The organism is Planctobacterium marinum (genome assembly GCF_020687805.1).
GTDB classification, from domain to species: Bacteria; Pseudomonadota; Gammaproteobacteria; order Enterobacterales; family Alteromonadaceae; genus Planctobacterium; species Planctobacterium marinum.
Window position 1 is genome coordinate 403014 of the sequence record NZ_JAJEWQ010000004.1, and the last position, 57671, is coordinate 460684.

Annotated in this window: 50 protein-coding genes and 1 riboswitch (1 of these 51 only partly in view); of the genes, 16 read left to right on the plus strand and 34 right to left on the minus strand. The window is 47.7% G+C overall.

The window, feature by feature from the left end:
* Positions 1 to 17: 17 nt before the first annotated feature.
* From LJ740_RS15280 to LJ740_RS15295, 4 genes are all read right to left on the minus strand, one after another.
* Positions 18 to 182: a hypothetical protein gene (locus tag LJ740_RS15280; protein WP_229529976.1), complete on the minus strand. Its 165-nt coding sequence runs from the start codon at positions 180 to 182 to the stop codon at positions 18 to 20.
* 159 nt (positions 183 to 341) lie between these two features.
* Positions 342 to 1517, minus strand: a complete 1176-nt coding sequence (gene hmpA, locus LJ740_RS15285; protein WP_229529977.1) for an NO-inducible flavohemoprotein — start codon at positions 1515 to 1517, stop codon at positions 342 to 344.
* Positions 1518 to 1527: 10 nt separating this feature from the next.
* Positions 1528 to 2739: an NnrS family protein gene (locus tag LJ740_RS15290; protein ID WP_229529978.1), complete on the minus strand. Its 1212-nt coding sequence runs from the start codon at positions 2737 to 2739 to the stop codon at positions 1528 to 1530.
* A gap of 4 nt (positions 2740 to 2743) precedes the next feature.
* Positions 2744 to 3031 (minus strand): hypothetical protein, encoded by a 288-nt coding sequence (locus tag LJ740_RS15295; protein WP_229529979.1) that lies wholly within the window; start codon positions 3029 to 3031, stop codon positions 2744 to 2746.
* Positions 3032 to 3215: 184 nt separating this feature from the next.
* Here LJ740_RS15295 and norR point away from each other — a divergent pair, with 184 nt between their 5' ends.
* From norR to LJ740_RS15315, 4 genes are all read left to right on the plus strand, one after another.
* On the plus strand, positions 3216 to 4796 hold the full coding sequence (gene norR, locus LJ740_RS15300; RefSeq protein ID WP_229529980.1) for a nitric oxide reductase transcriptional regulator NorR: 1581 nt from the start codon (positions 3216 to 3218) through the stop codon (positions 4794 to 4796).
* A 379-nt stretch (positions 4797 to 5175) separates the two neighbouring features.
* The gene (gene trpS / locus LJ740_RS15305; protein ID WP_229529981.1) at positions 5176 to 6198 is read left to right on the plus strand and encodes a tryptophan--tRNA ligase; all 1023 of its coding nucleotides are present in this window, start codon (positions 5176 to 5178) and stop codon (positions 6196 to 6198) included.
* 270 nt (positions 6199 to 6468) lie between these two features.
* Positions 6469 to 7245: a PRC-barrel domain containing protein gene (locus tag LJ740_RS15310; protein ID WP_229529982.1), complete on the plus strand. Its 777-nt coding sequence runs from the start codon at positions 6469 to 6471 to the stop codon at positions 7243 to 7245.
* 212 nt (positions 7246 to 7457) lie between these two features.
* A complete protein-coding gene (locus LJ740_RS15315; RefSeq protein ID WP_229529983.1) occupies positions 7458 to 7850 on the plus strand; it encodes a VOC family protein in 393 nt (130 codons plus the stop codon).
* A gap of 122 nt (positions 7851 to 7972) precedes the next feature.
* On the opposite strand, the gene LJ740_RS15320 is transcribed toward LJ740_RS15315, so the two are convergent.
* Positions 7973 to 9388 carry a diguanylate cyclase gene (locus tag LJ740_RS15320; protein WP_229529984.1) on the minus strand — a complete coding sequence of 472 codons (1416 nt, stop codon included), beginning with the start codon at positions 9386 to 9388 and terminating at the stop codon, positions 7973 to 7975.
* 197 nt (positions 9389 to 9585) lie between these two features.
* Between LJ740_RS15320 and LJ740_RS15325 the strand changes: the two genes are divergently transcribed.
* From LJ740_RS15325 to LJ740_RS15340, 4 genes are all read left to right on the plus strand, one after another.
* Positions 9586 to 10968: a sensor domain-containing diguanylate cyclase gene (locus LJ740_RS15325; protein ID WP_229529985.1), complete on the plus strand. Its 1383-nt coding sequence runs from the start codon at positions 9586 to 9588 to the stop codon at positions 10966 to 10968.
* A 643-nt stretch (positions 10969 to 11611) separates the two neighbouring features.
* Positions 11612 to 12664 carry a helix-turn-helix domain-containing protein gene (locus LJ740_RS15330; protein ID WP_229529986.1) on the plus strand — a complete coding sequence of 351 codons (1053 nt, stop codon included), beginning with the start codon at positions 11612 to 11614 and terminating at the stop codon, positions 12662 to 12664.
* Positions 12665 to 12776: 112 nt separating this feature from the next.
* Complete coding sequence (locus LJ740_RS15335; RefSeq protein ID WP_229529987.1) at positions 12777 to 14750, plus strand: hypothetical protein; 1974 nt, start codon at positions 12777 to 12779, stop codon at positions 14748 to 14750.
* 128 nt (positions 14751 to 14878) lie between these two features.
* On the plus strand, positions 14879 to 16498 hold the full coding sequence (locus LJ740_RS15340) for a HEAT repeat domain-containing protein (protein WP_229529988.1): 1620 nt from the start codon (positions 14879 to 14881) through the stop codon (positions 16496 to 16498).
* A gap of 82 nt (positions 16499 to 16580) precedes the next feature.
* On the opposite strand, the gene LJ740_RS15345 is transcribed toward LJ740_RS15340, so the two are convergent.
* The 3 genes from LJ740_RS15345 to LJ740_RS15355 are packed head-to-tail and all read right to left on the minus strand — an operon-like array spanning position 16581 to position 22283.
* The gene (locus LJ740_RS15345) at positions 16581 to 17573 is read right to left on the minus strand and encodes a sterol desaturase family protein (RefSeq protein ID WP_229529989.1); all 993 of its coding nucleotides are present in this window, start codon (positions 17571 to 17573) and stop codon (positions 16581 to 16583) included.
* A gap of 9 nt (positions 17574 to 17582) precedes the next feature.
* Positions 17583 to 19808, minus strand: a complete 2226-nt coding sequence (locus LJ740_RS15350) for a TonB-dependent receptor family protein (RefSeq protein WP_229529990.1) — start codon at positions 19806 to 19808, stop codon at positions 17583 to 17585.
* Positions 19809 to 19811: 3 nt separating this feature from the next.
* On the minus strand, positions 19812 to 22283 hold the full coding sequence (locus tag LJ740_RS15355) for an imelysin family protein (protein ID WP_229529991.1): 2472 nt from the start codon (positions 22281 to 22283) through the stop codon (positions 19812 to 19814).
* 639 nt (positions 22284 to 22922) lie between these two features.
* On the opposite strand from LJ740_RS15355, the gene LJ740_RS15360 reads away from it, so the two are divergent.
* Positions 22923 to 24455 (plus strand): hypothetical protein, encoded by a 1533-nt coding sequence (locus LJ740_RS15360; RefSeq protein WP_229529992.1) that lies wholly within the window; start codon positions 22923 to 22925, stop codon positions 24453 to 24455.
* A 132-nt stretch (positions 24456 to 24587) separates the two neighbouring features.
* Here LJ740_RS15360 and LJ740_RS15365 read toward each other — a convergent pair whose 3' ends face one another.
* The 12 genes from LJ740_RS15365 to LJ740_RS15420 all read right to left on the minus strand — a co-directional run bounded on the left by LJ740_RS15365 (position 24588) and on the right by LJ740_RS15420 (position 35963).
* Complete coding sequence (locus LJ740_RS15365) at positions 24588 to 25463, minus strand: hypothetical protein (RefSeq protein ID WP_229529993.1); 876 nt, start codon at positions 25461 to 25463, stop codon at positions 24588 to 24590.
* Positions 25450 to 26253 (minus strand): hypothetical protein, encoded by an 804-nt coding sequence (locus LJ740_RS15370; protein WP_229529994.1) that lies wholly within the window; start codon positions 26251 to 26253, stop codon positions 25450 to 25452. The genes LJ740_RS15365 and LJ740_RS15370 overlap by 14 nt, the downstream gene beginning before the upstream one ends.
* Entirely contained in the window at positions 26250 to 27419 is a 1170-nt protein-coding gene (locus LJ740_RS15375) for a hypothetical protein (protein ID WP_229529995.1), read from the minus strand. Before LJ740_RS15375 ends, LJ740_RS15370 begins: the two co-directional genes overlap by 4 nt.
* A gap of 196 nt (positions 27420 to 27615) precedes the next feature.
* Positions 27616 to 28476, minus strand: a complete 861-nt coding sequence (locus tag LJ740_RS15380; protein ID WP_324255620.1) for a cobalamin-binding protein — start codon at positions 28474 to 28476, stop codon at positions 27616 to 27618.
* A 3-nt stretch (positions 28477 to 28479) separates the two neighbouring features.
* A complete protein-coding gene (locus LJ740_RS15385; RefSeq protein ID WP_229529996.1) occupies positions 28480 to 29973 on the minus strand; it encodes a cobyric acid synthase in 1494 nt (497 codons plus the stop codon).
* A 6-nt stretch (positions 29974 to 29979) separates the two neighbouring features.
* Positions 29980 to 30618, minus strand: coding sequence for a histidine phosphatase family protein (locus LJ740_RS15390; protein WP_229529997.1), 639 nt, complete (start codon positions 30616 to 30618; stop codon positions 29980 to 29982).
* Between the two features lie 4 nt (positions 30619 to 30622).
* Positions 30623 to 31138, minus strand: a complete 516-nt coding sequence (gene cobU / locus LJ740_RS15395) for a bifunctional adenosylcobinamide kinase/adenosylcobinamide-phosphate guanylyltransferase (RefSeq protein WP_229529998.1) — start codon at positions 31136 to 31138, stop codon at positions 30623 to 30625.
* On the minus strand, positions 31135 to 31941 hold the full coding sequence (locus tag LJ740_RS15400; RefSeq protein ID WP_229529999.1) for an adenosylcobinamide-GDP ribazoletransferase: 807 nt from the start codon (positions 31939 to 31941) through the stop codon (positions 31135 to 31137). Before LJ740_RS15400 ends, cobU begins: the two co-directional genes overlap by 4 nt.
* Positions 31934 to 33004: a nicotinate-nucleotide--dimethylbenzimidazole phosphoribosyltransferase gene (gene cobT, locus LJ740_RS15405; protein WP_229530000.1), complete on the minus strand. Its 1071-nt coding sequence runs from the start codon at positions 33002 to 33004 to the stop codon at positions 31934 to 31936. The genes LJ740_RS15400 and cobT overlap by 8 nt, the downstream gene beginning before the upstream one ends.
* A 4-nt stretch (positions 33005 to 33008) precedes the next feature.
* The gene (locus tag LJ740_RS15410; RefSeq protein WP_229530001.1) at positions 33009 to 34031 is read right to left on the minus strand and encodes a FecCD family ABC transporter permease; all 1023 of its coding nucleotides are present in this window, start codon (positions 34029 to 34031) and stop codon (positions 33009 to 33011) included.
* A 2-nt stretch (positions 34032 to 34033) separates the two neighbouring features.
* The gene (locus LJ740_RS15415; RefSeq protein ID WP_229530002.1) at positions 34034 to 34849 is read right to left on the minus strand and encodes an ABC transporter ATP-binding protein; all 816 of its coding nucleotides are present in this window, start codon (positions 34847 to 34849) and stop codon (positions 34034 to 34036) included.
* A gap of 103 nt (positions 34850 to 34952) precedes the next feature.
* Positions 34953 to 35099, minus strand: a riboswitch (cobalamin riboswitch).
* A 99-nt stretch (positions 35100 to 35198) separates the two neighbouring features.
* Positions 35199 to 35963 carry a LamG domain-containing protein gene (locus tag LJ740_RS15420; RefSeq protein WP_229530003.1) on the minus strand — a complete coding sequence of 255 codons (765 nt, stop codon included), beginning with the start codon at positions 35961 to 35963 and terminating at the stop codon, positions 35199 to 35201.
* 226 nt (positions 35964 to 36189) lie between these two features.
* On the opposite strand from LJ740_RS15420, the gene LJ740_RS15425 reads away from it, so the two are divergent.
* Both LJ740_RS15425 and LJ740_RS15430 read left to right on the plus strand, forming a co-directional pair.
* Complete coding sequence (locus LJ740_RS15425; RefSeq protein ID WP_229530004.1) at positions 36190 to 37569, plus strand: winged helix-turn-helix domain-containing protein; 1380 nt, start codon at positions 36190 to 36192, stop codon at positions 37567 to 37569.
* The gene (locus LJ740_RS15430) at positions 37551 to 38294 is read left to right on the plus strand and encodes a hypothetical protein (protein WP_229530005.1); all 744 of its coding nucleotides are present in this window, start codon (positions 37551 to 37553) and stop codon (positions 38292 to 38294) included. The genes LJ740_RS15425 and LJ740_RS15430 overlap by 19 nt, the downstream gene beginning before the upstream one ends.
* Positions 38295 to 38402: 108 nt before the next feature.
* On the opposite strand, the gene LJ740_RS15435 is transcribed toward LJ740_RS15430, so the two are convergent.
* Positions 38403 to 40106, minus strand: coding sequence for a protein adenylyltransferase SelO (locus tag LJ740_RS15435; RefSeq protein WP_229530006.1), 1704 nt, complete (start codon positions 40104 to 40106; stop codon positions 38403 to 38405).
* Between the two features lie 147 nt (positions 40107 to 40253).
* Between LJ740_RS15435 and LJ740_RS15440 the strand changes: the two genes are divergently transcribed.
* Complete coding sequence (locus tag LJ740_RS15440; RefSeq protein WP_229530007.1) at positions 40254 to 41738, plus strand: hypothetical protein; 1485 nt, start codon at positions 40254 to 40256, stop codon at positions 41736 to 41738.
* A gap of 56 nt (positions 41739 to 41794) precedes the next feature.
* On the opposite strand, the gene LJ740_RS15445 is transcribed toward LJ740_RS15440, so the two are convergent.
* Positions 41795 to 42583 carry a peptidylprolyl isomerase gene (locus tag LJ740_RS15445; RefSeq protein WP_229530008.1) on the minus strand — a complete coding sequence of 263 codons (789 nt, stop codon included), beginning with the start codon at positions 42581 to 42583 and terminating at the stop codon, positions 41795 to 41797.
* Between the two features lie 574 nt (positions 42584 to 43157).
* Here LJ740_RS15445 and LJ740_RS15450 point away from each other — a divergent pair.
* Positions 43158 to 44750 carry an ABC-F family ATPase gene (locus tag LJ740_RS15450; RefSeq protein WP_229530009.1) on the plus strand — a complete coding sequence of 531 codons (1593 nt, stop codon included), beginning with the start codon at positions 43158 to 43160 and terminating at the stop codon, positions 44748 to 44750.
* A 141-nt stretch (positions 44751 to 44891) separates the two neighbouring features.
* Positions 44892 to 45629, plus strand: a complete 738-nt coding sequence (gene rluF, locus LJ740_RS15455) for a 23S rRNA pseudouridine(2604) synthase RluF (protein ID WP_229530010.1) — start codon at positions 44892 to 44894, stop codon at positions 45627 to 45629.
* Between the two features lie 55 nt (positions 45630 to 45684).
* Here the strand turns inward: rluF and LJ740_RS15460 are convergent, their stop codons facing one another.
* Entirely contained in the window at positions 45685 to 46428 is a 744-nt protein-coding gene (locus LJ740_RS15460) for a TrmH family RNA methyltransferase (protein WP_229530011.1), read from the minus strand.
* A gap of 95 nt (positions 46429 to 46523) precedes the next feature.
* Here LJ740_RS15460 and rlmE point away from each other — a divergent pair, with 95 nt between their 5' ends.
* A complete protein-coding gene (rlmE, locus tag LJ740_RS15465; RefSeq protein ID WP_229530012.1) occupies positions 46524 to 47144 on the plus strand; it encodes a 23S rRNA (uridine(2552)-2'-O)-methyltransferase RlmE in 621 nt (206 codons plus the stop codon).
* A gap of 29 nt (positions 47145 to 47173) precedes the next feature.
* Here the strand turns inward: rlmE and ylqF are convergent, their stop codons facing one another.
* Entirely contained in the window at positions 47174 to 48178 is a 1005-nt protein-coding gene (gene ylqF / locus LJ740_RS15470; protein WP_229530013.1) for a ribosome biogenesis GTPase YlqF, read from the minus strand.
* A 212-nt stretch (positions 48179 to 48390) separates the two neighbouring features.
* On the opposite strand from ylqF, the gene LJ740_RS15475 reads away from it, so the two are divergent.
* The gene (locus LJ740_RS15475) at positions 48391 to 49503 is read left to right on the plus strand and encodes a Kelch repeat-containing protein (RefSeq protein ID WP_229530014.1); all 1113 of its coding nucleotides are present in this window, start codon (positions 48391 to 48393) and stop codon (positions 49501 to 49503) included.
* On the opposite strand, the gene LJ740_RS15480 is transcribed toward LJ740_RS15475, so the two are convergent.
* From LJ740_RS15480 to LJ740_RS15525, 10 genes are all read right to left on the minus strand, one after another.
* On the minus strand, positions 49500 to 50963 hold the full coding sequence (locus tag LJ740_RS15480; RefSeq protein WP_229530015.1) for a potassium/proton antiporter: 1464 nt from the start codon (positions 50961 to 50963) through the stop codon (positions 49500 to 49502). The genes LJ740_RS15475 and LJ740_RS15480 overlap by 4 nt on opposite strands.
* A gap of 19 nt (positions 50964 to 50982) precedes the next feature.
* Positions 50983 to 53526, minus strand: a complete 2544-nt coding sequence (gene secD / locus LJ740_RS15485; protein WP_229530016.1) for a protein translocase subunit SecD — start codon at positions 53524 to 53526, stop codon at positions 50983 to 50985.
* Positions 53527 to 53599: 73 nt separating this feature from the next.
* Positions 53600 to 53965 (minus strand): hypothetical protein, encoded by a 366-nt coding sequence (locus tag LJ740_RS15490; protein ID WP_229530017.1) that lies wholly within the window; start codon positions 53963 to 53965, stop codon positions 53600 to 53602.
* Positions 53966 to 54050: 85 nt separating this feature from the next.
* Positions 54051 to 54614, minus strand: a complete 564-nt coding sequence (locus tag LJ740_RS15495; protein WP_229530018.1) for a GNAT family N-acetyltransferase — start codon at positions 54612 to 54614, stop codon at positions 54051 to 54053.
* 12 nt (positions 54615 to 54626) lie between these two features.
* Complete coding sequence (locus tag LJ740_RS15500; protein WP_229530019.1) at positions 54627 to 54821, minus strand: hypothetical protein; 195 nt, start codon at positions 54819 to 54821, stop codon at positions 54627 to 54629.
* Between the two features lie 116 nt (positions 54822 to 54937).
* Entirely contained in the window at positions 54938 to 55315 is a 378-nt protein-coding gene (locus tag LJ740_RS15505; RefSeq protein WP_229530020.1) for a nuclear transport factor 2 family protein, read from the minus strand.
* An 18-nt stretch (positions 55316 to 55333) separates the two neighbouring features.
* Positions 55334 to 55813: a VOC family protein gene (locus tag LJ740_RS15510; RefSeq protein WP_229530021.1), complete on the minus strand. Its 480-nt coding sequence runs from the start codon at positions 55811 to 55813 to the stop codon at positions 55334 to 55336.
* A 48-nt stretch (positions 55814 to 55861) separates the two neighbouring features.
* Positions 55862 to 56218: a YciI family protein gene (locus LJ740_RS15515; RefSeq protein WP_229530022.1), complete on the minus strand. Its 357-nt coding sequence runs from the start codon at positions 56216 to 56218 to the stop codon at positions 55862 to 55864.
* A 10-nt stretch (positions 56219 to 56228) separates the two neighbouring features.
* A complete protein-coding gene (locus LJ740_RS15520; protein WP_229530023.1) occupies positions 56229 to 57101 on the minus strand; it encodes a YciI family protein in 873 nt (290 codons plus the stop codon).
* Positions 57102 to 57209: 108 nt separating this feature from the next.
* Positions 57210 to 57671 carry the 3' end of an RNA polymerase sigma factor gene (locus LJ740_RS15525; RefSeq protein ID WP_229530024.1) on the minus strand. It continues 786 nt past the right edge of the window, so the window shows 462 of its 1248 coding nt (coding positions 787-1248); its start codon lies beyond the right edge, outside the window; it ends in the stop codon at positions 57210 to 57212.

Here is a 57671-nt window from a genome sequence, read left to right on the forward strand (position 1 = left end):
TTTTGGAAACAAGCGAATCAGTGCGGTTTCATCTTCTGCCGAATGTCATCCGGAATATCCAGGTGCATTAAAAATAATCCATCCACCTCTGAGTTACCTGGTGAAACCGGGTCGCTCTCCAGTGTGTCGACAATGGCCTGTTCTTCGCGATTCTCATTGGAATCATTTTGTATATTACCCATGACTGCCTCCCACAATACGACTAAAAAACCATCATGTGATATCTATTTATCGCCTGGTTCGGAAAATTCTGCAGTTATACTTTGGCATAATATGAGTGCTTACCCCACGCTCAGGAGGCTCTGTCAGTGACAAAGCCACCAAAGGTGGAGGGGGTTAATTTAGAGATCCTGATGGGGACCAAAGACTTCATAGTGAATACGGTTGCTGGCGACTCCCTGATTTAGCAACTGTTTTTTGACAAACCCCATAAAACCCACAGGCCCACACAGGTAAAAGTGGGCCTGGCCGTAGGGAAGCCTGACCTGTTCAAAATTCATCATGCCATAAAACGCTTTAGCCGATGCTTCCTTTGCGTACCAGGTATACGCCTGCCAATCATGCTGCTGTGCAATTTGTTCAGTGCGATCTGAAAAACTGTGTTGATGCTGGTTTTCACACGCGTGTAAGTAATAGACTTCTTGCGCATAATTGTCGGCCGACAATTGTTCCAAAATAGCCTGCATGGGAGTGACACCAACCCCTGCAGATATCAGCACTACCGGCGTCTTTCGATCTTCAAAAAAGAAGTCTCCGGCAGGGGCATGGAGCTCAATGGTGTCACCGACCTGGACTTCGTCATGCAGATAATTTGAAACGACCCCTGGTACGCCGTTGCATTCTCTTTTTACCGAAATGCGGTAACTGCGACCATTGGGCTTATCGGACAAGGAATACTGCCTGATTTCTGTATAGGGATGGGCGGGTGGTTGCGCTTTAATGCCCAAATATTGGCCTACTTTGTAATCAATTACTGGTCCAGTATCTTGCGGAACAAACGTAAAGCTTTTCACCAGTTCAGATTCCTGCTGAATTGCTTTTACAACAAATCGGCGGGCGTCCTGCCAGCCGCCGATCTGGCCGCCTTTGTCAGCGTATAAATGACGCTCGCGGTTGATAAAGGATTCTGACAGAAACAAATAGGCTTCACGCCAGGCTTCCTCAACCTCGGCAGTAAACAATTCGCCGGTGAGTTCTCTGAGAGTTTCAGTCAGGTGGTGGCCTACAATCTGGTACATTTCAGGCTTTATGTTAAAGCTGGTGTGTTTATGGGCGATTCGTTCAACGTCTCTTTGCAGTACCTGCGGCGTTTCTATATTCCTGGCGTAGGCGGCCAGGATGTTAAACAGGGCCAGTTTTTGAGTCCCGGAGACCTGGTGGCTCATATTAAAAATATTTTTTAGATCCGGGTGTTCAAGAAACATCCGATTATAAAAATGGTCGGTTAATGCCGCTCCGGTTTCATCCAGTAATGGAGCCAGACTTTTTACGATATCAATGTGCTTTTGCGTGAGCATGATTTACCTCTTAATTGGATTGTTTTGGCGAAAATAAAATGGGTGAATAGAACCTTAAAAACAGGCACATACTCGATACCCACAACGCAATGCTTAGTTGCCAGGCTAACAGCGGATAGCCCAGTGCAGGCAAGGCGCTGCGGATCACTGCTGCTGTCGCTAACAGAATGAAAGCGACACTTATCCAGGGCGTGGGAGTTAACGGTCTGCCGGTATGACCCAGTGAAACCCGACTCATCATGGCAAGTATCATTAAACCAATGGCACCGACCGTGATCAGGTGTAATGCGGCGCTGAGTGAAAGTTGGATTATGAGAAAACTTAGACCCGTTGCAATAAGACCAACCGCTAAAAACAGGTAGGAAAGATGCAATGACCACAGTAACGGACGTGATAAAATGCCCCGCCTGAACCAGAAGGCTAATCGAACCAGGTGCAAGGTGCCGGCAGCAATCAATAGTGGTGCCGGTGAAATTGGCAGCGGGTAAAAATACCCGGATGTAAAAACCACAATCCCGGCGCACGACACGCTCATCAGGAAGCGATCCAGGGTTTGGGTTTTAGTGATTTTGATTAAACCAATGCCGCGTTCGGTAAAAAACGGAATTACGCGACCGGCAATAATGGCGATGAGTAAGGTAAACATCAGCACCATAGTTCGGCCCAGATGCAAGGCCATCCCGGTAAATCCGTTAAAGTCCGCCAGAATAACAATCAGATTAACGAGAGCCATCGCGCAGAAAATTGGGATCAGCAAGTAGTTGCGTCGGTTGCCTGACAAAAATAACAACCTGGTAAAGGCGTAGATAGAACAGTACCACCATAGGCATTGAGCGATAGTGGCCATCAGCAAGCTGTCGGGGTTATTAAGCCAAAAACCAATTCTGGCCAACAGCCAAAGACCGGCTAACAGCATTACCGATCTGCCCTGCAAACTGGGTAATCCGGTCCAGGTCTGTACAGCTGTGAGTGAGAAGCCAATGGCTACTGTCGCCGCGAAACCAAAAATCATTTCGTGTAAATGCCAGACAATAGCTGACATACCATTGCCGGGCAGACTCCACCAACCGCTTAGCATGCCCAGCCAGTAGATTAACGACAGGGATGAAGCCACTGTGGCCAACAAAAAACAGGAGCGAAAGGCCAGTTGCCACACAGGCCAATGGGTAATGTGATTTTGGATACCCGGAATGTGCATCAAAAGTTTAGCCAGGGAGGTCATAAAGCTACACCACCTTGCCGAGATGCTTGCGTCCGATACAGCGCAATACATACCCTATTTTAAATAACCCGGGTAAGATCATAGAGGCTATATGAGCCGCAATTTCAACTTGCATTGGTATCAGGTGGTTAAACTGATATCCGAGTAATATCGCCGCAATAAATGCCACCAGAGAAGCGATCATGAGTCCATTACCGATACGCAAACAAAGCCTGAAGTTTTTCAATGGGTCTTGTTGCTCAGTTGTGGCAATGGGCACAGTGGTAATCGGGTTTGCGAGTGAGGTTGCCATAGGTGTAAATCCTCTTGTATGCAGTAATAACTGGTTTTGCTATACCAATTCTTGTGCCACATTTAAAAGGGTATAAAAAACAAATAGATAGCGTGTCAGGCTGTTTTCAATTTGCTTAAAAAAGGTCATTTAGACCTGAGTATGAATAGGTTATAATGACCTGAAAGGGTCAAATGGATTCAGTATGGAACTTACTTCAGAAACGCTGTTAGACTTTGCTACAGCACAGGTCGCCGGATTAACCAATCACGATCGTTTTGAGCAATTATTGGACACTCTGGCGGGATTAATTGTTTGTGACGCCATTGTGCTACTGGCAATACAAGGTGAAACCCTAAAACCTCTGGCGCAGAAAGGGCTAACTCATGACACGCTGGGGCGGCGCTTTAGTATTGCAGCTCACCCCAGGTTCACCGCGATTGTGGAGTCTCAATGTCCGGTTCGCTTTGCAGCTGATAGTCCGTTGCCTGATCCCTATGATGGCTTGTTAACCGGCCACAAAGGCAATTTGCCTATCCATGCCTGTATGGGTATCCCGCTGTTTTTTGCCAAATCTCTGATTGGGGTGCTCACCTTTGATAGTTTAACGCCATCGGCTTTTGATGATTTGCCCGAAAACAAGCTACAAATCATCTCAGCGATTGCCGCTTCAACCTTAAAAATCGCCCTGATGCTGGATGAACTGGAATTCAGAAATGCTCGCTCTCATTTGCTGGTGGCTGAACTCAATCATGAGAGCCTGGCCCGCGAAGGGCATGAAATAATCGGTGAAAGTCCGGTTATGAAAAAGCTGAAAAAAGAAATCAGTCTGGTGGCTGCTTCACCCTTTAGTGTTCTTATCCTCGGCGAAACCGGGGTGGGTAAAGAGTTGATCGCTAAGCATCTGCACCTGCAATCCTCCCGGGCGAACGAACCATTGGTGTATGTCAATTGCGCGGCGCTACCTGAGAACCTGATTGAAAGTGAACTGTTTGGCCATGTGAAAGGGGCATTTACCGGTGCGGACAAAGACAGAGCCGGTAAATTTCTGTTGGCTGATGGCGGAACCCTGTTTCTGGATGAAATTGGAGAGATGCCGCTAAGCGCACAAAGCAAACTATTGAGAGCATTGCAATCTAATGAGATTCAACCCGTGGGACAGGATACTATTCAGCATGTGAATGTGCGGGTACTGGCGGCCACCAACCGGGATTTAGCCTCAGAGGTGGGTGAGGGGCGCTTTCGTGCTGATTTGTACCATCGTCTTAGTGTTTACCCTATTCAGGTGCCGCCGCTCAGACAGCGCATCGATGATATTGCGCTGCTCGCCGGGTTTTTTGTGGAACAGTCTCGTCGTAAATTGGGTCTGAAGCAGCTAAATTTGGGCAGCCGTTGTATCGCCTATCTCAATCAGTATCAATGGCCGGGTAATGTCAGGGAACTGGAACATGTTATCTCGCGGGCCGCTTTAAAGGCCGCTTATGATCAGCACAATCTGCCGTTTGTGACCATCAACCCCGAACATTGTGGCGATTTAAGCAGTCATAAAATAGCTGATGCCCCCGAAGTTGCCTCTTCATCAGAAACAACACCGGACGCTGCGCAGCTGCCAATGGACATTAAGGTGCAAACCGACCTGTTTCAACGCAATCTTATCAGGCAAACCTTGTTGCAATGCGACGGGAACTGGGCGGCCACTGCCAGACAGCTAAACACGGATCGTTCAAATCTGGTGCGTATGGCAAAACGACTGGGCATTGAGGTACAGAAGCAAATTGTGAGTTGAGCGACACCGGACATCATCGCGGGGGCAGGCCAGCAATAACGTGAAAATCTGAAACGGTTGTGTGTTACCCGGAATTGCCAATCCTGAAACGAAAATTGCCTGGATAAATTAGTGCCCTGACTACTTCCTGTAAGCCTTGTTCTGTTTCGCATTTAAAATGTAACTGCTATAAATTAACCCCGAGTCGATTGAATTTCGAAATAATTCTGGCAATATTGGTTAAATGAAATACATTTTAATGCCTTTATCATTATTTTCCTGGTGGCGCTCTAATTAGAGCGGCGCTGAATTTTTACATTCTTAAGCTGCTGGAAGGTAGCTGAGACTGTAATTTCTTTTGTATCTCCAGTAGTGATCTGTTCTAACCTGGAGATCCCCCATGAACACAAAGCAAGCTACTGCAAAATCAGAAATTATTTTAACTGGCGACAGAGCCACCGGGCCATTGCATTTAGGCCATTATGTCGGTTCTTTAAAACAGCGTGTTGCATTGCAGGCTATTCATGAGCAAACGATTCTTGTGGCCGATATGCAAGGCCTTACTGATAATGCCCACAATCCGAAAAAAGTATCATCTAATATTCTCAATGTGGTGGCTGACTATCTGGCTGTTGGTATAAATCCCTCTGAAACAACGATTTGTCTTCAATCACAACTCCCCGCGCTGGCTGAGTTGACTATGTATTACAGCAATCTTGTCACAATCAGTCGATTGGAGCGAAATCCAACGGTCAAAAGTGAGATACACAACAAAGGATTTGAACGCTCCATTCCGGCGGGCTTTTTAACCTATCCAGTATCTCAGGCGGCCGATATTACTGGCTTCAACGCCACATTGGTTCCTGTCGGGGATGACCAATTGCCAATGCTCGAACAGTCAAATGAAATAGTGAGAAAAATTAACGCGCTCGCCGGGCGCACTGTACTTAATGAATGTGCCCCTTTGTTAAGTAACGCCCCACGTTTGCCTGGTACGGATGGGAAAAATAAAATGTCGAAGTCGATGGGCAACGCCATTAATCTCGGGGCTACCGAAAAAGAAATCTCGGCAGCGGTAAAATCCATGTATACCGATCCTAATCACCTGCGAGTCGAAGATCCCGGCAAAATAGAAGGAAATGTCGTGTTTACCTATCTCGATGCTTTTCACCCAGATGAAGGTTATATCAGCCAACTAAAAGCACACTATCAGCGTGGAGGTCTGGGCGATGGTACCACGAAGAAAATACTGGAAGCCTGTTTGCAGGACATCCTTCGACCCATAAGAGCGAGAAGAGCGGAGTTTTTAAATGATAAGGCTCAACTGATTGACATTTTAGTGAAAGGTAGCCAGCGCTCCAGAGATAAAACCGAAAAAATCCTGTTTGATGTCAAAGACATCTTTGGCTTAAATATTTTCTGATTGGCGTGCTTTTTAGCCATCAGTTTAGGGAAGGCATCGCTGACTTTCCCTAGGCTGTTTTCTTTTCTTACAGGGGGCAACCTGACGACGCTGAAAACGGCTCAGGATTTGAGTTTTCACGTCTGTTGGCTATTATAATTTTAAGAAGCAACCAGTTGTACACAGGGCCTGGTGAGCTTTACTGCATGAACAGGCAACCCAGGTCAACCGGTCCCGGATACACCTCTTCGGGAGCATGTAGAAACGACCAATCGGGTCAGGAGGCAGGTTATGCTACTCAGTGTTAATTCGTTACGCCACTATGCTATTCAGGCTTCTGATGGTGCCATTGGCGAGTGCCATGATTTATTATTTGACGACAGGTTTTGGACCTGCCGCTTCTTAACCGTGGATACGCATCCCTGGTTGCCACTGAGTCACAAGGTACTGATCAGCCCCGTTTCGATAAACAATGTTGTTCAGGATGATGAAAAAATCCATGTGGATCTGACTAAAGAGCAGGTTAAATCTGCGCCCTCAACAGATACCAATGAGCCGGTATCCCGAGAATTCGAGCGAGAATATTTTAATTATTTTGGATTTGGTCATTACTGGGTAGGGCCGGGAGCCTGGGGAGAATATGCCTACCCCACTGATCTTGTCAAACCCCCATCAGCCAATGCCAGAAAGGCAGAACAGAAGCGGGCGAAATATGACAATGCCAATCATCTGCGTTCGGTCAAAGAGATACAGCATTACCTCATTTGTGGTACTGATGATGCCGAATGCCATGTGCATGACTTTGTTCTGAACACTGACAATTGGTCGATTGCCTATTTAGTGTTGGATACCCGGGATTGGTTTCCCGGCGGGCGCAAGGTCTTCATGCTACCTGAACAAATAGAAGAAATCAGTTGGGCGGACCAGGCACTCAAAACCAGTCTCAGTGACGGCAATATTAAAAACTTGCCCGAATACCATGGCGACTCTCTCAATGATACTGACTACCTTCAGGAAGTCGCCAACACTTTGAAATCTGTGCGGTCAGAGAAGTCAGAACGGCTTTAAAGGGGACACTCTGTCAGCCAGAAAAACAGCGGCGCTTTGCAGATTAGCTAGGGCAACTCAGCGTCGACAATATAGTGTCGGCTATACCGCGGCGGCAATGTTGTGAGGGGCCGATTGCTCGAGCTGCAAATTCAAATGACTACTGACACTTTCTGTCACAGCACCAGGAGTATGATGAACCCGAATTCATCATCATCTGAAAGGAGAAATTTATGATTGGTTATGTGACATTAGGTACAGCGGATCTACAGAAATCTGGCGCATATTACGATGCATTGCTGGCAACCATCGGTGCTGCGCGTTTTATGGAGGAAGACAACTATTTTATTGCCTGGTCAAAGGGCGAAAATGAACCGGCAATATCAGTAACACTGCCGTTTAACAAAGAAGCGGCAACTGCAGGCAATGGCACTATGGTGGCGGTGGTACTTGAGTCGCCGGAACAGGTCGATGCGTTTTATCACAAGGCATTAGAACTGGGAGGCAGTTGTGAAGGCAAACCTGGTTTCAGACCAGAAGATGCCAGCGCGGGCTTTTACGCCGGGTACTTTCGGGATCTGGATGGCAACAAACTCAACGCGTTTTGCATGGTGCCGGCGGCGTAACCGCGCTGTTTGAGCGTTAAAGGCGGAAGTGCTTGTGGCCGTATTGCAACGCACTTCCTGGTTTCCCCGTTACAGAACTGATCCGAAATAAGCTGTAAGCACGGCTTAATGCTGAAAACCCCTCAAACGGCCTTAATGCAGCATTTACCGGAAGATTTAGCCTGATACATGGCGTTGTCTGCCCTTTCTAACCAGTTGTCAATGGTATCGCTTTTCAACACTTCGCTTAAGCCGATACTACAACTCACGCTGACTCCCTGGCTAAAAATGGTGTCTTCCAGCTCCTTTTGTAATCGCTGAGCAAAATTCTCTGCTTCAGTTTTTAGTGCACCTGGACATAGTACAACGAATTCGTCGCCACCCCAGCGGCCAATGATGTCAGTTTCCCGGGCACACTTTTTCAATATATTGGCAAATTGTTCCAATACGGCATCGCCAATGTTATGCCCATAATGGTCATTCAGATGTTTAAAGTCATCAATATCAATAAATACCAAAGCACAATCGTTGATACCGCGTTTTTTGCGCTTGATATGCTCTTCGGCTTCAATGGTAATTTGTACCCGATTGAACAGATCGGTGAGCGGGTCATGAGTGGATAAATAGTGTAGTTTGTCGTTCTTTTTTTTCAGTGCCGATTGCAGGCTTTCCAGGGCGTTATTTTTTTGCTGAATTCTGTCCCGGTAGCGCACCACAATCGAATGACGTATCCCTAAAATAATCAGCAGCACAACAATGGGCAGAATGATTTTTGCCATCAACCAAAAGTCGACTTCGCGAATAATTTTAACATTGTTCCAGCGACGATAGATTTCATTGTGTTGCTGGGCAGTGATCTGCTTTATCGCGGCGTTGATGGCCGGTAAATGGACGGATTTACTTTTGCTGAGTCCCAGCCGTAATTCGTCGTCCAGGCCCATCCAGCCTGTGATCCTCAAATCGTGTAAACCATTGGTTTGAATGTGCTCCAAAATGGTGTGCATCGAGCCCACCATGACGTCAATATCCCCAGCGGCTAACAGTCTGATCCCGGCGAGTTCACTGGGGACTTCATAGATAGGCACATCGGGAAAGCGGGTGGTGATGTATTCATGCTGTCGATAGCCTTTAACAACACCAACTTTTTCGTTTTCTATCATGGCCAGGTTAGGGATGGGCGTGCCCTCGCTATGGGTAATGATGACGTTAGGCGCTTTGAATATGATGTCGCTGAAAGTCAGAAATTCCGAGCGATTGGGGGTAACGTTTAAAAACGGAGTCGCGTCGCATCGACCACTTTTGAGCAGTTGCAATGAGTCTAGCCAGGATGCGGTTTTAAGCAGTGAGAAGTTTATCCCTGAGTGTGCCGAAATCAGGTCCAGATAGTTTCTGGACATGCCTGTGTGGCGACCATCCCGCAAGCCTTCATAGGGTAACCAATCGGTATCGACACAATAAGTTAGATTGATGATGGGTTGCCTGGCATAACTGTTTACACTACCGGTAACCAGCGCTGTGAGTAATGATAAATAAATTATCTGAATGATTAATCTAACCAATGGCCATCCTGCCCAAATCTCCAATAATAGCGTTAGTATAGTACAAATAATGAACATTTAGACAAGTGGAATTCGATAAATAATCTAAAAAACAAGCACTTCGGTAAAAACACTAACCCAAACCCGGATAATACGCGTTTTCCCCTCTTGCTGATGCTGGTCTACACTGTATTAAGAATTGCTAAACATATTTACTGATGTCTGATATCGATGCCTTAAACTTAAAGAAGTTGTTAGAACATGCCCATATCGGCGTGGTCATTCATCGCTGGGATACGTCGATTGTATATGCGAATCCCACTGCGTTGCGATTGATGCGATTGAGCTATGAGCAGATGATAGGTATAGATGCTTATGACCCACAATGGAGCTTTTTGGACGAAGGCGGGCGAAAGTTGCTGGTTGAAGATTACCCGGTTAACAAAGTTAAAATGCGCGGTGATCGCCTGCAAAATGAAATTGTTGGTGTGGTAGACAGCAGTAGCGACCACATTAGCTGGTTTTTAGTTAACGCCTACCATGAAGGTGAGCCAGGAGAAGAAAGCGGTTTTATTGTGGTGACCTTCAACGATATTTCTGACACCAAGCAATTATTTTCCTTTCAGGATATTGTCGAAAATACCCAGGATATGGTGATTGTTACCGAAGCAGAAAATATTGAGTATCCCACCGGCCCCAAAATTGTTTATGTGAACAAGGCCTTCGAAAAACTGACCGGATACAGCCAGCGAGAGATACTGGGTGAAACCCCCAGACTATTACAGGGAGCGTTAACCGATCAGGATGCAAAAACCCGTATTCACGCTGCGCTTGAAAAACACCAACCAATCTATGAAACCCTACTGAATTACGATTCGGATGGGCGTCCTTACTGGGTTGAAATGAACATCATTCCGCTGAAAAATAAATATGGCGATATTACCCATTTTGCCGCTATTGAGCGGGACATCTCCAAACAAAAATTTCACCTGGAGCAACTGGAAAAACGCAATGAGGATCTGAAAGTACTGAAACGTGATTTGGAGAAATCCATTGAAAAACGCACTTCTGAATTGCAAATGGCGAAAGCCAGATTAGAAAAGTTAGCCTTTTATGATCCACTGACCAATGTTCCTAATCGTCGTTACTTCATTGATCACGTCAATCGCCTGGTGAAATCCAGTCAGCGCAGACACGAGGCGCTGGCTTTCGGCATGCTTGATATTGATGATTTTAAGTTGCTCAATGACAACTATGGCCATGATGTTGGTGACAAAGTGCTCATTGAACTGGCACAAGTATTACAGGCGTTATTTCGCGCTGATGATGCCTTCTGTCGTTACGGCGGAGAAGAATTCGCTTTTGTGTTAACGATTGGCAAAAACAGCGAACTTGACGGGTTTTCCAACCGGTTGATCAGTGCGATCCGTGACCTTGAAGTGGCAATCAATGAACAACAGAGCCTGAATATAACCGCCAGCATAGGGATGAAAGTGTGCGCTCATGATGCCGACATCGACTTCGAAAAAGAAATCAAAGACGCTGATATCGCTCTTTATGAATCAAAAAATACCGGTAAGGATAAAGTGACCATCAGCTGAAATGTGGTAGATCAGACCTAAGCCAATACTAAATGAATCTCACCACCTGATAACATCCAAACACGAATACATAAGCTTATACCAGCGGAAGTTATTCCGGAATTGTCCAGAAATGGCTTCCCTGCATCGTATGCTAATTTGCTGTAGACGCGAAAATGGAAGCATTGAATTGAGTCGGCCGTGCAACGCCCGATGTTTGTTTAGACGGAGTGACCGTGTGTGCCAGGGGCCAGGCTGAGCAATAGATGCTCATATCACTGAGTCCCCGGGAACTGTGTCTCATCGTTTTGGCAACGGCTAAGGTGAGTTTCGCTTACGCACCCGCTAGTTACTTAGATATCTGTGAAAATGATATTTATGGCTTCAGATATTATTTTACTGGCCAGTGTGGAGCAATTTATCTGTTCTATACATGAGTTATTATTTCCACGGAATTGATGGGTTTTTAGAAAATTATTATTGGTGTTAAACCGGTGTTGCTATTTATGTTTATCAATTGTAATTTTTAATATAGCGAAAATGTCATAGTGTTCTATATATATTGTGGAGAGTGTAAAAACACAATGTGTATTTACAAGGGACTGCAGGGAAGGCGAATTATAAGCAGTTTATTCTTTTGATTAAGCTGTCCGGGAAGTTGAGCATGAACAGAACAATACCAAAAACCATTTTTTCCACCAGCACCATCGATATTCAGGATAAAATACCGCTCTGGCAGGAGGCTATTTCCGCGCTATTTTCAATAGATTTGCCTCCCGAAGTGATGTTTTTCGACAGTGATACCAAGGTGGATAGCTATCTCATTGGTGGCTTAATGATGTCGAATTGCCACTCCTTCAGACAGTCTTTTAGTCGGGGAACCAAAGAGATAGTGCAAAGTGGCATGGATCACTTTTTGGTGCAATTGTACGTTCGCGGTACCAATCAAATTTTGCTCGATGATCGTTGTTTGAATGTCTACCCAGGGGATATTCAGGTACTGGATTTATTGCAGGTTCACAAAGCACAAATTGCCAGTGATGGTTGCAACGCCAGTTATCAGTTTGAAAACCTGAATCTGTTTATTCCCCGGTATCAACTTGAAGCCCTGATCCCCAATGCAGAGCAGTTACACAATCGGGTGTTCAGATCCGGTACTGCCATCAATGAAGTCATAAAAAGCTACATGCTGACCCTGTTTGGCAATGCCGCTGGCATGTCGACTGAAGAAGCGCAGGCAGTAACGCAGCCGACAATTGAGCTAATCGCATCACTGCTGGTGTGCAATCAGCACCTGAATGAAATGCATCGCCAGGGCGCAGATTCTGCAAAGGTGATTCAGGTGATTAAAGTGATAGACAAACATATTGATAGCCAGCTTACACCGGATTTTATTGCTGCTGCCGTTGGAGTGTCACGCACTTATTTGTATCGGCTCTGCGAATCCTGGGGTGGGGTTATGAATTTAGTGAAATGTCGACGTCTAAAACTGGCATTTAATTTATTAAAAAGTCGCCCTCAATCTCAGATTCAGGAAATTGCGTATTTATCGGGATTTTCCAGTAACCAACTATTTTCCAGAAGCTTTAAAGCGCATTTTGGTATTTTACCGACGGAAGTGAAAATGTCTGCCAATGATTCTAATGTGCCTCAAAACTTTGTGGTGCCTGATGAAAATACCCGTTTCGTTGACTGGATGAAATCGCTTTCAGCGTAAAAAAGGACAGAGAGACAATTATTAAGTACGTAGCTACAATTTACCCCGATTAGGCGTTGATATACTCAGGTTACTTGCATTGAACATGCGTATTTTCTGGAGCTAACCTGATATGTCGCTTAATCATTACTTATTTAAAACCTTACCTGTCGGTATGTTGCTTGTCTGCCTGAGTGGATGCGGTGGTTCCGATGATCCTGCCCCTGAGGTTGTTGAAGAAACACCGGAACCCATTTTATTACCGACTGTTGAAGAAAACGTCGTTATTACGGACCTGGATACAAATTCACTGGTTCAATATGCGGAGTTGGATACCCTGCAACTGGATTTTGCCTATGAAGTGCGAAGTCTGGATGAAGATGATATTGCTGAAAATGGTATCGACCTGAGTTTTCATCTGGTTAGCGAAACACCCATGGATGACGGTACCTATGACAGCCACTTTTTAGGTATGGCCTGGCTTGAAGCACCTGAGGTAGGTAGTAACATTGCCAGCGCCACATTTATTGTGCCCAATGTTCAAAAAGGTGGGGATTATCGTATCTACACCGTAGTGGATGCCTCGGAGTTAGAAACACAAAGAGACGAAACGCTCAACACCTCAGTGGAAGCTTACTTTGACGCGCTGTTGAGTTCAGATGCTCCTTACGAGCTGATAGCAATTGGCAATGCTGCCAACGATTTTGAAATTGTTTATGCCGAGATCAGCTCCGATGTAGTCGTGCTGGATAACGTCGCAAATGATGACTTAGCCGGTGAAAATCGCATTGACCTGTCCGGTTATATGGATGCCAGATATATGGGCAGCGATCTCAGCGCCGATCAGGCTGAGTTAACCATTGAGGTCATGATCAATGGTGTATACGAAGAAGTTCTGCACTGGGACGATGCGAATGATCAGTTTGTTTTAGGCAGTGATTCACCGTTATTGTTTGAGGTGGATTACGAGCACGGCGATTCTATTCAGGACAGCATCGATGAAAGCTTGCCTGAAGAGTCTTCTGAAGAAGAAGCCACCGAACACGTCGCTTTTCAGATAGCTTTCACTGATCAGCAATTAGCCACATTGACGGAATCGTATTTGCTGGAACAGGCCGACAACGATACTGAGTTGAGCCAGATCTCCCTGAGGCTCACCATCAATGATACCACGGGAGACAGTGATGAAGATCTCAGCAACAACATCAGATTATTGAGCGTCCCTTATTTTGTATTTACACCGGAGGCACAAACCGGTGACAGGTTCGCTGCCCGCGCCCAACAGGAATTATATCCTTCGTTAACGGGTTCATTCGGAGCCGGATATGGTGATCCCAAGAAAGTTAAAGCCGGTGTTGCTTTTGGCGGGGGAGTGAAGGGTAATTTTCCTGAAAAATCAGCATCTATCGAGGCAAGTGGCAAAATCAGCGTTACTATATTTGAAAATGACGTGGATATCACCAGCGCCCGGGCGGAATTAACCGGCTACCTGGAAAACGGTAAGGAGTCGGAGTTTTACCTTGGCGTCGATGTTTTGGGTTACAAGGTTTACGAGAATTTCGAGAAGAAAGAAGAAATCAGTATCTCCCTGCCAGCGTTGACGTTTCCCAAAGAGCAAATGCTGGCAGAAGCTAACTTTTGGATCAAGTTTATTCCTATTACTGTGGCGGCCGGTATTAGCGGCAGTTTCGGTTTTCAGTTGACTGAGATCAAATACAGCAACAACAGTAGCGAGCAACGACTGTCGTTTAAGAGCAATGTGGCGAAAGTAGATGTCGGCGCTATTGCCCGCGGTGGTCTGGGAGTCCCTAAGTTTAACGCAGGTGTCGCAGTGAACCTTAAAGCGATCGAAAACACCCTTAAGCTGGATGGCTATGCTGATATTTCCAAAATGCTGACTGATGAGCAAATCGGTTATGGTTTTAAATTACACGATCAGATTGACGTGATCCGTGGTCGAATTGGTGTTTACGCAGAGGGCCCCTGGCCTAAAATTACCCCCTGGTTTATCGACTTTACGGCTAAGTATTTTTGGATTTACGAAACGCCCGGAATTTATTCCACAGAGTTTGATATTCTGAACCACAGTGGCACCTTTTCGCTGTAATGAATAACCGAACCTTAATTATCCTGGGGCTGTTGGGGTTCGGACCTGCCTGCTTTGGTGGGTCCGGACCCAACACAGACTGCCGTACCAGTTATTCTTTCAGTACCCGGACGCACGCTGAAATTAACATGGGACAAGTCGTTAATAACCATCATCACCTTTCCGGTTATCTGTCCATTAAAGCACTAAATCGGGATGAATCGGGCCGTTGGTGGGGGCTACATTTTACCAATGTCCTGGAAAAAGCGGATGGGATGCCTCAGGTAGATCCGGTATTTGCTCGGCCATTCGCGGTATATCGCCAAAACGATGGATTACTCGGGCCATTTAAATTTTTTGAGCCTTTAACAGAGCAACAACAAAAGAAACTCAAAGGCCTGGCCTATACGCTACAGTTTAATCACGCTGACATTGCTGGCCCCTGGATACACAAGGAGCGCGACAATTCCGGTTTGTACGAAGTGAGTTATCAAAAGCAGGACAATGCCCTGTTAAAACAAAAAGCCCGCTATCTCACCGAGCAACCTGTCAAAAAGCAACCCAACCGGTTAGCCAGGTTAGACAAGATAAACATCCTGGAATCTACACAGACAATTCACCCATCAGCATGTTGGCTAAAACGTACCCTGGGAAAGGAAAAGCTGCAAATAGACGTTTTTAGCGGAGAATACACGGCGAAAACCGAACAGTATTTTAGCTTCGAGACTAACTCCAAATTAGCCAATACTGTATTGTGGCAAATGCCGGCTGATATTCATCACTGGGCAGAAAAAACCGAACAACCGGCTAATCTGACAGAAGCGGAACTCGCTGCAATGCGCGAAGTCTTACTGGCGACATTAGCTGAAATTGACCTTGAAGCTATAAGCGTTGATGAATTACTCAGTGTGCTGAAAAATTTTGACATTGTATTGCCAGTTTTACAGCAATTTTTTCGTGAAAATACCTTGAGTGAAGCGCAACAGATGACCTTGTTTCACGCGCTTGGACTGATGGACAGTCCTGGCAGCAATCTGTTGCTGGTGGCCTTGATGAATGAACAGGAGTTGCAATATGCGACGCGGTTCCGCGCTATTCAGGCATTAACTCAGGGAACCCGACCATTGACTAAAGCGCTGACAGAAAGCCTGCTAAACAGCATTGAGGAAAACAGTTTTCCGGACAGGCCCGATATGCGTGGTGCGTCGCTGATGGCATTTGGCGCGATGCTTAATCGCCGTGAAAACAATGAGTTTTCGCAGCTTCTGACAGTGGAGATGATGGACAGATTACTCTTGGCTGAGAACGAACGGGACAAAGCTTCTTATCTGGCAGCACTGGGTAATACTTATGACGAAAGTGTCACGGATACGGTAACCAATCATATCGCCGATAATTCCGCCTCTGTCAGGGCCAATGCAGCCTATGCCTTAGGTCAGATAGGGTCTGAAAAAGCTAAGCAGGCATTGAATTTTATGTTGCACCGGGAAACGGATGGCTTTGTACAGGGGGAAGTGCTGGGCGCGATTGCTCAGTTTGAGCTGGATGAAAAGGATCTTCAGGTGGTGTCTGAATTGGCGCAAAACAGCCAGCGGGATGGCACCCGTAAACGCGCGATAGAAGCGCTGTCAAAACAGAAAAAGCATCAGCAACTGGTTAGCCAGAAACTGAATCAGATTTTAAAAACCGAACGCAATCGTGAGAATTTTGAACAGGCTGCCAGGGCATTGGCACAATTTTCCGATGAAAAAGTCGGGACAGAAAACTAGAGCGTGTTGACCGGCTGCAAAATTGTAGCGCAAAGATCAGCACGCTCTATTGACTTGCTTTTGTTCACCGCGATGGCGGCACTCATTCCGGGATTTTAGCGGACAACGGCAGTCTGGTTTTTCGGCTCAGTAAGCGGTTTTTACAAGCGATAAATGGTCTGGCGTACGCATCCAGTAACGACTTGTGTGACGGCTCCTTTTTATCCAGCCCGAACAACAAAAAGCGCGTTTTGCCGGACAGCACTAATGTGCCAAATAATCGGTCCCAGATGGCCAGTGCTGTACCGAAGTTTTTATCGTGAAACTGCACCTGACGGCTGTGATGAATTTGATGTTGTACCGGGCTGATAAACCACTTTTCAAGGGTGTCGCCCCAACGCCATTTAACATGAGAGTGACGCAGGTTAGAGCCCATCACATTGAACAAAAATATAAATACATTTGCCCCTAAAATATCCGCCATGGACAGGGTCGGACCAAACAGGAAATAGCAGACTCCTACAGCGCAGCCTTGCGCCAGACCCATGCGGCAGGCGTACAGGAAGCTCTCCAGCGGATGTGAGCGGTACACTGTCATGGGAGTCAGTACCAGTGCTGAGTGGTGCACCTTGTGAAACTCCCAAAGAAACGGGACTTTGTGTAATAAATAGTGCAGTAAAAATCGGGTGAAATCGTCAAACAGAAACAGCACCAGGGTGAAAACAAATATGACGATGGCATCGTTTTCGATACCGGTCAGCAATTGCTTTTGGCCGAAAGTCCATTCCAGCGCATCGCTCAGACCCATGGCAATAGGCACCATAGTAAGAATGAGGGGCGCCCACAAAAACGCGCGGACCAGGCGATTCACAATAAACAGTTGATAGTCCAGTACGGCGCTTTTATGCAGCCAGACTTTAGGGTTGAACAGGTAGTAAAAAAAGCCCTTATCGTTTTTAACCTTGCGCTGCTGAGCAATGTACACCCACAAAGCGAATATCAGCGCCCCTGCGATGTATCCCAAAAACAGGCGCTTGTTGGGATCCAGCAGGTAACGGCCAAGTTCGATAAGTTCGGATTTAAATTGCTCTAGCATAAAGCCTGATTAAAAATTGTATTTAACCCCTACCTGTAATTGTTGTGGACGGTTTGGTCTGGCACCATAAGGACGGCGACTAACAATGCTGGCGTCATCCAGCAAGTTGTCCACCTTGGCATAGACCCTGACAGCCGATGAAAAACGATAGTAGGCAGCAATATCGATAACGGTAAAGCTGTCACTTAACTTTCCGGCCAGAGGGTTATCCAGGGGGCTATCTGTCAGGGCCGCCTGACCACTTTCCGGCATGGCGTCGGTATACACAATATTGCCCTTGATGCTCCAATTTTCGCCTTCCAGGCCGACACTTAAAGTAGCCTGATGTCTGGCGAGATATGGCAAAGGGTTACCTTCGTCAACAAAATTCCACAAAGAAAAGGGTGAGTAAAAACTCTCTTTAAACTCAGAGTCGGTAAAGGTGTACATGACATCAACCGGCACCTCCAGTCGCGATCCCACCGAAAACACAGTACCTGCTGCCATTTCGAGACCGTACACATCAACGCTGCCACCACTAAAGGCAAGATCAGTATCACAGCCCGCTGAAAAAGAGCAAGATTCGATCAGGTTGGAATAATCGTTAAAAAACGCCACTGACTCAAAATGACTGTCTTTACCGCTGAAGCGATAACCCAGCTCATAGTTGACGCTTTTTTCAAACTCAATGGATTCGTCCTGTGCCGGGCTGGTAGGTACAAACCCACGGTGTACACCGGTAAACAGCACTGATTGCTCAGTCAGTTGATACAGGATACTGAATCTGGGCAAAAAGATATCATTGCTTTTTTGCAAGGCATCGTCTTCGCTGCCGGGTGCCCGATTCTGAAAATCACCATCGATATTTTCGTATCTGAGTCCCGCAGTAATGACGAAATTACCCCAAGAGAGAGTATCCTGAATGTATACCGATATAGCATCCGTCTGTTCTGTATTGGTGGTGCTGGCTTTGGAGCCTTCTCCGGTGGCGACCAGGGCACCACTTCTCATAAAGTAGTTTTCGATGGTGTGGTTGCGCTGGATTTCGTCCTGATGAAAACGCACCCCAAATTCGACGAGATGTTCAATGCCACTCATTGCTAAGCTAAGATCACCGTCGATTTGAATACCCTGAGAGTAGAGTGAGCGATCATTGTTACCCAATTCCAGCAGCTCTCTGGCGGAACCGTCGATATCACCGCGCAATACGCTTAATAACTCAAAGTGTCGCGGTTCGTCGGAATCTGAAACTATATCCAGCAGGCTGGGTAAGGTTTCTCCGAAAGAACTGACAAAGCGATTGAGTTTGTTCCATGCCCGGTCAAGATCGGTGCGATAGGCCTGAGTGGCCAGATTCCAGTTGCTGCCTTCAACAAAATGCGACAGGGTAAACGCACTGTGCTCCCAATCCATTTTATCCTGTTGTCCACCGGCGTAACGCTGGTAGGGGTTGTCCCGGAAGTCTTCGTCAGTCAGGCCGGTATAGGTAAAGTTCGACACTTCATCGGCGTAATTTGCTTTAAAAATGAGTTCCTGAGACAGCGATCCTGAGGACAGGTCGTAACGCAACTTCAGGTTGTAGTCGTTCTTTTCAAAACCTACATCACCGCCATTATCCAGCTCCTGAAAGCCGTCTGAACGCAATGTTACCCCTTCGACCAGCAGGCCAAAGCGATCACTGATATTTTTGCCATAATAGCCATGCAGTTTCTGATAGCCGTCAGTGCCCAGGGCCACATCAATCTGACCCTCGTCCAGCTCAGGGACGCTTCGGGTTAGCATATTAAGGGCACCCGCTACGGTATTGGGGCCGTATTTGATCGCGGCAGGCCCTTTGGTGACTTCTACTCCCACCATTTTGCTGGTGAGAGGGAAAAAATAGGCAGAAGGCGCTGAATAGGGGGCAGGGCCAATCAACAGACCGTCTTCCATGATATTTATTTTCTTACTGCGCTCCGGGGTAACACCGCGAAAACCAATGTTGGGGCGCAACCCGAATCCATCTTCCAGACGAACATTGACACCGGGCACCGTGGCCAGGATACGGGCGATATCATCGTATTCGAACTGTTCCAGTTCCACCTCATCAACCAGTGCCACAGAGCCGGCAGAAAGCTCCATACTGCGCTGATTGCCGATAATACTGATACGTTCGATAGACTGAGTATTGGTTTCCTCATCAGCGCTCACCGGGTGCGCCAAAAGGCAGCAGGAGGCAGCCCCAACTGCTGCAGTAATTTGCCTGATATTTTTCATGTTTTAGTCATTATCTCCGGCAGACGTGCTTGGAAGCTGCAGCGAAAGGCTCTGAATAAAGTCGCCTTTGAGAATATCATCAACATCGTTTACTTCGCTGTGAAGCTGCTCAACGCTTTCCGGGGTTTGTGTTAGTACATCGCTATATGTGCCGGTCATTTGCTCTGCAAGTGCGATAGCTTCGTCCAGTTGGGCGATGATGTTTGTGGCGGTATCCTGATCGCCAACGTCAGTGAGAAAGTCAACAAAGCTGGCATCACTTTCATTGCTACCTGTTAGCAAAGTTCTCAACGCCCGCATGTTATTGATAATGTTTTGCAGTGAGTAATCCGAGTAAGGTGATTCTGCATCCTGAGCACAGGGCACCAGACCGCAATTGTTCACCCGGATACCCACTGGTGCAGCAATTTTGCCATCCTTTACCGGGCCGGTGAAATAAAACAGGCCATCAGATATATCATTGATGGCATCCAGTGTGGTAGAAAAGTCGGAGCCTGGGTTGCCGGCGTCTTTCAAAACACTGGCGTAGCCGTTGGTACCTGTCCACTGAGTCACAATGTCATTCGCTGTGCTCAGCACATCGGATGATACCAGGCTGGCAAAACTACAACGTGCTGCAGTTCGGTCTGCATCGCTGCGTTCATTCCAACCCGCCGGTTCTGTGCCCGGTGTCGTACATTTGTGATCCAAATCTTCGTCAAACAGCAAGTACTCCAGGGCATCCAGTCCCTTACGCGAGACATTACGGGTGGCAATGTTGTAGCCCGCCTGTTCAGCTAAGACAACATCCTGATCCACAAAGCAGGCACGGTTATTTGGCCAGGAATAAACTTCGTCTCGCAATTCATTGTTGTTGAAAAACAGCGGGCCTACCTGCATCAACTCAGCCATTTGCCAGGTGTCCATGGTGGTTTTCCATTGCTCCTGAGCGGCGCCGCGATTGTTATTGTTGTCCGCCGGGAGTGAGGCGCAATAGGCGCTTACCGAGGTGTTTAACGTCAGGGCTTTTTGGGCAAACAATTCGAAAGTAGGTACATAGATATTGTCTACAATCGAAGCGATTAAGGCGCTTTGGGTGAACTCTTCTGCAACAGGCGCAACATTGGGATCAGTACCGGCAGTTATTTCATCGCCGTCGTTAACGCCATCACCGTCACTGTCCGCATTGCCTGGGTCAGTGTTGTAGATATTAATTTCGTCACCATCACTGAGACCGTCACCATCGGAGTCGGCAACAGTCGCGTTGGTATTGTGCAGATTGACTTCGTCGCCGTCAGTCAGACCATCGCCATCGGAATCCGCGGCGGTATAGTCGGTGCCCAGTGTCTCTTCTTCCAGCTTGCTGAGACCGTCCTCATCAATATCGCTGTTATTCCAGAGGCTGTAAATAGGTTGCGCCAGCGGTAAATCGGTAAACAAACTGCCAAATGAAAGGCGAGAAATACCGTCGCTGTGATTGGTGAGAGTATCATTGCCGGAACTGTTCAGTACAAACCATTGGCTTGTCGCCGCGCGGCGCACGGCTAAATCAACTTTTCCGTCTCCGTCATAGTCGGCTGGTACAGGAACATCATTTTCCTGCAAGCCGAATTGGCGACGGGTAATACCGTCTGCGTGACCGGTTATGCCGTCAACACCTGAAGAATTCATAATATACCAGAACTGGGTGCCAGGTCGTCTGACGGCTAAATCCGCTTTGCCATCACCGTCATAATCAGCAGGAACCGGGATATCCGCTTGTTGGGTGCCAAAACGTATCCGGCTGATACCGTCTGTATGGCTGGTTAAAGGGTCAACGCCGGAGGAATTCAGAATATACCAAAACTGTGTGCCGGGCCGTCTCACTGCCAGGTCGGCCTTGCCGTCGCCATCATAATCTGCGGGTACCGGGATGTCGTCGCTCTGTGTACCAAATTGGCGACGAGTTATGCCGTCGCTATTACCTGTCAGGGTATCAACGCCTGAGGAATTCAGAATATACCAGGTTTGGGTAGAAGGGCGGCGAACCGCTAAATCAGTAATACCGTCACCGTCGTAGTCGGCGGGCACCGGAATATCGTCACTGCGCAAACCAAAGCGCATACGAGTCACACCATCACTATTGCCACTGATGCGATCGGTGCCACTGGAATTCTGGACATACCAGATCTGCCCCGATGCTCTGCGAACAGCGACATCGGTAATCCCATCTCCGTCAAAATCTCCGACAACCGGGACATCCCCGGCACGTTTGCCAAACTCAACCTGGTGGGTTTGGCCATCAGAAGAGCGATACACTATGGTCTCAAAGGTGGATGCTCTTCTGAACGCGATATCATCCACACCGTCACCATCATAATCCAGCATTGCTGAGTTTTGGTCAGGCTGAGCCAGTGATAATTGCGGGATTGCCAACAGGGTCAAAAGGCTGGCAATCGCCACGGGAAAAGCGGCTCGCTGCTTGTGCTTGCTTGCGGAAATAAAACGAGTTTTCATGTGTTTAAACCTTGTTTTCAACGTTGTGCTCGGGTTGTTTGGTGGCATGTTTTACAATCTACAACTCAGGTTATTGTCAAAATTTTCGCAGCCTTCAAAAGCACTGATTGTGCCTACAACGTATTGAAAGTGAATTTTGCGCATAGTTGAGGTTGTGCTGAGTTATTAAGGCTGGCATCCCGACTCGCCTGGTCGTGTCACCAACGTGTTGTAAATATTGCTAAATTCGCCCTGTCAATCACCCCCGTGGGTGTATAAAAACAGTATTGCTAACAGCTATCATTTGAATTCTCGCATCTAATTAGGGTAATTGCGACAATCATACGTAACTTTTATAAATGCGGATTGTTTTCATTTTTATCTTTTTTGTCAAATGAACGCTACATTAGCTAAAAAAATGGTTGTCGGGTAAGTCTGTAAGCGCTAATGCGGCGATTGTGTGGAGTTAGTGTGACCAGCTCGCAGGTGGCTAACAGGCATTGCTAAGGTTGACTTATTTCCCCTTAATGATAATACTTCCGATTATCGTTTTTGAGGAGATTTTTATTGTTACTAAAATCTCGACGTTAGTGTGGATTCAACTCCGCGCTTATTTCAGCGATAAGAACAAAATTTCAAAACTGATAGGAAACATACAAGATGAACAAAAAGTTTATGTTGACCCTGCTAAGTGTCGCATTTCTGGGTCTCGCCGGCTGTGACGGAGACGATGGTGTCGATGGCGCCGCTGGTGCTCCTGGTGCAGATGGCACAAACGGTACTGATGGTACAGATGGCGTAGACGGTGCTTCTCTTCAGATCGTTGTTGACCGGGTGTATCCGGAAGCCAACGATTTTCGCGGCCTGACCTACGCGCGTGTTGGCGACCAGGCGGGTAAAATTTACGTGTCTGGTTTTGTGGGCACGGATGATGCGACGAGAATGGCCGTAGTCGGTCGTCTGTTCGCTGACGGGACACCGGATACGGCGTTTGGCGGCGACGGTTTTGTTGAAGTTCAGGCAACAACTGAACTGAGCAGCAGTGACGAGCAATCTTTGGGTGTCGCTGAGCTACAAAGCGGTGATGTGGTATTTGCGGTAAATGCCGCTGAAGCCACGGGCGGACGTTCAATTTTTCTTTTCCGCGTAACGCCAGAAGGCGAACTGGCCACAGGCTGGGGTGATGCAGATGGCAAAGCGGAAGTGGTATTTGGCTATGCCGATGCTGACAACGCCGATTTCCCTGGTGACTCAGTACAGGACTTTATCTGGGACTTACAGGTTGACCGCAGTGTCGCCACTGATCGCGTGGTGGTATTCGGAAACGGATCTGCCAATGACGGTACCCGTACCGATACCGATCGCTACATTACCCGTGTTGTTGTTACCGACACTGGTATTGAAACGGACGCAACATTCAATGGCGGCGTGGCATTTTCCTTTGATGCGGGTGGTTTAGGACTCGGCGACAACCAACGTCGTGGTATCGTCGAAGCTGATGGTAAAATCGTTGCTTCAGGTTACAACAACCTGGGTGATGGCATTCGTCACCATGTGATGGCGATTCGTCTTAACGAAGACGGTTCAATGGATGACACCTTTGCTGGTTACAGCGATGAAGAGAATCTGGTAGCGGCAACACCAGGTTTAGCAGTGTTTAACCCCTTCCAGGTCGATGGTGGCTTTGCCGAAGCCTATGCAGTTGGTCTGCAGGAAAGCACAAATTCATACGTTCTGGCCGGTTACGGCGGTGCAACAGGTTCAGGCTTTGAATCTTCCTTCGGTCATCAGTCGTATGTTGCCCAGGATATGGTGGCATTCAGAACCTCTACTGGTGTCTCTACCAGTCAGGATCTGACCTTTGGTGATGGCGTATCTGGTGCGGCAGTGATCCAAAGTGAAGGCAAAGGTTTCCCTTCCAGTGAAGATCGCGCGCGTCACCTGGTGGTATTGCCAGATGGACGTACTGTGATTGTGGGTCGTTTTGGTGGCGTGCCTGCGGCTTATGTGTTGACTGTAGATGGTCAGCCAGATACTGGCGTATTCGGTGACGGCATTATTGAACTGAGCAGCCCGTCGGTGAGCGCCCAGTTTTTCGGCGCAGCACTGTCGCCTGATGGCATTCGCGTAGCCATGACCACAAACTATGATGCCAATGGTGCGCGCCTGGTCGTAATTAAACCGGGTAACTAAGCAACGCTGTTGCAAGAGTATACGGCCTTTAACGTTACGACAAAGGCCGGCATAGTTGATGTAAATAAAAAGGCAGCCCGCTAAGGCTGCCTTTTTAATTTCTGTCCCCGTGCCTGCAGGTGGCATTCACTGTCAGATTTTGACCTTTCTGCGACTCTGATTTAAGGTGGGAATAGTGAGGCGCCTGGGTTTCAGGGTGCGTGGCACCGCCCCCACCGGATTTAGCGAATCAAAACGGGTGCTGTTGATTTTTCGGGTTTTATAATACAGCTCGAAATAACCTGGCAGATGACCGGGCAGCTCCTCACAGTATTGCCGGAATCCGGCGCGCATTTGATTGGCATAGTCAAAAAATGCCAGTTCTTCTTCTGTCCAGGGATCGACGTTTTCTTTGCCAAAATGGGGCTGCCACCAGTCTACGGTTTCCAGAATTTCACCGGCCCAGTGTTCTAACAGACTAACACTGCTATGACACCAGGCTGTGTCAGTCATACCATTGAAAGCCATGCCCGGCAGGTAAGGAGGGCTTAAGGGCAACATCATGCGGTAATCTGTAGCTGCTAAAGCAGGGTTATACCTGTCGTGATTGCCGTTGTGGCTAAATAAGTAACGATAAGACAAATGATTAATACAGGCTGGTTGGTCAAAGGCTGCAATTCCTTCGCTTTCATAGGCGCTCAGGCAAATTTGCGATTCCGCCTCTACCTGTTGCACAAACGCGGCATTGAAATTAAAGAAAGCGCGATACAGTTGCCGTTCTTCAGGCCCGATCCCCGGCGGCCCGGAATTTCCGCCGTAGCGGTAGCGTATCAAAGGTGGTTTACCGCGTTTAAAACTGGCTAATGCCATTATGGTGCCGGAGTCGGATATATCTGTAGCGCAAATTTCACCACAGATCACCAGGTTTTCTTCCAGATCCGGCGCGGAGGCGATCAGGTCCAGCCAGGAGTTTGCTGACAACACCGGGCTCATTAGCAACAACGCAAACCATGCATTACCAAATTTCATTGAACACCTCCTCTGACATACCCCAGTGAACCAGATATAAACCATTGCCATCAATATCCAGCCCCATGCCCTGATACAGATAGCTTGCGCCATTGCTGTGAGTGCGTTGCAGACCCGCTGCAGCGTAAAAGTCTCCGGCTCCCTGCAGGTTGGATGTGGCATCAATACCAATCACCACACTGTCGTCAGGGAGTGTGTTCAGGTCATCCAGGATTCGGGTAAAACGGCCCTTGAGCGCCAGTAACAGGGACGGATCAGGTTGTTTGGAAACCAGGGTGTAGCCATACAAGCTGAGGGGGACAGCGTCGCTGTTTTCAGTGTCCGGCGCTTCATCAAAAATCAGCTCCCATTGCAGCGATGAGTTATGGCTGAGGTGGTCTTCCATGGTGATGCGCAGTGGCAAATCTTCTTTGTAAATTTCCCGCAGGGTTTTATCCACCACATGCAGCTCGCCATCTTTGATACGAACCTCGTAACCCCCTGGCCGGATATTCTGTACTTTTTTGTTTTTTAATACCGCCATAGCCAGCGTATCCACCAGCCCTGACTCTGAGCAGTCGCTGTAAAACGGCGAGAACAACAGGGTTTTCTTCAGCGCCGGGGTTAACATAATTTGTTTACAGGCCTGCTGCATACTGGTGTTCACCTGAAAATGAGTCATAGAGGGAATGGTGTGGGAAACAGAGGCTTGCGGCAGCTCGTTCTGAGTCGAGGGGGTTTGCGCCATGGCTGTGCCGCAACACACACTCAGACCTGCCATCAGCAGGTTCAAATAAAGGAATAGTCTCATGGTCTGCTTTCCCCGGTCAGAATATAAAACATCAAATCTTTACCCTGTTTATCGCAACCGACACAGTCGACACGTCGGATAGCCACATCATTGTTTTTACCCACAGCAAATTCGAATTCGATTGGGTCATCCACTTTCGTCAGTCCTGCCACCTTGTCATCAGACAATATCGAGTGATAAAAATGCAGGGTAGCCCTTAATGGATCGTCACATTGCAGCGTGGAAAAAATCGGGCTGTCGGATTCGGCACTGAGCTCACCGGATTGCGTCGCGCAACCGTGGTTTTGCCACTCCTCATCGGGGTGGGTACCGAATATCTCGCGATTTTGCCAGTGTTGTTGATAGGCGCTCTCAAACACGGCGTTCGACAGATTCATAGTCCAGCGCCGTGCCATGGCTTCGGTCATTGCCGCCGTGAAATACACGATCCGGGAGCTATTGTTGATATTGAAGTTATCTTCCAGTCGCCATTGACCGTCACTATTGTTCTGTATGAGGTTGAAAAATTCGGCGAAGCGGGTGTTTTCCTCGCTCAGTTGCTGCAGTTGGGGATTGCTGATTCGCGGATTCGCTTTGGGCGCAGGTTGCGGTGTGTGTGGTTCTGATGTGGTGTCAGTATTTTCTGTAATTTGCTGCGTATCTTCGGAAAACAGCCCGGAAATGGTAGCCATTTCCTGCTGAAATAACTCTCCGATATTGAGCTCGCTATCCGCCATAATGTGGTTGACACCAATGTAACCTAACAACAGCAGATTCAGTGTCAGTGACAACAACAGAGGCAATCGTGAGGTCCTGCCACTGCGCAACACCGGACCAGATTGCAGCTCTGCCTGGTCTACCGGGTTCACTGTCGGCGCAGACAAGTCTGCGTGTTCCAGAGTGGGCGGTTTGTCTTTTGCTTTTTTGGGCGAAGGCGGGGCATTGTCGGACCCGGTTGCAGGCCCTTGCGGCTCCTGAAATTCGGTCAGGATACCGTGCTTTTCCAGCTTTACCTGAAATGCCAGTAACTGGGCTTTATCCGTGCCGGTTCGCAGGGTAAAGGCGTCACCGGAATACAGCCGGGATTCGTCCTGCAGTTTAAGCGTTCTTAACAGCGAGGCGGTGACTTTACTTTTGTCTGCACCTTGTTTTAATTGTCCTTTAAACAGCAGGCTATATTTGGCCATTTGCAACCCCCGACACTGTTACTGCATTCCTTTTGGAAAAACGGTTCTTGTAAATCACTTCTCAGATCCAGTGCTACCGGCGCTGAGAAGTGAAATACAGTTTATAGCAAACTTATCGGATAAAAACAGGGATTAATTAGCCCAGCAATTGCCGAATTAAAGGGTAAAGTCAGGTCAACCGTCTACTGTCAGTTACTTAGTGGGCGAGATAAAAATCCCGTGCCTTATCCACCTGCCTGCACAGGGTTTCCACTTCATCCAGCATGCGCAATGTCATGCGATGGGTTTTATCAGCGTCCGGGTGAAAGATAAATCCGTGTTTTGAGGCCGGGATTTCTGGCCATTGTTGCCAGTTCAGGGCATCGGTGTTTTGTGGAGAGTGAGGCGTAGGTTGCAATACGATTTGAGGCTTGCTGGCCAAGACCTGTTCCAGACCAATCAGCGGGTAGTCTTCAGAAAGTGACGCGAAAGGGTTTTTAACACCGCACACAACTAGCTGCTGCTGCAACCAGGCTTTGTTGGCTACGGTGCGCAATGGTCTGGCCCACATTTCGTAAAATCCGGTTACGGGCCGGGCGTTGCTGTATTTGGACTCAAGTGCCTCGAGACGTTGTGAGAATTGCCGGGCTATTTGCTGTGCGGCTGTAGTACGTCCGGTGATTTCTCCCAGCATCAGCAGTTCATCTGCAACACTGGCAAGGGTTGTGGGATTCGAATAGACAATATTCAGACCGTAGTTTTTTAACCTGTCCAGATCGTCCTGTGGATTACCGGTTTGCCAGGCGATAATGACATCCGGTGCCAATTGCACAATACGCTCTATTTGCAGACGAGCGTAATTGCCAATTCTGGGGATGTTTTTGGCCGCTTCCGGATAATCAGAATGTTCTGTGGTGGCAATAATCTGGTCACCGGCACCAATGTCGTAAAGAGACTCTACAATATGGGGGGCCAGTGCTACTATTCGTTTGTCCTGTAGTTCGTCTTTCTGCGGTTTGCTTTCCTGCGCCTGAAGACCTGATGCGAACAGCGTCAGGATAAAAATCATGTGTCTCATTGTTTAACTTCCTCTGCCTGTAAGTTTACCTATCAAAGGCGTTATTTTTGTCCAGTCCAGATGTTTATCGCACATCTCGGCCAGACGGTTAATTGCCGCTTCCTGCAGCATTTCGTAATGTTGAGTGACTTCTATATCTGCACCTGCCCACGCCAATATGCCCCGGGTTGCTTCGGGCTGATCAAACAGACCATGCAAATAAGTACCGGCCACCTGATTATCGGTGCTGACAGCGCCATCCGGAAGATTGTTTTCCAGCAAGGCAAAACAGCGCTTTTCTTTTGTTTGGGTGACGCCCACATGAATTTGGTATCCGCTGACGGGGATTGCTGCTTCGTCACCCTCTGGTGTTAAGCATAAGACTCCCTGATTTTGGGTCAGTTGTTTTTCACCTTGCAGTCGGGTGCTTAGCTTTAACAAAGCCAGTCCCTTTGATTCACCGGCCGGACCTTCTATACCATCGGGATCAGCAATACATTCTCCCAACATCTGATAACCACCACAAATGCCCAGTACTTTTCCGCCGTATCTCAGGTGCCGAAGAATATCCTGATCCCACTGCATAGCGCGCAGTTGTGCTAAATCTGCCCGTACATTTTTGCTGCCGGGTAAAATGATCAGATCACAGGCCGGAATACGCGAATGAGGGGGGACATAAATCAGTTTCACTTCCGGGTGAGCCCGCAACATATCAAAATCAGTGTGATTGCTGATGCGACTGAATACAGGCACGGCCACAATCAATTTTGGACCGGTTGCCGTGCTGGCCTGGGATGTCTCAATGGCATCTTCGGCGGCTAATTGCAGGTTTGGTAAGAAAGGCAGAACGCCCAACACCGACTTTCCGGTGCGCGCTGCTAACCAGTCCAGTCCTGATTCCAGCAGACCAATGTCGCCGCGAAATTTATTGATCACAAATCCCACCACCCGTTGCTGCTCTGACGGCGAGAGTAATTCCAGCGTGCCCACCAGTTGCGCAAATACACCGCCGCGATCAATATCAGCGATGAGAATAACCGGGCAGTCTACGGCTTCAGCAAAGCCCATGTTGGCAATGTCACCTTCACGCAGGTTGACTTCGGCAGGACTGCCTGCACCCTCAACAATGATGCAATCATACTGCGCTGCCAGTCGTTGGTGGGATTCCAGTACCGCGCACATGGCGACTTTTTTGTAGTCGTGGTAAGCCGCAGCCTGCATATCGGTAATAGCTTTGCCCTGAATAATCACCTGAGCACCGGTATCAGAACTGGGTTTGAGTAAAATAGGATTCATGTCTACATGTGGGGCAATTCCGGCTGCCTGTGCCTGCAGTGCCTGGGCACGGCCAATTTCTCCGCCATCAGCGGTAACGGCACTGTTCAGCGCCATATTCTGTGGTTTGAAAGGGGCTACCCTGAGCCCCCGTTGATACAGGCAGCGACACAGAGCGGCCACTAACATGCTCTTACCGGCGTCAGAAGAGGTTCCCTGTATCATCAGTGTATTCGTTAACATATCGGGTTAAATCTCATGCTCTGCGGGCATCCCCACATAGTGAATAATGGCTTGGGCGTGATTTGTCGCAGGCAGGGTGAATTTACTGAGACTGGCGTAACCGATTTGCCATTGACTATATAGCGCCGGGTTGCGCCAATCCAGATTTAACAGATGGGCAAGCAACAGTCGGATCACGCCGCCATGGCAAATAAGCAAAAGAGTTTGCGGCGTCTGTGTGCTGGCCAGTTGCTTTGCCAGTTTTTGCCAGCCGGTTGAAACCCGTTGATACATGACCGTCAGGGGTTCAGCATCGGTCAGCGGGTTACTGGCCGGGGCCTGCCAGAATGCGTGTAGTTCGGCCCAGGCACTTTGAGGTATATCATCAAAAGCGACACCGTCCCATTTTCCGAAATCACATTCCTGCATTTCGTCCAATACCTGCAATGTCAGATTGCGTTGTTCACTGAGTTGTCTGGCAAAGTGCTGACAGCGCTGCAGCGGAGAGCTAACCACCTGAGTAAGCTGTGACAGGCGAGCGCACTGCGCCTCCATGTTTTGCCATCCCCGGGGGCTCAGCGGTACATCGGTTTTACCATACAGGGCTGACGGAGCAGCTACTTCTCCGTGGCGTAAAAGATAAATCTGGTGCGCTATTTTTGCCAAGAGTTCAGCCCTTAATTTGCATGGGTAAACCAGCCACCACCAGTGTGACCTTGTCAGCCGCTCCGGCTACCGCCTGATTGAGCCAGCCCTGCCAGTCGGCAAATTTTCGCGCAGATGCCGAAGCTGGCACGATACCCATACCCACTTCATTACTCACCAGAATGATATCTTGGCGGCTGGTTTTAAGTATCTGCACCAGGTCTGATTGCAGCATGTCGATGTGACACTCAGGATTGAGGTACATCTCGTTGTTTAGCCATAAGGTTAAACAATCCACTATGATGACGGCATCATCAGCGGTATTCAGGTTTTCCAGGACGGCAGGCAAGTTGTCGGGATGTTCCAATACTTGCCAGTGAGCAGGGCGGTCAGCTTTGTGGCGTTCGATGCGCAAGGCCATTTCATCATCCGTAATGGTGGCGGTGGCCACATGTATCACAGGTTTATCACATTGCATTGCCTGTTGCTGGGCAAAACGGGATTTGCCGGAGCGCGCGGCCCCCAAAACCAGATGAATCATGAATTACTTCCCACCATCGCCAGCAGAATTAAATAAATGCTGAGCTCCTGTACCTGTTGCGCCGCTCCTAATACATCGCCGGTAAAACCGCCGATGTTTTTTTGCATAATAAAGCGCAACAGATAGCGCACCAGTAGCACGCCGAGAGCCAAAATCAGAATCGTGCTGACCGGCAAAGCCAGTGCCGCAATTCCGCCAGTGGCGATGACAAACAGCAGGTGTTTGTGGGAAACGGGCCTTGCCAGGGGATCGCTTTTATTCTTTTTGACCGTGCCCAGACCCGAGACATAGGGTAAATCCTGAACATGAGTCAGCGCCATCGCCCGGGAAAGCGGGTAGGCCAGGACAATGGCCAGATACAACATTTCTGATTGTGCCAGCGATTGCAACAGCACAAACTTTAATGTCAGCGCCAGTATCAGACTGCAGCTACCATAAGTGCCAATGCGACTGTCTTTCATGATATCAATTTTACGTTCTGCTGTTAGGCCACCCCAGAAGCCGTCACAGGTATCGGCCAGGCCATCTTCGTGTAAAGCGCCGGTGAGTAGCACGCTGGCGACCATCATGAGGGCAATGGCCACCGTACTACCCCATATGGGCGTAGCCAGGTGAACCAGGGCAACCAGTAGTAGCGCCAGTAACCAGCCAATCAGGGCAAAATAACGGGTGCAGGTATGCATAAATTCCGGTTGGTATTGTACCGTCCGGCCCATCGGGATACGGGTAAAAAAGCCCAGCGCCAGTCGAAAATAATTGACTTCAGCGCGCCAGAATGAGGATTTTTCTGCTTGTTCAGACATTGACGTTGGCGCTCTCAAACGTGGCCATGTCATTAAAAAACGCGGCTGCGGTGCGCAATAACGGCACTGCCAGTGCAGCACCGGTACCTTCACCCAGGCGCAGGCCTAAATCCAGCAGGGGGTCTGCATGTAAGGCTGTTAACGCAAGTTGATGGCTGCGTTCTGTGCCCATGTGGGCAAACACCATGTACTGTCTGGCTCCCGGAGCAATTGCACAGGCGTAAAGTGCCGCGACGGTGACAATAAATCCGTCTACAACGATGAGCTTTCCCTGCTCGGCAGTGGCCAGCATGGCGCCAATGATTTGCACAATTTCGAATCCGCCCAGTGAGGCCAGCCACAGAAGGGGATTTTTAGTCTCAGCTTCTGGCATTTGTTCGGTTCGGCGCAGGGCTTTGTCCACCAGCGCTATTTTGGCGTCTAGCTGTGCATCGTTGATACCCGTACCGCGTCCCACTACTTCCCGGGCCTTTTTACTGGTATAGGCACACAATAACGCGGCTGCTGAACTGGTGTTACCAATGCCCATTTCACCGAAACAGACAACATTACTGTCGCTCAATATCGCTTGTTTGGCCAGTGTTGCTCCGGCTATCAAACCGCGCTCAACAACAGCGGCGGACATGGCCGGTTCAACACTGATGTCTGCGGTTCCTGCCCCGAGGCGTTGGGTAAAATAATTGCTTTGAGTTTGAGATAATGGTTCAAGCATTCCGGCATCTATGACATTCAGGGCGATGTCGTGCAATCGACAAAAACAATTAATGGCCGCTCCTCCGGCCAGGAAATTCAGTACCATTTGCCGGGTCACTTCAGGCAGCGCAATACTGACAGGGTGCCTGGCGATACCGTGATCTGCAGCAAAAATTAACATGGTGGGCTGGTTAATTTGCAGCTCTGCGTGGGGTGTTTCAGTTAACTGCATACGGGCCAGTTGCAGGGCCAGCGTCTCCAGTTTTCCCAGTGAGCCAGGGGGCTTGGTTTTATTATCTATCAACCCGTTAAAATGGTGATCCAGGTCATGGCTGATAGCGGGAATGGACCAGTTTGGCAGAGTGGACATGAAATCAGGTGCCTCGTTGACGAATCGCTAAAAAGAAAAACAGACTGCCTATGGCAGAGGTGATGATACCGATAGGAATCTCCTGACCGGTAAGGGCAACACGCGCAAGTATGTCTACAATGACCATAAAAGAGCCGCCCAGCAAGACACAGCCCAGGATCAGAGTGCGACTGGTCACACCCAGCCAGTTGCGGACAATATGGGGGATCATCAGCCCCACAAAGCCAATTCCGCCGCAATAAGACACAATACAGGCCGTTAACGCGGCGCAAATGGCCAGCAGGATCATACGTAAGCGTTGCGCGTTAACACCCAGTGAGCGGGCACTTTCGTCACCCAGCAACAGCGCATCTAACTGGCGTCCGTACAACAGCAGCAGCACCAGACTGACCGCAATGATTGGCAACATGACCCAGGCGTACCAGGCTTCCACTCTGGCTAAGCTACCCATCAACCAGAACACCACTTTATTGGCGGCAAATGGTTCCGCCAGAAACAGGATAAAATGCGAAACCGCTCCTAACATAAAAGACACGGCAACACCCGCCAGCAACAGATGCTCAGTGCGCCTTCCCAGGGCGCTGGCCACCAGCACCTGCACCAGAGCAACAGCAAACAACGCCCCCAAAAATGCCGCGGCGGGTAGTGCCACAGAAAACGCGGCTTCAGAGGTCAGAATGTTAAAGGGGAGCTTTTGAGCTGTGGCATCGTTAAACAATAGGGTGGCGATACTGGCACCCAGTCCGGCACCGGCAACAACGCCAAACAAATAAGGGTCGGTCAGACTGTTTCGGGTGACGTTTTGCAACGTAGCCCCGGCAATGGCCAGACCCACACCTACCAAAAATCCCACGGCCACTCTGGGTGCACGTATTTGCCAGAAAATCAGCTCTTCGGTGGCGGTTTCACATTGCTGAAAAAGGCATTGGGTGATGCTGCTCGCAGACAGCTCTGCGGCACCAAAAAACAAAGAGGTAACTGACGTGAGTATGGCCAGCGCAATCAGTAGTGCCCATTTAATGTGCATGCTCAAAGGGACCACCTGCTTAAATCCAGTAAGGTTTTACCTTCAGGCGAGAAGGTAACTTTCGGGATACTGTGCTGCAGCTCTACCTGACAGGGCAGGTCAAATACCCGGGTCAGCAGTTCTGGTTGCAGTACCGAATTCGGCTCACCACTGGCTACCAATTTTCCATTGTCTAAAATCACTAACTGATGGCAATAATGGGCCGCGAGGTTGATGTCATGCAAACTCATCACAACTGTGACATTCAGCTGTTGCGCCAGATCGCGTAACAGCTGCAGCGTCTGGTGCTGGTAATACACGTCCAGGTGATTTACCGGTTCGTCCAGGATTAACAAAGGCGCGCCCTGCACTAAAGCCCTGGCTATTAATGCCCGCTGCTGCTCACCACCGGAAAGTTTGCTGAACTCCTGATGTACTTTGTCGGTGAGCCCCACCGCCTGAATGGCCTGCTGAATACGCTGATCATCTGCTTTGGTGTGGCGCGATAACAACTGCTTATGCGGCAGTAAGCCCATCCTCACTACATGTTGCAGAGACAGTGAAAACACCATGTCATTGAGCTGATTAACTACCGCTACCTGCTGACTTAAGGCCTGAATTGAATAGTCGCAAATGGCTTGTTGTTGCCAGGTAACGGAGCCCTGATATTCCCGTTGCCCGGATAACACCTTAAGCAGACTGGTTTTGCCTGCGCCGTTAGGCCCCAGAACGCCAAGTACCTGGCCGCGATTAAGCGCAAAACTGACGTTATCGAGAATGACTTTATCCGCGATATTCAGCGATACCTGGTTTACCAGTAAGTTATTATGGTCGGACAAAGATTCCACCTGCATGGCAGGCGAGAATAAACAGGCAAGTGGCATCCTGTGCCCGGTGGCCCAGAATTTTGGCTGACTTGCGTTCGCGTATTCCCGCACGAGTTAATGGCGCTGTGCAGAGGTTGGTATCTGACTTTAATGACTTGCCGTCATCTTTACAGTTGCGGGTACAGTTCTGGTATTTCACCAGATTCCCAGTTACGTTTTCGAAGCCCAAAGCCTGGAAAACACCTCAACACTTTTTCAGCATTGGAATATAGCAGAATCCCGCTGCTGTTGAACAGAAGCGGGGGAGAATAAAACCAGTTGGTTACAGGGTTTGCTAAAATAATATGGGTTTACACTGGTATTATTCAGAAAACGCGTTTATCTCGTCAGCACTCAATGCTCTGGAAAACAATAACATCTCATCAATGACCCCGACAAACGGCAGATCCTGATGCTTTTGCGCACCGGTGCGTGTTCCGCCAATGACACACGCGTTTTCACTGGCAAGGCTGGTGGGCGCCCATGACGCTTCATGGCTGATTTCGGCTTTGTTGCCATCGACATATATCTGAATATTTTCATGGGTCAGGGATTCTCCTTTTTCCGCTGATAATACTGCCACCACACTATGCCATACACCTTCGTCAACCTGGGAAACACCTGAGCTGGTGGTGGCACCCTGGCCCAACGTATCAGCGAACCGGTATTTGTCGTTTGTGGTGAGCCAAAGTACAAACAGATCATTGCAGGCCAGAATGTGTTGGTGTAGACCGGGCGAGGTGATTTTCAGCTTAGTCGCAATGGTAATAGGGCCGGTGAGGTTGAATTGCTCGCTGTCTGGTAAAATGACAACGTCGTCTTTGTCTGAGAAACTCAGTGCCAGGCCAAAGACACCAGATGAGTTACTTTGGTGATTTAATCTTCCGTGTAACTGATTTGGTCCGAAATCCCGTAGCAAACCTTCTTCGGTATAACTTTCAAAGTCCCAGGCGGCTACCAGCCCTGACTCTGAGATAGCGCCTGAACCTGTTGGGAGGGTTTCCGATATACCGGAATAGTTTAGCGGTGCGGCAGAAAGTGACAGACAGTAGCTTAATGTGCAAAACCACAGCAGATGTATTCTCATTATTTTTCCTTTAGTTGCTTTTGTTGTCAAAACAGTCGCGCTCAGTGTTAGTGCTATTGTGAAAAAAAGCATGACGGACACAGGAAAAAAAGTGACGAAAAGATGAATTCATTAAATTCAGCAACTTAGCGGTGGTCATAAGCTATCAGAAAAACCTGAAAACATCGTTTTTCTGACAATAAATGCTATGGTAGGCAGCAAATTAACAGGGACTAACTACAAGCACATGAGTTTGATTCGCTTAGGTGAGCTAACCATCAATACAGATTCGCAGATCGTGATGCTGCAGGGTGAGGAAATCCGACTGGAGCCACGACAGTATGAGCTGTTGCTGTTGTTTTGTGAAAAGTCAGAGGAGATTGTCACCCGAGATCATATCCTGGATAACATCTGGCAGGGGACTATCGTTACCGATAATGCAGTGAGCAAGTTGGTTGCCAGCCTGCGCAAGCAGCTAAAAGATAATCCTGCCAACCCCCAATATATTCAGACCGTGCCCAAACGGGGTTACCGTCTGGTGGCGGTTAAATCGCTGAACCGGAATACCGAGTCTGAACTTAGGCCAGGCACTGATAGTCCAGCGCGGCCGTTTTGGCCGAAAACGAGCATCGCGACTGTCTTCGCTTTGTTTTTTGTAGCGTTGCTTGCGTTCTGGGGAGTGAGTTATTTCAACACGGATGAGTCCGAAAAACTAACCTCAGGCGACTCCCAGGAGGTAAGGGTAAAAGCCCTAACCAAAATGTCAGGCCTGGAACGTTCGCCGATAATCAGCGAAGATCAACAATTTATCCTGTATTTACGGGAAAATATCCAGACTGGGCATCGCAGCTTGTGGTACAAGAATCTGAGCAATGAGCAAACCCAAAAGATACCGGGCCTGACGCCTTTCGCCAGCCGTCTGGTTGCATTAACCCAAGAAAACACAGCCTGGCAATTGTTTTATCTGGCTCAGGAGAACGACAGTTGTCGCCTGTCTAAACTGGAAATTAACGCGGAATTATCTGTTGTCAGTGATGCATTGCTGCTGGATTGCACAGGCTTAGAAATTTTCGATGTCAGCTTTTCTAAAAAACGCAACAGTCTTTACTATTCGGCTAAGGCTGAACATGGCTTGCAGGCGCGTGTCTATCGGTTAGATCTCAACAGCAAGGACAGCAATACCAGCACCCTTATTACTCAGCCAGAAATCCAGGGCAAGGGAAACCGCGGCATTGACCTTTCGCCCGATGAAGAGAAGTTGCTGATTGTGCAACTGGATAAAGAATACAATAGTCAGTTATATGTGCTGAATTTGCCGAGCAATGATTTAAAAGCGCGTTTTTTTGTGCCGCACAATATTGCTCAGGCCAGCTGGGACAAAGATTCACAGCATATACTGTATTTTGCTCCGTTTCCTTCCCGACAAATTCTGCGCAATGATGAGTCGGGGTCGAATCAACAGGTTGTGCTGACCATGTCCGAATATCTTGAGGCGGGATTTTCCCGCATCCCAAATAGCCCGGATATACTGTCTACGACACCCGACCCACATTGGCCCACAACAGTTTTAGCACTGCGTTCATTTCAACCCGAACTGGCCAGCGGGAATTGTATATCGGCGACCTGACTAACGGTACGCAACGTCTGTTTGCCAGGCTTAAAAAAGATCGCGGGTTGCGGCTTTTGTCTTTTTCTCCGGACGATAGCACTCTTTTAGTCGGCGACAGGAGTCATATCTGGCTGGTGGATGTGAGCTTACAGTCTGAGAGTAATAGCTTGCTGGATCTGTCTCCTGAGGCGGCTTTGGTTACGGCTAAAGGTTTGTTGCGCCATGCCGAGTGGCTAAATGACGATCTGATTTATTTCAGAGTCGAAGAATACGGCAAAAATCGTGGCTATTTGTACCGCAAAAATACGGATTCAGTGGTGTCTTTGACAGCGCGCTGGGCCAATATGGTGACAGACCATCAATCTCCCGAGTATTTATATCTGGTAGACGGCAAAGACAATCGCTTACATTACCTGGCTGTCAGTCAACTGGATCTTGCTGCGGAACAAACGGTGGTGATCCCAGACCATGCCCTTCAGGCAATGCAAGTCTACTTACCCCAGGGCTACCGCAATCTGAAAGTGCACAATGGCAACCTGTACTACCAGGTTTTGACGGATAACAACCATGCCAAAGGATTTGATTATCACATTGAAATCATGTCGCTTTCTGGTGATGAAGGACCGAAAAGGCAGAGCTATGAAACCCGCTGCAGTTGTGGTTTTGATGTGGCGAATTCAGGATTTATCGTTAGCGAGCTGAATGCCATGGAGGGGGATATCTACAGGACGGTCAGTAATTAGCAATTAAAATCGCAACGATGAAAATGCAACGTTGGTGATTAGTCCCTGGTAAACCCGCAGACAGGCGTCTCCGGGTTTTTTCGCTTACATGGAATAGTCATCAGCGAGTTAAGATGAACAACTGTAGTGAGAGACACCGCCAACATTAAACAGGGCTACAGGTCTTAGCTGATAATATCTGGCTTCGGCCTCAGGGGATTGCTCGTCATAGGGGTTATTCAAGATTGCTTGTAATTCTTCAATCAGTTCATAGTTACCCAGCTCAGCCTGCTGATAGGCGGGTACCACCAACCATTCACGCCAGGTGTATTTGGGGTTTACTTTTTTCATGTTCTCAGCAATTGTTTGTGAATCGCCTGTTTCAGCTATTTTGAGCTGCCAGCTGTCCAGCCACTGTTGCCATTGTGTTTGAAGCTTTTCTGACAATGGCGTGTAAAACGCCTTACTGAGTGCTGTTGCGTCAGTGGGTAGTGCCGACAGTTCACGGAACAGCATGGTGTAATCCACGTATGAGTGGGCCATTAGTTGCAGTAATTGCATGGTGAGATCGGCGTGATAGTGTTCCAGTCCAAGCTTGGCGGCCCACATAGCCTGCATTTTGCTTTCCATTAGGTCAGAAAAACCGCTTTGAATCTCGTCCAAAGCCGGTAATTTATCTGGTGTCTGCGCCAGTAACGGCATAACAGCCCGGCAAAACATGGCAAAGTTCTTCTCTGCTGCTGCGGGCTGATTGAGAAAGGAAAAATGCCTGCCTCCTCCGGTCCAGGGCTGATACGCAGGATCAAACAACTCGCAGAAGCCAAAGGGTCCATAATCCAGGGTAAAGCCACCACCGGCACAGTTATCACTGTTAAAGTTACCCTGGCAGTATCCCACCCGAATCCAGTTCGCTACCAGAGTGGTTAATCGTCCCCGAAACGCCACAGCCAGTTGCAGAATTTGTTCAGATAGCGGCTGGCTTGTATCTATTTCTTCCTGATATTCCCGGGCGATTAAATGTTGCACGATTTGCTCCAGCTCCTGCATTGCGTCAGGATGCTGTTGGCTGCGGGCTCTTCGGCCAAACAGTTCCAGTTGACCGACTCGCAAAAAGGATGGTGCAACGCGGGTGGAAATGGCCACCGGATTATCTACCAGAATTTCCGGGTCTTGTGAATCAGAGCCTTCCAGATACCAGGGGCGCTCTACCGTTTCAGCATAGGAAACAAAAAGGCTCAACGAACGTGAGGTGGCAATGCCCAGCGCGTGCATGTGTTCCTGGGCGAGAAACTCTCTGACACTGGAGCGCAAAACCGCGCGACCATCTGCGCCGCGACAATAGGGCGTGCGTCCGGCACCTTTTAGCTGCATCTCCATACGCTGGCCATTAAAAACGCCTTCCAGCACTGAAATTGCCCGACCATCACCATAGCCATTGCCGGTTTGAAAAGGACATTGTTGAATGTATTCAGTGCCGTAAATTGACAGCGCATAACCCGTGGCCCAGCCAACCCGGCGCATTGTCTCAGGAAGTTGCGACATATCGCCAGAGAACAGTTGCCGAAAACCGTCTGTGTGTGCCAGTTCATCGGTAAAGCCGAGTTCTTCAAACAGTTTTTTACTGTGAGCGATATATCTGGGGGCTTTTATCGGCGTGGGCTTCACGGTGACATAGTGGCCTGAAAAGACCTGTCTCGGACGATAATCTTCGCCGGATGCCACGGCTGCCGGGTCCGGTGTCAGGTTATCCAGAAAAGAGTAATCTGCCAATTCGGCAAGATCGTCTAGTGTCTTTACCGGGGCCTGACTTTTATTGGATGGTAAGCTGCTCATAAACTGTCAATAGCAGGGTTTAATACCTGATAGATTAACATTCCTGCACAATTGAAAACAGGTAAAGCGGATGGTTTACTGTATTATTGCGGATATCGGATGACGCCGTGCTTTGTGGTTGTCAGTGATAAAGATCGGGAAACTCAAATGGAAGTAAAAGCTGCAAAAATTGAAGAAAGTGATTTTGATATGTATCTCAAGCGAAGTAGCGGTGAATATCGCAAATTCAGACAAAAACAGAATTTAACGGTATCGTTGGCGATTCTGGGCACATTTGGTTCCATTTATTCTTTCTTCGCAGCCACGGATATTGGAATCAATTTTGATACAGCACAATTGGTTTTTTTCTTAATTATAGCGGTGTGCGGTCTTTACTTTACTTTTAATGACTTTGTTGGCTCTCGAGACCCTCACAATGTACATCCACCAACCGAAGGCTATTGGTTGCAAAGCAAAAGTGTTGACCAAATCAAAAGAGCAGGCCAGCCATCAGAGGTTGCTTTATCTGATATTTTGCCAAGTAGCGAAGAGCAAAATGCTGGGTTTGATAAATTACCTGAGATAAAAAACTGTCAAGAGCACGCGTTTGTTTCTGAAGATCTGGACAATCTATTGCTCAGAGCAATTGCTGTTCCAATGGGACAGATAGAAATTAAGAAATATTATCTTTCTGGTAAGGCAGAGTTGAAAACACGCCAGATTAAGTTCTTATCAGCCAGAATCAAAGACAAAAAGAAATCTATAAATGAAGTAAAGCTTCGTTTAGGAAGCTCAATTGCACAGTTCATCAAAGCGATTAATGGAAAAGGAGAAGTAAATATTGAAAAAGTTACTTATTTTGATGGGCTCGTTACCAATGAGGCTTTCCGCTCCATATTATTTGAGACATTACCAAAAGATGATGAACCATTACCAGATAGTGAGCTGGATTTAACAAGATATTATCCAGCCGAGTTTGAAAGTGGGGCATGGCGGCTGGGTGCACTGCCAAGTTCTGATGTGTCACAGCATATAGGGATATCTACAATTGCGATAACCAAAGATAATCGAGTGGTTATTTTTAAACAGAACAAGAACAATATTATTGGTGCCAATACATACGTGGCTTCCGGATCTGGATCCATGGATTACAATGATAAGGTCGATAGTGGTTCAATACGTGAGTTTATAGAGGTTATTAAATTCTCTATGGCAAGAGAGTTATGCGAGGAAACCGGTGCTATTAAAAGAAAACCTCATGTTCAGCTATCAGCTTCACAAATAAAAGAGATCAAGTCAGTCGCTGCCACTACCTGGGTGACAGGTTTCTTTCGCTGGGTGAACCGCTGTGGAAAGCCTGAATTTGTTGGAGTAACGAAGCTGAATAAAACCTATGATGAGATAGAAGGAGATCGTGACGAGGTATCGAAGTCAGTTTCAGTGGAAAGATTCTCAACGAAAAAACTTGCAGCATTGAGTGACATCCGAGATTGGTTTACTGAAGTCAATAACTTGGAAAAAGTAAAATATAATTTAAGTTGTTATGCAGCGATTAGGAGGTTGGTTCAAATCGCTTCTTACATTGATTCTGAAGATGCGCAAAAGAAAAGCAATTACGATTTTTTGAATGCAAAATTATTTAACGAAAAATAGGCGAAGTTTGTTCGCTTCGCCTTTTCGTTGTGATCAACTGGTACCTTCTGTCAAGGTCAGGATTTTTGTCTGCGACGTAATAATAGTGCTGGCAGCGACAGCATTATCAATAGCAGGGGGTTAAGAGCACCGCCTGAAGAACCACCGTCGGAAGGGTTGTCTGAACCGCCACCATTACCGCTGTTGATCAGGGTATTTGGCGTGGGATTCAGGTCCGGGTTAGTGACAGTAGCCGAGTCTGTGACCACGATATCAGTGATCAGGACAAAATTCTCTTCATCCGGGTCTACGCCATTGGCTGCGTCATCTTCACTGTAATTATTCAGCGGGATCGATGTAGCCGCACCGCCCAGATTAAAACGGGGCAACTCGCTGATTTGATCAACAATATTCATGCCGTCGCCAATAACCTGGCCAAAAACGGTAAAACCGCCATTTTGTACATCCAGATTTTGGCTGTTGTCGGCGAGATTGATATACCACTGTGAGGTGGCGCTATTTGGATCTCCAGCCAGTTTTGCCATAGCTATAGTGCCACGCACATTCGACAGCTCAGGCTCATTCACTACCGGTACGCCGGTTGCGACATTATCCAGCGGTAATTCGTTGTTGTACTGAAAGCCTCCAGCCTGAATAACGAAGTCAGTTTCAAGACGGTGAACCACATTGTTGGCATAGGCACCGGAATTGACATATTCAAGGAAGTTTTCAACAGTTTCAGGTGTGTCCTCATCGAACAGGTTCACGCTGATGGTGCCCATATTGGTGCGAATTTCCACGACGGTTGCCGCAGCCTGACAACTTAGCAGGGCGACTGAAATAAAAGCGAGTATTGTTTTTAGCACGATTAGATTCTTATTCTGAGTGGTTAAAAAATTGGGGCTAATGGTAAGGAAACTACAAAGGTGTCAAAACTGTTTTCGTGTATCAATTTGTAACTTTTGAATTAGCATTCCCTTGATTGATAGTATACGCCGTTTAAGGGCGCCGTTATACCGGGTGAGCGCATGAATGCTCATTTTGCGACCATGATGTCAGGAAACTTAGTGTCGTTGTTTTATAACACAGCAAGACTACCTTGCTTTTGCTTTTGCTTTTGCTTTTGCTTTTGCTTTTGCTTTTGCTTTTGCTTTTGCTTTTGCTTTTGCTTTTGCTTTTGGTTTTGCTCAGAGTTTATTCGAAGTACTGAACCTCACTACCTTTATGTGCAGTCGGACGCCCCGACAATAAGGTCAATATGATATCTGTTATTGCGGCTCTAATTTGATTGGCAACGCAATCACAGAGCCATTGCGCAGATGGATAATCCAGTCTTAAAAAGTTGGCGGGAACTGACCCACATTAAGTGGTTGTCTGCTATACTGCGCGCCAGCCAGCCTAACGGCTATTCTGACAACCTTAATTTTTGAGTATCCCCCTTTGATAAGTGCCGCCAATATCACCATGCAGTTTGGCTCTAAACCGCTGTTTGAAAACATCTCCGCTAAATTTTCCAATGGCAATCGCTATGGCCTGATTGGGGCCAATGGCTGTGGAAAGTCTACGTTTATGCGTATTCTTAGCGGCAAGCAAGCTCCTACAGCCGGAAATGTTTCTTTAGCACCGGGCACCAAGCTTGGGGTACTGAATCAGGACCAGTTTGCGTACGAAGAGATGTCGGTGGTAGATACTGTGATCATGGGCGATACCGCGCTTTGGCAAGTGAAGCAAGAGCGCGATGCCATTTATGCCAAATCGGATATGACCGAAGAAGAGGGCATGCGGGTTGCGGATCTGGAAGTGCAATTTGCTGAGATGGATGGTTATACCGCCGAGGCGCGAGCCGGTGACATCTTGGCTGCAGCAGGCATTGAGGAAAGCTATCATTTTGGATTGATGAAAGAGGTGGCTCCGGGACGTAAAGTGAGGGTGCTATTAGCGCAAGCCCTGTTTGCTGAACCCGATGTGTTGTTGTTAGACGAGCCTACCAACAACCTGGATATTTATACCATCCATTGGTTGGCAGAAGAGTTGAACAAGCGTAAATCCACCATGCTGATCATTTCGCACGATCGCCATTTTCTTAACTCGGTTTGCACCCATATGGCGGATATCGACTACCAGGATTTGCGCATCTTCCCTGGCAATTATGATGACTTTGTCGCTGCCGCCGCCTTAATTCAGGAACAACTTCAGCACGAAAATGCCAAAAAATCTGCTGAAATTGAGGATTTACAAGCCTTCGTGGCCAGGTTTTCCGCCAATGCTTCCAAAGCCAAGCAGGCCACTTCACGGGCCAAACGCCTGGAAAAAATTGAACTGGCGGAGATAAAAGCCTCCAGTCGACGTCGTCCTTATATTCAGTTTAAGCAACATAAAAAACTGCATCGCCTAGCCATTACACTGGATGGCATTGGCCATGGTTATCCGGATTTACCGCTGTTTAATGACGGAAACTTATTACTTGAAGCAGGCTCTCGATTGGCGGTAATCGGTGAAAATGGTGCCGGCAAAACCACCTTATTAAAATGTCTGATCAGTGAATTAAGCGTTAACGAAGGGCGAATTAAGTGGGCCGAAAATGCTGCCATTGGCTATGTTGCACAGGACAGCAGCCGTGATTTTGATGGGGACTGGACCCTGTATGAGTGGATGTCTTTATGGCGCGGCGAAAAGCACGACGACATTCAGGTGAAAGCCATGCTAGGACGCTTGTTATTTAGCGCCGATGATTTTAATAAGAAAGTTAAGGTGTGCTCAGGTGGCGAGAAAAACCGTCTGCTCTTCGGTAAATTGATGCTGCAAGATATTAATGTTCTGGTGCTTGATGAACCCACTAACCACCTGGATATGGAATCAATCGAAGCCTTGAATGACGCCTTGTTGCGCTTTGATGGCACCATTATTTTTGTCAGTCACGACCATGAGTTTATCTCTTCACTGGCAACCCAGGTAATAGAAATCAAAAATCAAAAACTGAACTACTTCGATGGCACTTATGATGAGTTTCAGGCCAGTAATGCCAGTCAGTAATGTCAGTAAGAATTGAAATCGCGATAAATGACATTAGCCATTTGTGTTTAAACCACTGCCTGGATGAGGAAATTTCGATATACTTTGTCAAAATTACCACCCGCCTTTAAGGCACCTAAGCCGTGACATAGACTTGTTAATATGACGACTGAAGCACCTAAGCGACTAAATAAATTCTTGAGCGATACCGGCGTTTGCTCGCGTCGGGAGGCCGATAAACTGATTGAACAAAAGCGTGTCACTATCAACGGTAAGTTGCCTGAACTGGGGACCAAAGTTCAGTCAGGTGATACGGTTAAATTGGATGGCAAAACGGTCGGTAGTGTTGCCAAAGATAAGTCTGATCGCATTTATATTGCCTATCATAAACCGATAGGGATTACCTGCACTACGGAGCGGCATGTCAAAGGCAACATCATCGATGCGATTGGCCACAAAGAGCGTATTTTTCCCATTGGCCGACTGGATAAGCCCTCTGAAGGATTGATTTTGCTGACGAGTGATGGCGACATCGTTAACAAAGTCCTGCGTGCAGAAAATGCCCACGATAAAGAATATATCGTGACGGTTAATCAGCCGATTAGTGAGCGCTTCTTAACGAAAATGGCAAAGGGAGTACCGATTCTGGGCACCGTGACCAAACCTTGTAAAGTCAGTGCACGAGGCAAATTCCAGTTCAGTATTATTCTGACGCAAGGGCTGAACCGACAAATCCGTCGCATGTGCGAATTTTTGGGCTATGAAGTAACCAAACTAAAGCGCACTCGTATTATGCACCTGCAACTGGGCAAATTGCCGCCGGGTAAGTGGCGCAACCTGACAAATCAGGAACTACAGCAATTAAAAGACGCGGTAAAACACTCCAGGAAAACCGCATAGCACCGTATTGTCGGTGCAAGATATGCGACAGAACACGCGCGGCAAATGTAGCTTTTTACACTGACAACTGATAGGCGCAGATGCCTACCGAATTGGCCAGGTTTAGTGAGTCAATGCGACCACTGCCGGCAATGGTAAAAGCGTCGGCGTTCAGTGAATTCAGATCCTGCAGAGGCACACCTCGGGCTTCGTTGCCAAACAAATAGCAGTCGTAGTGGCTAAATTCAGGCTGGTTAATTTTCGTTCCCTGTAAATCCAGAAAGGCAAATTTTTGGAATCGTTGTGACAGCGCTTCAAGTGGGACATCGGTTTCCAGCGGCAGATGAAAGATAGCACCCATGCTGGCACGCACTACTTTTGAGTTAAAAGGGTCAACGCTATTTGGGCTGAGCAATAAACGAAAGCCACCAAACCAGACCAGATTACGGATAATGGTGCCGAGATTGCCGGGGTCCTGAACTTCGTAAAGATAAATACAGCGCTCGTTTGGTGTTACTGCGTTCGGTTTTTTATCTGGCGTGGGCAAAGGTACACAGGCCACGACACCCTGGGGTGTTTTGGTATCGCTGAGTTTGGCCATGTGTTTATCGCTGACCACTTCCAGTTGAAAATCAGCCGACAGAGTTTGTGCCCAATCAAGTCTGGATTGAGTGGCATATAACGTGATGCGCCGTTCATCTGCGACATCTTTGCAGGCTTTTTGCAGTTCCATGATGAGATGCTCACCCTCCACCAAATAATGACCAAACTCCGCACGGTATTTTTTTTGATGCAGTTTTTTAACATCGTCTAGTTTCATTTTTATGGGCCTGCTGTCGAGGGAAGCGTTTTGCAATTCAGGCCGGTGAGTTTACAATATTCGCCTTTTTTGCGATACCGGAGCAGGCAAACTTAATGGCGCGATCAAAAACCAGTAAAAAGTGGTTGGATGAACATGTTAACGATCCCTATGTGAAAAAAGCGCAAATGGATGGCTATCGCTCTCGCGCCAGTTATAAGTTGATTGAAATCAATGAAAAAGACGATCTGTACCGACCAGGCAGTGTGGTGGTGGATCTTGGTTCCGCGCCTGGTGGTTGGTCACAGATAGTAGCGCCTGTGGTGGGTGAGCGCGGGCGCGTGATCGCATCCGATATTCTGCACATGGATTCGATTATTGGCGTCGATTTTATTCAGGGGGATTTTACCGAAGAATCCGTTTACGACGCTATTTTACAGGCACTGGGTGGCGCCCAGGCCGATACGGTAATCTCTGATATGGCACCCAACTTAAGCGGTGTTAAAAACACCGATCAATATGCTGCGATGTACCTGGTGGAACTGGCTCTGGATATGGCACGCAACGTGTTAAAACCCGGAGGCAGTTTTTGTGCAAAAGTGTTTCAGGGAGTGGGCTACGAAGAATACGCAAAAGATGTGCGTAGCTCCTTTGACAAGGTCATCGTGCGTAAACCCGCAGCCTCTCGCCCCCGTTCCCGGGAAGTTTATCTGGTAGGTAAGGGCTTTAAAGGCTAATAGCCGGTAACCGGAACCGGCAACATCTTTTAACCACGCCCTTTTTTCATACGTTGACTTTGAGCTGCTCGCTTTTCGGTGCGCTTTTCCTTGCGATCGCGTTTATCGGGTGTCAATGAACCTTCTTTGAATCGTTGTTTACGCCTTGCTTTGTCTGCGGCCTTTTTCTCAGCGGCAGCGACCATTTCGGCTTTTTCTCTGGTCAGCATCTCGGGGGTTTCAAGGCTGATCCTGCCCAGCTTTCCGGCTTGCAGTTCAGTTATCAATACCTCACAGATTTTATGCAGGTTAACCCGGCCACCCGTCATGATTGCCCCCCGCTGCCTGGCCGCTGCTTCCAGAAACGCTAATTCGGTATCTGGCAGCTCTTCAAGTTTATAGTGTGCTTTCATCAATTCCGGGTAGGCCTTAATCAGATAATCGGCGGCAAAAAAACCAACATCATCAAATTCCATCGCGGTATTTTTGACAGCACCAGATGCCGCCAGGCGATAGATAGAGTTGGGATTTTCCTGCTTTGGCCAAAGCACACCGGGAGTGTCATACAGCACGATGCCATCACCAAGATTAATGCGCTGTTGGCTTTTGGTGACCGCAGGTTCGTTACCCGTCCTGGCAATGATGCGATCCGCAAGAATATTGATCAGGGTGGATTTGCCGACATTGGGAATGCCGGTGATCATGGCATTAATGTGTTTTACTGAGGAGTCTTTTTGCGGAAATTGCTTGCGAATCAACCCCAGTATTTGCTTGCTGCCTGCAGGTTTGTCATTGGACGTAGTAATAGTCATGACCCCGCGCTGGCGTTCTAAATCTTCCTGCCATCGGCGGGTTATGTCTGGATCTGCGAGATCAAACTTGTTGAGAATTTTAATACAGGGCTTTTCGCCCCGAATTTTAGCAATTTCAGGGTTTTCACTGGAGTAGGGAATGCGCGCATCCAACACTTCAATCAGGATATCTACCTGACTTAACGACTCTTTTATTTCTTTCAGGGCTTTGTGCATATGCCCCGGAAACCACTGTAACGCCACGTCGACTTCTCTTTAAATCACTCTTGCGTGTATTCTACTGTATTGCTGCTGTATAAGCACCCGCGCAACAGTAGCTGTCCGTCAGGAATGGGTAACAGAGTGGTTATTGCAATGGTAATGATTAGGCTGCTTCATGGTGGAATAGCTGTTGCAGGTGACTGATTAAGCTGCTAATTTTTTCAAACTCAGCCTTAACAGAGCCATCTAATTCAATGCTTAAATCACTTTTTGGAAGTCATCTACCGACGATTCTTCGTCCGTTGGCTTTGTATCGTCAGTTTATCCCGGGGCTGATTCTGACATTCGCAATAGCCGTTGTTCACGCAGAAGATAAATCTGCCCATGCCTGGCAATCGGCGCCAGATTTGCCCTATCGCGTACAGGAGATTTATCCGACGGTTTATAACGACCATATCGTTGTCGCGGGCGGTCTGTCGCCTGATGTGGATGAAAACCGGATTGGGGTATCCGATCGCGTGGTGGCCTATAGCCTTAAAGAGCTGATCTGGATAGAAGCGCCCAGACTGCCTGAGCCGCGTCATCATCCCATGCTGGTGGCGGTAGATAATCGCCTGTTGGCAATGGGGGGATTTACTATTGATGCTCAGGGAGTATGGCACAACAGTGTTGATGTTTATGAATTACAGGCCAATCCGGACATGCCCGAAAAGCCGATTTTGCAACACGGACACTGGCAGAAAGTTGCTCAGTTACCAGCACCTTTAGCCGAAACCTTAAGTGCGGTGCATGAGGGTAAGGTGCATCTTGCCACAGGACGAACCCCTATTAATGCCGAAAAGAACAGTCAGTGGATTGAGCAAACCGACGTGAATACTCACTATATCTTTGACCTGCAAACCCTGACATGGTATCAAGGCGCAGCAGTACCCACCGCCCGAAACAGTGCCTGTAGTGTTCAGGCGAACGGCAACTGGCATACGATTGCTGGCCGAACTGTGGCAGGTGGAAATCTGAGTAGTCACGAAGTGTATAATTTTGCTACTAAAAAGTGGCAAACACTGGCGCCATTACCGCAAGCTCAAGGTGGGTTAGCCTGTGCCGCACACCAACAACATATCTATGTGTTTGGTGGCGAGTATTTTGACAATGGTGGCGGTGTTTATGCCGAGGTTTGGCAATACAACATTGCAACCGATAAATGGCACGCCGCTGGTACTATGCCGAAACCCCGGCACGGCCTTGGTGCACTGAGTGTCGCTGGTGATATTTATGTGATTGCTGGTGCTTTGCAAGCCAGTGGCAATCAAACCAGCGCCATTATGAGTGTCTTTTCACCGGAAAGATTGCAAGCCCAGAAACACTAATCTTCCTCAGGGTAAAAACAACGCTCCACCGCTTCGGTGTCAGACAGTTTGCTGATGATAAACAGGTGGTCGCCCTTTTTCAGTTTGGTACTGCCTTTGGGAATTAAGGTGGTTTTTTTGCGGGCAATGATGGCCACTACGGCGTAGTCCGGTAGGTCCAGTTCACGGATGGTTTTGTTAACCGCTATAGAACGTGCTGACAGCTCAATTTCAATGAGCTCTCTTTGACTTTTTGCAATATTAACAATTTCTAAGGTATTCGAAGAACGGGTTTCATTTTCCAGCACCAGGCCTAATTTTCGTGCGGCAAAAGGCAAGGTAGAACCTTGCAGTAGGGTGGATATCAGAACGATAAAAAATACCACATTGAAGATCAGTTCGGCGTAAGGCATTCCGAAAATTAGCGGGAAAATGGCCAGAATGATAGGTACTGAGCCGCGCAATCCTACCCAGGAAATTAGCAGGGACGCCTTGAACGAGAAACGGGTAAGTAACAGTATCGGCATCACCACCAGTGGTCGTGCAATAAAAATCAGGACACAGGCGATCAGTAGCCCTTCTTTCCAGTGAATAAATAGTTCTGTGGGTGTGACCAGTAAACCGAGAATAACGAACATGGCGATTTGCCCTAACCAGGCCAGGCCGTCCAGAAAGACAAAAGTGTTGCGTTGATAGGCAAAGCGACTGTTACCTACAATGACACCGGTAATAAAGGTCGCTAAAAAGCCGCTGCCATTCAGGTTGGCCGCGACACCAAAGGCCAGTAACCCAAACAGCATAACAAATACCGGATACAAACCGGTGGCCATCAGGGTAACTCGTCGACATAACCACACGGCAATACCTCCTACAGCAAGCCCCACCAACGCTCCCACACCCATCTGACTGCTGAACAACAGCAACAGATCTTCTGGCTGGGTTGTGGTGTCCTGAATAAGCGTAATCAGCCCAATCGTGAGAAATATTGCCATCGGATCGTTTGAAGCGCTTTCCAGCTCCAAAGTGGATTTGAGTTTAGAGGGGATGCTGATCCCGGCATTGCGCAATACCGAAAAAACCGCGGCTGCGTCAGTAGAGCCCACAATGGCACCGAGCAGCAAGCCTTTGTATAGCGGTAAATCCAGGATATAGGTGGCTGCCAACCCGGTGAGGGCCGCAGTGCCAATCACCCCTATCGTCGCCAGCAATGCGGCTGGTTTCCAGGCCTGTTCAATCGATTTTTTTGAGGTCTGTAAGCCACCATCAAACAGGATCAGAATAAGGGCTAACGTACCAATGGCGTGAGCTGCATCGGCATTGTCAAAAAGAATACGACCGATCCCATCTTCGCCTGCCAGCATGCCGACGCCGAGAAATAATACTAAAACCGGGACCCCAAAGCGCGGTGATAATTTACTTGCCAACACACCAATAATAGCGAGTACGGCACTGAGTAAAATAATGTGATCAACTGCGAACATTTTGGGGTCCTTTTTCAGATTAAGGCATGTGTGCCAACGAAGCCTTGATTTCTTCGGCTGTGGGCTTCAACTGCGCTTTACCTTGTTGTTCTCGTCTTGTTCCCAGCCAGTAAAGTAATCCTGAGGTGATGAATAATGTTGAGGACGTTCCAATCACTACCGCAAATGCCATAGGCACGGCAAAACTCTCGACGGCATCACCACCAAAAAAGGCCATGGGAAGCAACACTAATAGTGTGGTCATTGAGGTAAATAGGGTTCTGCTCAATGTGCTGTTAATGGCATTGTTGATGATATTGTTTAACGGTTTGGTTGCATCTATTCTCAGAAGCTCCCGGATACGGTCAAGTACCACAACTTTGTCATTTATCGAGTAACCGATCAGCGCCAATAACGCGGCAACTGCCGTCAGGTTAAATTCAATCCCTGTCAGGGCGAAAAAACCAATGGTTTTCGTTAAATCTAACATCACAGTCAAAAGTGCCGCTGTGGCAAAGTGCGCTTCGAATCGGGCCCAGAGGTATACTAGCATACCTGCACCGGCGATCAGCAATGCCAGAATGGAAAGCTCAGCAAAATTACCGCTGACTTTTGGGCCCACCATATCCACCTTATCAAAGCGCACCTGGCTGTCAGCCTGGGCGATGGCACTTTTTAACTGCTCGATGTGATTGCTGTTGTGGCTTGCAGGATTGTCGGCATCGGTGGAGCTTATAACCGGAGCCCTGAGCAGGTAATGGTGCGCGCTGCCATATTCCTGAATGGCCACCTGTTCAAAGCCATTACTGCGAATCACGTCTCGCAAAGCTTCCGTTGATAATTGTGGTGACGTCAGTTCGATCATAGTGCCACCAGTAAAATCAACGCCGTAATGCAACCCCGGTCTGGCAAACAAACCCACTGACAGCAAAGTTAACAGCAGCGACACCAGCAGCGCCATTTTGCGCTCCGCCAAAAAGTTAATACCGCGCAGTTTGTCACTTAGCCTTAACAACGGTGACGAAAAGGTCAGGGATGAACGGTCCCGCTGGTCAACTCTTCTGAATTGCACTGCACGCAACATCATCATTTTTGTAAGCGCAACTGCCGTAAATACCGAGGTAATCAAGCCTAATGCAATGGTGATGGCAAAGCCCTTTACCGGTCCGCTGCCAAACATAAATAGCAAACTTACAGCAATCAGGGTAGTAAAGTTAGAATCTACAATGGTTGCAAACGCTTTGTTGAATCCTACTTCAATGGCGCTTGTGGCAGGCCGTCCGTTTCGGCTTTCTTCCCTGATCCGTTCATTGATCAGAATGTTAGCATCTACTGCCATACCCATAGTCAGAATTAATCCCGCAATACCCGGCAGGGTTAATGTGGCACCGAATAAGGTGAGGGCCCCAAACACCAATGCGATATTAATACACAAGGCAAAACTGGCAATCGCGCCCCAACGGCCGTATATCGCCACCATAAAAACCAGCACCAGCAGCGCGCCTGCCACACCGGTTTCAATACCGGCCTGAATGGCATCACTACCGAGATCGGGACCTACAGTGCGCTCCTCAATGACGGTAAGTGGTACAGGTAATGCTCCGGTTCGCAGCATCAGCGCAACGTTAGATGCTTCCGGTAACGTGAAGTTTCCGGTAATTTCGCCTCTGCCTCCGGGGATTGGACTATTGATCACCGGGGCGGTGACCACTTTATCATCCAATACAATGGCCAGTGCCCGGCCAATGTTGTCGCGCGTCATCATAGCGAATTGCTTTGCCCCCGCACTATCCAGGCGGAAAGTAACAACCGGTTGCCCGGTTTCGCTGCTCAAGGTCCCGGCGGCATCAACGATGTGTTCGCCTTCCAGGGCGATTTTTTGTTCCAGCTGATAGAGGTGACCACTGTCATCAGGCTTTACCATCGTCTGCCCGGATTGATTGTTAACGACCCAATGAAAACTCATTTGTGCAGTAGTACCCAGCAGTTCTTTGACCTGGGTTGGGTCTGATACCCCGGGCATTTGGACTAAAATAGCATCACTGCCCTGCAGGGTGACATTGGGTTCATTGAGTCCTGTTTCGTTGAGGCGCTTTCGCACCACTTCGACACTGCGGCCCAGTGCATCTTTTAACAGCTTGCTGGTGTACAGTTCACTGAGCTGAACAGTAACTTTCGCCTGCTCTATATCAATTTGCAAAGCGCTGCTTCCCGAGGGTTGCGCAGAAACCGAAAAGGCTATTTCTCTTACTTTGCGCGCATCTTCCTTATGGCGTAGTACAAAACTCATTTCGCCTTTGCCAGAAGCCGGTTTACGGGTATATCGGATATTTTGCTGACGTAGTTCGCCCATTAAATCTTCGCTAAAGCTGCTCAGCTGCTTTTCAAAAAGAGCCTCGGTATCCGCCACAAGTAACAGGTGCGAGCCACCTTGTAAATCCAGACCAAGGGAAAGCGTATTGGTGCTATACCATTCGGGTAATTGCTGTTTTATGTTGTGTGGCAATAGGTTCGGTGCTGCACTGAGTAATCCCAGCAATACGATCAGCAAATACACTAAGCCACGAACTGAAAATCGTGTCATTTTTAAATTCCTGAAATAAATAAAATACAAGGCAAAGGGCGCTTTAATTCGCCGAATCACCGTTTGAATCTGTTTAGGTCAGGATGAGGGGAGGGCCTCTTGGGTTGTGGCGATAGAGTGGGGCAACATTGAGGGCCGTGACCTGCAAAAGTGCGTCATGGACACTAAACCTTTCAGAAATTACCGGGGAATTGTTGGGCAATGCGACCTTGGAGTCGTCGTCACCGTCATTGCTATCAAGCCTGGTGCTATTTAAGCGTAATGTGTACTGATTGCCAGAGTAACTGAATTGAGCATAGGGTGAATCTTCGGTAACCTCGGCCTGATTAGCCACCTGACCGGTCTGAAAACTGGCGCTAAACACCATGCACAACAATACCCACACCAAAAATTGTGGCGCGTGCGAAGTTAACCTGTTTAAGGAATTAGCGCTTCTCAAAAGCAAGTCTGCTCTGGGTTAAACAATAGATTCAGCTCAATGGGTGCAAGATACCCAATGTGGGGTGTATTGTAAATTAATCAAGTTACATAGACTTGTATTGGGTCGGTCCTATCAATTTGTTGAACTGCTTTTTGTCGAAACGATAGCAATACCATGGCTCTGGTTTGCCGGTAATATTGGATATCACTTCATGGCTATAGGTAGCGCCGAGTTTTTCGGTGGCCTTTTGTGAGCGGATGTTGAGTGGTGCAATATGAAACCATACAACATCAAAGAATTGATAGGCATAAGACATCATCAACTGTTTGACTTTGAAGTTGGTATTGCCGCCCCAATGCTTTCGAACAATAAAGGTAAATCCGATGGAGATGTCGTCATCATCTTCATAGAAATAGTACCTGGATGTGCCGATTATTTCATCGTCATTCGTATTGTCGGTGATAACTATTGTGGCATTGGAAGCGATGGCTTTGTCGAACCAGCGTTGAAATACCGATTTTTCGTGGCGATCTTTGCTTGGGTGTCCTTCCCAGATCTTTTTATCCGATGCGCATTGATAAAGTTCGTCAAAGTCGTTTACTCGCAACGGGCGAATGGAGAAGGTATCTCCCTTCAAATGAGGCTGAAAATTGAATTTACCATTCATGGGAGGTAACCCTTACGCATTATTTTTTCGCTCATAATCGACGAAAAGTTTTTTGGTGTATTCTAAAACATGCCATTGTCCGATGAAACCGGCAAGAAACGGCTTGTCTTCACTTCGGGAAGAATATGCTGTTTGGGTGCAGTTTACGTTATCTTCCTCCACTAAATATGCGGCAAACTGGCCGGCATCCGTTGTTAGTTGATTCATGATGGCCTGCCAGCTTGTGTGGGAAACTGACTCCCTGAGTGCAGGTCTTACAGTAACGCTTTGATAACGTCCGGTTTCAGGATCTGACCAAAGCTTTATTCTGGTCAATACTTCCTTTAAGTTTTGATACAGTAAGAGGTAATCGCCTTTATCTTCACGTTTTTTGCTCCATGAAAACGATAAAAGTCGGCGAATGAGTATTGCTGGCCATCTGGCATTTTTAAAATACCATTTGCAGCCCCTTCTTTACCATGTGACAAAACCTGGCAGAGGGTTAATTCAGCTACGTTTTCACACTTTAACTTTTCAAGTTGTTCAATAAATTGGCTTTTTCCTACCAGGTGTCTGTCACCCATGATATTCCATTCGATATCATCTGTTACATGTTCTGTTAAAAACTCGATATCAGCCTTTGCAAAGGCAATATTGAATTGCGTTAAAAGAGCCATTTTAGGTGAGTTACCACAATTGGGTGTTGAAACAATCTTTGTCATATTATTTACAATTTCGTCTTACTTAAGCGCAGAATTTAATGCTGCTATATCGATCTTTTTCATGTTCATCATAGCTTCGAAAGCTTGTTTGGCTTTCACCAGATCTTTACTGGTTGTTAAATCGAGTAGTCTTTTCGGAATGATTTGCCACGAAAATCCCCAGCGGTCTTTGCACCAACCACATGCGCTTTCGCTGCCACCATTGTCAATAATCCTATGCCAATAATGATCTGTCTCCTGCTGGTCATTGGTCACCAGCATAAAGCTTACCGCTTCATTAGGTTTGAAGTATTCCCCACCATTTAAGCCAATGAACTTACGTCCCAATATAGTGAACTCAACGGTTAGCTCACTACCTGTTTGTCCACCACCTGGAATATCACAAGGCGCGGTATTTATTCGCTCAACATGGCTATCGGGAAACGTAGCGGCGTAAAACGCCGCGGCTTTACTGGCTTCACCATGATCAAACCATACACAAGTTACTAGTTCTGTCATAATTATCCTACTTTAGGGGTATTGATATTCGCCACATTCAATCATGCACTAACCTTCAACCTTCTCAGGAAGTGGAAACAATGGCCTCACCTCTACTGTGCCTTTTTCCGCTGGGGGTAAACGGGCTGCTATTTCTAATGCTTCATCTAAATTTTCTACATCCACAATATAATAGCCACCGAGTTGCTCTGTGGTTTCAGCAAAGGGGCCGTCCGTGATTTGTCGCTTACCATCACGAACTCGTAAGCTGGTGGCTGTGGTAATTGAGTCCAAAGGGGCGGCAGAGACTAATTTTCCTTGCGCAGCGAGTTCTTCACTTATCCTCATAGATTTTTGGAAGCAGGATTGCATTTCTTCTTCCGTCCAACAATTTTCGTCACTGTAAATCAATAACATATATTGCATTTTGTACTCCTTAATTATCTGCGGTATCGGGCGCTTCACCCGGTAACATTACCATCCAGGCGACGCCAAATTGGTCAGTAACTTGGCCATAAAGTGGTGACCAAAAGGTTTCTGTTAAAGGCATATTGATTTGGCCATTTTTTGCCAGCGCATTAAAGACTCTATGAGCTTCGTCTGGATCATTTAGGGTTAACGCCAGACTAAAACCACTTATCTCGGTGCCATCACCACAGCCGTCCGAGGCGAATAATTTGATGTTAGCGATATTAAATTCGCAGTGCATGACTTTATCTTCAAAGCCTGGCGTTAATGCATCTTCTGGCAGCGGTTCGGGGCTGTCACTAAAGCGCATTAACATACTAATACTGGCACCTAAGTGCTCCTGGTAATAGTTGAGCGCTTCTTCGCAGCGACCAGAAAAAAACAGATAACTGTTCATAGTGGCTTGTTGCATACTGTTTTGCATCGTGACAGTGTCGCGCAGGCATTGTTCTTTTTCGGCAATTTCGCCAGTAGTATCCCAGTCGGCATAATCTTCCATGGAATAGAAAGGACGAATTTCTATATCCGAATCTTCTAACATGGGGTTAGGGCACTTTTTCACCCACTCGATGGCTTGTTCGATGGAATCGACATTCCATATCCAATAACCAGCTATCAGTTCATTAGTTTCAATAAAAGGCCCCTGGACTACTTCACGTTTGTTACCACTAAAGCGCACTCTAAAGCCTTGATTACTGGGTTTTAAACCGTCACCGGATTCCATGATCCCCGCTTTTACCAGCGTTTCGTTGAACTCACCCATGGCATTCATGAGTTCTTGAGTAGGCGGAACCCCTGCTTCTGAGCTATCCGTTGCTTTGACTATTACCATGACTTTCATAAATTTTTCCTGTTGTAGTTAATGATTGTGTTTGTATTGATTAATCGAATGAACCAAAAGCTAATCGACAAGAAATGAAAATATTTTTAAAAAAATTATAAACGTGAATTACTGGCTTTTTAGTTGCGCTAATTTTTGTACTAAAAAACGTTTTTCCGGGGCTTGTTTGACTAGCACTAATGCTTGCTCAAAGGCTGCAATGGCAGAAGAGATTTGACCTGAGCGGACAAGTAATTCGCCACGAGTCGAATGGAGTTTGTGATAGTCTTGCAATGCTCCACTGGCTAGTATGCTATCTATTATTTTGAGCCCGGCTTCTTCACCATCACGCATAGCAATCGCCACAGCTCGATTAAGCTCAACGACGGGAGATGGTTCTACTTGGAGTAAAAGGGAATACAGCCTAATGACCTGGTTCCAGTCTGTGATACCCGTTGATTTAGCGTATTCCGCGGCAATAGCGGCTTGTAGTGTGTAGCTGCCAACCTGACCGTTGGTAAATGCTTGCTGGACTAGGGCCATGCCTTCATCAATATAGGTTTGCAGCCATAGGCTTCGATCCTGGTCTTC

Bases quoted from the DNA above. Each gene is read 5' to 3' on its own strand.
- LJ740_RS15280 (WP_229529976.1), bottom strand. From the start codon at position 182: ATGGGTAATATACAAAATGATTCCAATGAGAATCGCGAAGAACAGGCC.
- hmpA (WP_229529977.1), bottom strand. From the start codon at position 1,517: ATGCTCACGCAAAAGCACATTGATATCGTAAAAAGTCTGGCTCCATTA.
- LJ740_RS15290 (WP_229529978.1), bottom strand. From the start codon at position 2,739: ATGACCTCCCTGGCTAAACTTTTGATGCACATTCCGGGTATCCAAAAT.
- LJ740_RS15295 (WP_229529979.1), bottom strand. From the start codon at position 3,031: ATGGCAACCTCACTCGCAAACCCGATTACCACTGTGCCCATTGCCACA.
- norR (WP_229529980.1), top strand. From the start codon at position 3,216: ATGGAACTTACTTCAGAAACGCTGTTAGACTTTGCTACAGCACAGGTC.
- trpS (WP_229529981.1), top strand. From the start codon at position 5,176: ATGAACACAAAGCAAGCTACTGCAAAATCAGAAATTATTTTAACTGGC.
- LJ740_RS15310 (WP_229529982.1), top strand. From the start codon at position 6,469: ATGCTACTCAGTGTTAATTCGTTACGCCACTATGCTATTCAGGCTTCT.
- LJ740_RS15315 (WP_229529983.1), top strand. From the start codon at position 7,458: ATGATTGGTTATGTGACATTAGGTACAGCGGATCTACAGAAATCTGGC.
- LJ740_RS15325 (WP_229529985.1), top strand. From the start codon at position 9,586: ATGTCTGATATCGATGCCTTAAACTTAAAGAAGTTGTTAGAACATGCC.
- LJ740_RS15330 (WP_229529986.1), top strand. From the start codon at position 11,612: ATGAACAGAACAATACCAAAAACCATTTTTTCCACCAGCACCATCGAT.
- LJ740_RS15335 (WP_229529987.1), top strand. From the start codon at position 12,777: ATGTCGCTTAATCATTACTTATTTAAAACCTTACCTGTCGGTATGTTG.
- LJ740_RS15340 (WP_229529988.1), top strand. From the start codon at position 14,879: ATGGGACAAGTCGTTAATAACCATCATCACCTTTCCGGTTATCTGTCC.
- LJ740_RS15345 (WP_229529989.1), bottom strand. From the start codon at position 17,573: ATGCTAGAGCAATTTAAATCCGAACTTATCGAACTTGGCCGTTACCTG.
- LJ740_RS15350 (WP_229529990.1), bottom strand. From the start codon at position 19,808: ATGAAAAATATCAGGCAAATTACTGCAGCAGTTGGGGCTGCCTCCTGC.
- LJ740_RS15355 (WP_229529991.1), bottom strand. From the start codon at position 22,283: ATGAAAACTCGTTTTATTTCCGCAAGCAAGCACAAGCAGCGAGCCGCT.
- LJ740_RS15360 (WP_229529992.1), top strand. From the start codon at position 22,923: ATGAACAAAAAGTTTATGTTGACCCTGCTAAGTGTCGCATTTCTGGGT.
- LJ740_RS15365 (WP_229529993.1), bottom strand. From the start codon at position 25,463: ATGAAATTTGGTAATGCATGGTTTGCGTTGTTGCTAATGAGCCCGGTG.
- LJ740_RS15370 (WP_229529994.1), bottom strand. From the start codon at position 26,253: ATGAGACTATTCCTTTATTTGAACCTGCTGATGGCAGGTCTGAGTGTG.
- LJ740_RS15375 (WP_229529995.1), bottom strand. From the start codon at position 27,419: ATGGCCAAATATAGCCTGCTGTTTAAAGGACAATTAAAACAAGGTGCA.
- LJ740_RS15380 (WP_324255620.1), bottom strand. From the start codon at position 28,476: ATGAGACACATGATTTTTATCCTGACGCTGTTCGCATCAGGTCTTCAG.
- LJ740_RS15385 (WP_229529996.1), bottom strand. From the start codon at position 29,973: ATGTTAACGAATACACTGATGATACAGGGAACCTCTTCTGACGCCGGT.
- cobU (WP_229529998.1), bottom strand. From the start codon at position 31,138: ATGATTCATCTGGTTTTGGGGGCCGCGCGCTCCGGCAAATCCCGTTTT.
- LJ740_RS15400 (WP_229529999.1), bottom strand. From the start codon at position 31,941: ATGTCTGAACAAGCAGAAAAATCCTCATTCTGGCGCGCTGAAGTCAAT.
- cobT (WP_229530000.1), bottom strand. From the start codon at position 33,004: ATGTCCACTCTGCCAAACTGGTCCATTCCCGCTATCAGCCATGACCTG.
- LJ740_RS15410 (WP_229530001.1), bottom strand. From the start codon at position 34,031: ATGCACATTAAATGGGCACTACTGATTGCGCTGGCCATACTCACGTCA.
- LJ740_RS15420 (WP_229530003.1), bottom strand. From the start codon at position 35,963: ATGAGAATACATCTGCTGTGGTTTTGCACATTAAGCTACTGTCTGTCA.
- LJ740_RS15425 (WP_229530004.1), top strand. From the start codon at position 36,190: ATGAGTTTGATTCGCTTAGGTGAGCTAACCATCAATACAGATTCGCAG.
- LJ740_RS15435 (WP_229530006.1), bottom strand. From the start codon at position 40,106: ATGAGCAGCTTACCATCCAATAAAAGTCAGGCCCCGGTAAAGACACTA.
- LJ740_RS15440 (WP_229530007.1), top strand. From the start codon at position 40,254: ATGGAAGTAAAAGCTGCAAAAATTGAAGAAAGTGATTTTGATATGTAT.
- rluF (WP_229530010.1), top strand. From the start codon at position 44,892: ATGACGACTGAAGCACCTAAGCGACTAAATAAATTCTTGAGCGATACC.
- LJ740_RS15460 (WP_229530011.1), bottom strand. From the start codon at position 46,428: ATGAAACTAGACGATGTTAAAAAACTGCATCAAAAAAAATACCGTGCG.
- rlmE (WP_229530012.1), top strand. From the start codon at position 46,524: ATGGCGCGATCAAAAACCAGTAAAAAGTGGTTGGATGAACATGTTAAC.
- LJ740_RS15475 (WP_229530014.1), top strand. From the start codon at position 48,391: ATGCTTAAATCACTTTTTGGAAGTCATCTACCGACGATTCTTCGTCCG.
- LJ740_RS15480 (WP_229530015.1), bottom strand. From the start codon at position 50,963: ATGTTCGCAGTTGATCACATTATTTTACTCAGTGCCGTACTCGCTATT.
- secD (WP_229530016.1), bottom strand. From the start codon at position 53,526: ATGACACGATTTTCAGTTCGTGGCTTAGTGTATTTGCTGATCGTATTG.
- LJ740_RS15495 (WP_229530018.1), bottom strand. From the start codon at position 54,614: ATGAATGGTAAATTCAATTTTCAGCCTCATTTGAAGGGAGATACCTTC.
- LJ740_RS15500 (WP_229530019.1), bottom strand. From the start codon at position 54,821: ATGAATCAACTAACAACGGATGCCGGCCAGTTTGCCGCATATTTAGTG.
- LJ740_RS15505 (WP_229530020.1), bottom strand. From the start codon at position 55,315: ATGACAAAGATTGTTTCAACACCCAATTGTGGTAACTCACCTAAAATG.
- LJ740_RS15510 (WP_229530021.1), bottom strand. From the start codon at position 55,813: ATGACAGAACTAGTAACTTGTGTATGGTTTGATCATGGTGAAGCCAGT.
- LJ740_RS15515 (WP_229530022.1), bottom strand. From the start codon at position 56,218: ATGCAATATATGTTATTGATTTACAGTGACGAAAATTGTTGGACGGAA.
- LJ740_RS15520 (WP_229530023.1), bottom strand. From the start codon at position 57,101: ATGAAAGTCATGGTAATAGTCAAAGCAACGGATAGCTCAGAAGCAGGG.